Origin of the sequence: Sphingobacterium pedocola (genome assembly GCF_015209965.1) — a bacterium.
Classification (GTDB): Bacteria; Bacteroidota; Bacteroidia; order Sphingobacteriales; family Sphingobacteriaceae; genus Sphingobacterium; species Sphingobacterium pedocola.
Window position 1 is genome coordinate 1,853,681 of record NZ_MU158689.1, and the last position, 57,671, is coordinate 1,911,351.

The following is a 57,671-nucleotide window of genomic DNA, read 5'->3' on the forward strand; positions in this document are numbered from 1 at the left end:
CGAATTGATTGAATTAATACCTCTAAMRMWRMRKKRWYYYRRKKYRKMYKTKTWKAGWMSASMKGAAGTACACAGTGTACGCAAGAAACGCACTACCCTAACAGTCTAGAACAAATGTCGCCTTAGCCATTTGCCAATTGCACGAGGAAGCACGAACCATTCTGGCAAATGGGTACAGCGACGAGTTTTTGCTTCTTTTTGAGGGAAAAAGAAGGCCCCCGTCGCGGGCCAAGCGACAAAAGAAATTAGTATAAAATAAACCTTCATTTAAACCAACACCTACTCCCCTTTACAACGTCTGATATAACTCTAGGTATTTCTGAATAGCGTCTCTTTTTTTAAGTGTTAAATGAAAATCCAACTTTTCGGTGAGATAAGACGAATAATCAAAGTTATCATATATGGGTAATCCCTTAATAACATCCTCTGGATGCGAAACTCCATCTGCCAAGGCCTGATTAAATTCCGCGACAAAATCGGCAGGTAATTCTTTATTGGCTACCCATACGGCAAATGCGAAGGGCAAGCCCGTAAACTCTTTCCAATAGAATCCCAAGTCGTATACGTAAGGCATCGTATCCTTCTTTCCAAAGGTACGATCACCGATCAGCACAAAAGCATCCGCCTCCCCTTTTTTCAACACGTCCGCATCAACTTTCCAGTAGTATTTCAATAAAATTCGTGCTAAGCCATTTGAGGTACGCGATTGATTATCTAGGCGAACTGATTTGATCTCATTGATTGGCTTCTGAGAAAAAATAAATACTGAATCGACCGCACCATCCGCTCCGATACAATAATCGCTAATAATACGATAATATGGTAAATCCAAGAGTGCAGCTATAGGAATAATTCCCATATCCACTTCATTATCGATCACCCGTTGCGCACAACTACTGGGATGATCCAGACTTAAATCAATCCGGTTCATCACAGGAGAAGCCTTTATTCCTTGTAGAAACGGCAATGTATTGGTATAACTTACCGCAGAAATTTTTATCTTACTCATTTTCTAAATTCGCTAAATGTTTAGTACTGTAATAATCGACAATACTAAACTTCCCATTTTCATAATCTAGAATATATAAGGCTGTATTTGTATGGGGAAATTCGTCCATCTGACAGAGCGGAAAATCAGTAAGGTGGCAAAGTAAAATACGCATGGCACGACCATGCATACATACGAGAATGGTTTCTTCATCCGGTTGGGATAACATATAAGATATCGCTTCTTTCTGTCGCGTTACCAGCTGATTAGGGGATTCGCCATTTTCGACGCTTAAATCCAGCTCACTATTTCTCCAAGATGCGATTACCTTTTCAAATCTTGTCATGGTATCCTTGTCTTGTTCTTTTCCTTCATAAATACCCCAACTTATCTCATCGAGCCCTTCAATCTCTTCCAAGGGAATTCCCAGCTCAAGAAAAGAAGCTACCGTTTGCTTAGTTCTTTGCAGTGTAGATGTATAAATTTTATCAAATGGTATATCTTTATACGCATCGAAAAATGCTTGTGCTTGTCGAAGGCCATTTTCATTGAGCGGAGAATTGACTCCCCTTCCCTGCACTATTCCACGTAAATTAAGATCTGTTTGTCCGTGTCTTATGAAGTAAAATGTTTTCTTCAACGTATATTATGAATTTATTACCGGTAATGAATAATATTTTTTCTTTGTATCCTCTTCAAATACATAATCACTGTAATCCGTAACTACATGATATAACGTATCGCGTTCGATAGGATACCTTCCCACATTTTTAATCAATTGCACCAGTTCTTTTGTACTCATCGCCGGTGTCTGCTCTTCCGCCCCCGCCATACTATATATTTTGGTGGTATCATCCAATGTTCCATCGATATCATCAACGCCATACGCCAACGACAGTTGGGCAGTCTCTCGCGAAATCATTGCCCAATAGGCTTTGATATGTGAAAAATTATCCAGGTAAATTCTGGCAATTGCATAGTTACGCAAATCCTCAATAACAGAAACCTCTGGAACATGTTCCATTTGGTTGTCCTTGTTCCTAAACTTTAGCGGAATAAAAGTCTGAAAACCACCTGTCTTATCTTGTTGTTGACGCAGACGTTCCATGTGATCCACACGATGCCAAAATTCTTCAATATGGCCATATAACATGGTCGCATTGGTATGCATACCTAACTTATGCGCCTGCTCGTGTATATCCAACCATTGATCGGCTGTACATTTATCATGGGCAATTTTTTCCCGTATCTCCGGATGAAATATCTCGGCACCACCACCGGGCATAGAATCTAACCCACATTCATGAAGATATTTCATACCCTCATAATGTGATAATTTTGCTTTTTTGAAAATATAATAATATTCTACTGGCGTCAATCCTTTGATATGTAAGTCGGGTCGATGTTCTTTGCAGCGTTTAAAAAATTCTGCATAGAATGCCAGATTTTGCTTTGGAACAACGCCTCCGGTAATGTGAACTTCTGTAACGGGTTCGTTATCATACTTTTTCACCACCTCCATCATCCCATCTACATCCATCTCCCATCCCTCTTCTCGTTGTTTTACCATCCGTGAATACGAACAGAATTTACAATCGTAAACACATACGTTCGTCGGCTCTATATGAAAGTTTCTATTGAAATACGTGTAGTCACCATGTTTTTTTTCGCGGATATAGTTCGCTAACACACCTAAATAACTTACTTCTCCTTTTTCATATAGCAGCACCCCCTCTTCAAACGTAATACGTTGATCAGCGAGCACCTTTTCGGCAATATGTCTTAAATCTGAATCTAAATTTTTGTTACTGATCAAAAAATTTAGTTTTTGTGTAGCATCCATTAGTCTTTCCTTACTATACAAACTTAGCTAAAATTCCCACCAAAAGCCATGCTAAAGTGCTATTTTAGTATACCTTCAGCTAGTCAGCAAATTGTTGCATATCTATTAATCTCTTATACAGGCCATTGTGTTGGATCAATTCTTGGTGTGATCCCGTCTCTATAATTTGACCGGATTCCAACACGACAATCTTATCCGCATTTTGAATCGTACTCAAACGGTGCGCAATTACAACAGTGGTACGATTTTCCATTAATTTGTACAATGCATCCTGCACTAAACGTTCCGATTCGGTATCTAGGGCAGATGTCGCTTCATCCAGCAGCATAATCGGCGGATTTTTCAGTACGGCACGTGCAATACAAATACGTTGACGCTGACCTCCAGATAATTTCGCACCCCTGTCCCCTATATTCGTATGATATCCGCTTTCGGTCTTTGTAATAAAATCATGTGCATTAGCAATACGAGCTGCCTCCTCCACCTGCTCTTGTGTTGCATCGGTATTAGCAAAGGCAATATTATTAAAAATAGTGTCATTAAAAAGGATAGACTCTTGGTTTACCACACCGATCAATGCACGGAGCGAATCTTGGGTAAGATCTCTTAAATTTATCCTATCGAACGTAACCGTTCCTGTAGTCACATCCATAAAACGAGGGATCAAATCCACCAGTGTTGATTTACCGCCTCCCGAAGGCCCAACTAAAGCGACTGTTTGGCCCTTACGTACCGTGAAATTAATACCTCTTAATATCGGTTTTTCACCATAAGAGAAATTTACATTGTTGAATGCGATCTCTTCACGAAACGCGCTGACCTCAATAGCACCTTCTTTATCAAGCAATTCATTTTTTTGATCGATCAGTTCCAATACGCGTTCACCTGCGGCGATACCGTTATGAATATTACTAAATGAGTCAGTCAACGCCTTAGCCGGTCTCATTACCTGTGAAAAAAGAGCGATATAAGCAATAAATTCTGATGCAGTCAATTCACCTTCACCCGTCAACACCAAATGTCCGCCATACAGCAGTATGATGGCGACCATTACAACGCCTAACAATTCAGACACTGGAGAACCTAGTTGCTGACGACGTACCATTCTCCGCATAATGGTTGCATATCGACTATTTTCTCCATTAAATCTGTCCTTAACAAAAGTCGTGGCATTAAATGCTTTTATGATCCTTATGCCCGACAGCGCCTCATCAAGATAGGATATCATATTTGCATACGACTCCTGGCCTGCAATCGCCTGAGATTTTAAAGATTTTACAATTCGCGATATAAAAAAAGCCGATACCGGAATAACGGCGATTGCAAAAAAAGTCAAATTAGTAGAAAGGGAAAACAAAACATATATATATGCTATGAGTTGAAAAGGTTCTTTAAAAACGACTTGCAATGTACTTGTGACCGAGTATTGTACCACCTGAACATCCGAAGATATCTTCGACATGACATCACCTTTTCGCTGGTTCGAAAAATACCCTAAAGGTAGGTCCATTACATTATTAAATACAGTCTTTCGAAGATTTAATAAGGTATGTATGCGAAGATTTTCCATGATCCGCTGCGAAAAATAACGGAACAGGTTCGTGATAAACACGGATATAATGATGCCTATGCAAACGTATTTTAAGGCGCCGTATGCACCAAATTGATTATACAATGTATCTGCATAATAGGTAAACCATTCCGGAAGATCGAAGAAACTATCCGGTTTTACAATCGGTTGTACCGCGCCCGACATACTTTGATCCGTACCGTTAAATAAGACCTGCAGTAGCGGTGCGAGTAATGCTAAATTTAATGTACCGAAAACTACCGTGATAATAGTACAGATGATATATGGAATAGCATACTTTTCTATTGGTTTCGCAAACGATAAAAGTCGAAAATAAGTTTTCATCTAAAGATATAAGTCACAAAAATAGCAAATTTGTATGTATATACAGCAAAGCCCCATGCTATTGAATAAATATGGCAAAGAATTGATAAATTATTTATTCTAAAAATAGGGTGCATTTCATGGCTAAATTCTTAATTTAGGGCCGTTAATATAAATAAAATGCAAATTGAAGTTGCCAAAAGGCTGCAGCACACGGAAGAATATTATTTCTCCAAGAAATTGAGAGAAATTGACGAAATGAACAAGGCCGGAGCCAAAGTCATCAATTTAGGAATCGGAAGTCCCGATCTTCCACCTCATCCTGATGTAATCCAAACATTGCAGGAGGAAGCTGCTTTACCTACCGCACACGGATATCAGAATTACAAAGGCGTTCCCGCCTTGCGTGATGCGATGTCAAATTGGTATGCCCGATATTATGGCGTACAGTTAAATTCCAGCACAGAAATACTTCCTCTCATTGGTTCGAAAGAAGGAATCGTACATATTTGCATGACGTATCTTCAGGAAGGCGATGAAGCGTTTATCCCCAATCCGGGCTACCCTACTTATGCATCGGCGATACGTCTAAGTGGCGCAACTGCTAGACCGTATACGCTTTCTGAAGAGAACGGCTGGCTGCCCAATTTTGCAGAACTCGAAAAGCAAGATCTTTCGAAGGTAAAAATAATGTGGGTAAATTACCCACATATGCCTACGGGAGCTTCTGCTAGTCATACCTTTTTTAGTGATCTAGTGGCATTTGCGCAGCGAAACAATATCTTGATATGTCATGACAACCCATATAGCTTTATCCTGAATGAAACCCCGCAAAGTCTATTGGCTGTAGCAGGCGCTAAGGATGTAGCCATCGAGTTGAATTCACTCAGTAAATCATCCAATATGGCCGGATGGCGTATTGGGATGCTCGTTGCAGCAGAAGAACGCATCAATGAAATCCTTCGTTTTAAGACCAATATGGATTCGGGCATGTTTTTACCCATGCAGCTGGCCGCAGCAAAAGCCTTATCCTTAGAAAAATCCTGGTACGACGAGCTTAATGAAACCTATTGTAATAGACGAGAAAAGGTGTACGAAATTATGGATATGTTGGGTTGCATCTACAGCAGGGAGCAGGTAGGACTTTTTGTATGGGCAAAAATCCCGAAGACATTTGATTCCGGTTATCAGCTCAGCGACAGTATACTCGAACGTGGAAAAGTATTTATTACACCGGGCGGAATTTTTGGTAGCGCAGGAAATCAATATATTCGTATAAGTCTTTGCGCAAAAGAAGAGGTGTTGGAAGAAGCGATATCACGCATTAAGGCGAGCAAGGAATAAAGAGTAAAAAACAAAGAATAAGGGGTAAAGAATAAGGATTATTAGGCGTATATATGCACCTAATACTCAATACCTAATACTTCAAGACTCAATACTGAATAATGAACATAGCTATTGTCGGAGTAGGACTTATCGGGGGATCGGTAGGTATCCGACTTAAACAAACGAAATTCTGTAATAAGATTATTGGTGTGGATAAGAACGAATCCAACCAAAAAAAGGCCTTGGAATTGGGTTTAGTAGATGAAATCGCCACATTAGATGAAGCTTTAGGAAATGCTAAAGTTATCATCTTAACCGTTCCGGTAGATGCTATTATGCAACTCACACCTTACATTTTGGATCGAATTACAGATCAGGTCATCATCGATATGGGATCCACCAAGATCAATATCCTAAATAAAATAGTCGATCATCCTAAACGTGGACGCTATGTCGCTGCTCACCCTATGGCGGGTACGGAATATTCCGGACCTGAAGCAGCCGTATCAAATTTGTTCAAGGATAAGAACATGGTGTATGTAGAGGCCTTCAAATCTGATGAAGATGCCTTCGATCTGGCAGATGCCATTACGGATCAATTGGAGATGAAATCCACATTTATGACTGCTGAAGAGCATGATATGCATACCGCCTATGTATCGCATATTTCGCATTTAACTTCTTTTGCACTGGCGCTGACTGTATTAGAGAAAGAAAAATCCCAAGGCCGCATTTTTGAATTAGCAGGTTCTGGTTTTGAATCGACCGTACGTTTGGCGAAGTCATCTCCCGATATGTGGACGCCTATTTTTAAACAAAATAGAGAAAATGTATTGGAAGTTCTGGCCGAACATATAAAGCAATTAAAGAAACTTCATGATAAAATCGAGCAGGAAGATTATGAAGGCTTACATAAATTGATTAAAAAATCAAATAAGATTAAACGTATTATCAAGTAACATGATACCTCGGATTTCCTTATCAAACGAATTGATTGAATTAATACCTCTTGAAAAGAGGGATTTCGATTTATTGTATCTAGTAGCTTCAGATAAAGAAATTTGGGCACAACACCCCGATTTCAACCGGTATACGCCAGTCGGATTTACCCAATACTTCAAAAAACTTTTAAATACGGATTTGCCCTACCTTATCATTGACAAAAAAACAGAGCATGTAATAGGTGCTACGTCGTTTTACGAATATAATGATAAGGAACGCTCAGTCGCTATTGGATACACTTTTTTGGCTAAAGCGTATTGGGGAGGCACGTACAATCACTCTGTTAAACAGCTGATGATACACACCGCATTCGAGCTTGTAGATAAGATTATTTTTCATGTCCGCGAGAAAAATTTCCGATCCCAAGCAGCGTTAGCAAAAATCGGCGCAATTAAGGAGAAAGAATACACTGCTTCTTTCGATGCCGACGCTTTGCAATTTGAGTATGCGATTTATAAAAATGCTTAGTTGGCATAGGCGTGTTTATTAATAAATTTAAGGAAGGTTTATTTTATTCATCTTTTTGTCCCTCGCCATACCTTTCCGTCGCGGCCACGACAAGGCTCCTTCTTTCTTCTTGAAAAGAAAGAAGCAAAGATTCAAGACTTGGTCAATGTTACACTAAAAGCTTTTGAATTTCCTAAACAGCTCTGAGACGTTGCACTTCGTAGATCTGTTCTTCACGCAAATCCAAAAGCTTTCTTAACGCTACATCGACCTAGGTCGTCCTTTTAAATGCAGCTGAAATAGAAAGATACTGTTATACATAATAAAGCACTATCCTTACATGCCCGACAAATGTCGCCTTAGCCATTTGCCAATAGCACGAGGACGCACGAACCATTCTGGCAAATGGGTACAGCGACGATTTTTTCCTTCTTTTTATAAAAAAAGAAGTCGCCTCGCGCCGGCGAAATGGGCGCATAAAAATTGATTAAGAAAAACCTTCTTTTACGCTAACACATTAATCAACCATTACTCCTCTCCATTAACACCAAAAGCATTAAACTGAGCACAAAACGTTCGTCATCTACTTCCCTTTCTGTTATTTTGTATACGCTGAATTTTCTCCCAAAGAAAGAAGGTTCCTTTTTTATCTCGAACATCTCCTCTCCAGCATCGTCTCGCAAGATATAAGAGGGATTAAACAAATAGCCGGACAACATGCCAATAAGAGGGATTTCTCCAAAGAGCCCATCCCAAAATTTAGTCCACGGATTCTTTTCCTTAATACTATGATCTATAGAATCATTGGGATCCATCAGATTAAAGGTCGATCGCCAAAGCGATTTTAGGGTCTTCCTCCTCACCTTACCAACTACCCTACCGTTTCCATCCGTTATCGTAAAAGTTTGCTGAAAATCAATTAATTTATTAGACGTTAATTCGTACAACAATTCAGATTTTGATTGATCTCGATATACATTGATACGGTCTCTCCAAGAAAACATTTTCTCCCTGACATAATAAATTGTGTCGCCTAACGCATCAGTCGCCACAAAATCATTGGTAAGTGTAGTAATACGAAATTGAAAATGAAGCGGATAGTTCAATTGATCCATAATTACAAATTAATATTTTATTTTCAATTTATCAAACACTTTAGACCAGAGCCAAATCGGCCCCACGGTTAATAATTTAATAAAATCGTTTCCGCTAACAGGTTTGGATTCTCTTTTTGCCAATATCCAAAGAACGAATAAGCTGATGACGCTGATCATCGTACAAACCAGTACCACGCTCGGTCCGCCATCGCGTTCCACATATTCCAGTTGCACAATAAAAAAGCTCATAGCGGCTATTGAAAATAAAATGGCATAAGATAAAGTTGGCGATAGTTTTAAATAGATGTATATAGCTATAGCAATAAAAAATGAACCCCAATTGAGAAAGGTGTGCATATTTAATTTAACCAGGAAATCAAACTGCGGGAAAGGGATCATCCATATCAATCCCATAATTCCAAAAAAAGCGAAAGCTAGACATACCGCATACAAACTTTTGCTTCCCGCTCCGAAATTACTATCTAATTCATGAAAATATTTATCAACGGGGCGAGAAAACTCGGGTTGTTTTGTGCCGTTAGCATTCTTTTTGTTCATCTGTATAAACTTATTTTAAATGGCTAATGAGAACTCGATATAACTAGTAGTTGCACTATGTAGGCCAACATTCGTTACGTCTCGGATTCATATTGCAAAGTTAATCAATTAATGGTAAAAAAGCCCCAACAAGAGTTGAGGCTTAAATAAAGTTGTATTTAATTTCTAGGTTACTTCGCGTATGACACCGATCTCGTTTCGCGGATTACCGTTACTTTGATTTGACCCGGATAGGTCATTTCAGTTTGTATACGGTTCGAAATATCAGCGGCTAATACTTCTGCTGCCGCATCGCTGATCCGTTCGGACTCTACCACGACGCGTAACTCGCGGCCTGCCTGGATAGCGAATGTTTTCTCTACACCGGGATACGATAATGCTAATGCTTCTAGTTCTTTTAAACGCTTGATATAACTTTCAACAACTTCGCGACGTGCTCCCGGCCGGGCACCAGAAATCGCATCACAAGCCTGCACGACAGGAGAAATCATAGATGTCATTTCTATTTCATCGTGATGGGCTCCGATTGCATTACATACATCTGGGTGTTCTTTGTATTTCTCGGCCAATTGCATACCCAATATAGCATGTGGTAGTTCGGGATTATCATCAGGCACCTTGCCAATATCGTGTAATAGACCTGCTCGCTTGGCCATTTTTACATTTAAGCCGAGCTCCGCCGCCATCGTTGCAGCAAAGTTAGCCACCTCACGCGAGTGTTGTAATAGGTTCTGACCATAAGAAGAACGGTAGCGCATACGTCCTACCATGCGGATTAGTTCGGGATGCAAGCCATGGATACCAAGGTCTATAACGGTACGTTCCCCAATTTCAACGATTTCATCTTCGATCTGTGTACGCGTTTTGGCAACCACCTCTTCAATACGAGCTGGATGAATACGACCATCTGTTACCAATCTATGTAAGGATAGACGGGCAATCTCGCGACGCACCGGATCAAATCCCGATAGGATGATAGCCTCGGGTGTATCGTCTACAATAATTTCAACACCGGTAGCAGCTTCGAGCGCACGTATATTACGACCTTCACGACCGATAATACGTCCTTTGATTTCATCATTTTCAATATTAAAAATGGAAACGGTATTTTCAATCGCAGACTCCGTAGCCGTACGTTGAATGGTCTGTATGACCACTTTTTTAGCTTCTTTAGAGGCTGTTAATTTGGCTTCGTCGACGATATCTTTAATCTGCATAATCGCCTGAGAACGCGCTTCTTCACGTAATGAAGATACCAATTGTTCTTTCGCTTCGTTAGCAGTTAATCCCGCAATTGTTTCCAATTGCTGAATATGTTGATTTTTTAGTTGATCAACCTCTTCGCTTTTCTTTTCATTCAATTCAATGAGTTGGTCTAATTTTTTATTTTTAACATCCAACTCCTGTTTTTCCCGATTTAAAGTCTCTAATTTTTGATTTATAGACTGTTCTTTTTGGCGGGTACTGTTTTCCTTTTGAGCTACCGTGTTATTACGTTGGTTAACCTCTTTTTCGTGCTCTGCCTTAAGTTGAAGAAACTTCTCTTTAGCTTCTAGCTGACGTTGTTTCTTGATATGTTCGGCATGTTTTTCAGCCTCTTTTATAATGCTCTCCGCTTTCTCGTTGGCAGCTTGCTCTTGCTTCTTGAACAGTAGTTGTAATAAATACCGTCCAATAACAACGCCAATAAGAAGTGAAATTATTATTGAAATTGTCGTTGATAACTCCATTTTATTTATTGTATATATTTAGTTTTTAATAATTTTCTATCCAAAACATTCTGAACCATTTTTTGTCATCCCCGAGATTCCTCGAGGCAGGCTCCGACTCCGAATTTTGTCATCCCGACTTCGGAGGGATCTAAACAACATATCTTTAGACCCATTCGACTCCACTTTGTTCCGCTCAGGGTGACGTTCCCCTTCCTGTCATCAGCCATCCAATGTGTTTGCCTAAAATCTGAACTCTCGGCATGACAAAGCACCAATCTCTCAGCTACTTAACAAAAAAAAAACCGCAATTAAATTTAAACAGGCTTCATGTATTATTAAACTTCGATTACACATGATTTGAGCGTATGATTATGACCTAGATGGCTTTCGCAAAATGGCCTATATCTTTGTATTGCTCGTGATATTGAAGCGTTAAGTTTAAAATAGTGACAACCCGAATTTAATTGCGGCAAATTCGTCGTTAAACAGCTCTATAAAGAACGATCTTATTTTTTAAAGAAATCTGTCAATAAATTATCCAGTTCATGAACCGTTTGCTCCAAGCCTATGTCTTGATTTTGTGCACTACGCTCGGCTTTAATCATACCTGTAGCATATTGCAATACACACATAGATAGCAAATCCTGCTTATCACGAACTGCATAATTGTCCTGCAATTCCTTTATTTTTTCATTTATCAATTTCGCAGCGTGACGAATCACCTCTTCCTCTTCTGTTTCCACACGTAGGGGATACACACGATCTGCAATATTTATTTTTATGGAAATATCTCCCATTTTCTTGAGCTTAATAACGTAATAAACTTATACCCCTATCCTTCTTACCTACCCTACTATTTTAGTAAGTTTATACATTTGTCTATTTCTCGCACAAAATCGTTAATTTTTTGCTTTGTGTCAAGTGTTTTTTCATTTATAGCGACTTTATCTATATCAGACTCTTCCAAGGATTTTGCTACCGTCATTACTTTTAGCTTATCTTCAAGCTGTTGAACTTTATCCGAACTCGTATCAAACGCAACTTGTACAGATTGCAGTTCTAATTTTAGTAGGTCATTCTCTTCTTGTAAGGCTTCGCACAATTGAATTAAATTTTTCGTTTTCTCAACGATAACATTCACTTGTGATGATAATGACGTCATAAATTATTTCGCAATTAATATGTTATATCTCTCAACTACCGCACTACTGCACCAGTCTCTTTCTCAAAGTTAAGAATTAATTTTTTAATTATACTATCAATTTGTTTGTCGTTAAGCGTTTTTTCTTCATCCTGAATGGTAAAACTCAGTGCATAAGACTTTTTGCCTTCCGGCAGTTTTTCACCTTTGTAAACATCAAATATGTTTACGTCCTTCAAAAGCTTGCGCTCTGACTTAATCGCAATATTTTTAAGCTGTTCAAAAGTAACCTCATCGTTTATCAATAATGACAAATCCCGACGTACGGATGGAAATTTAGAAACTTCCTTATACGTAATCGTATTCTTGCGGATGGTTTTCAACACGAGATCCCAATCAAAATCCGCAAAAAAGACCGCTCCATCCACGTCTACTTTAGCTAATGTCCCTGCCGCGACAGCGCCCAGCGACACCAACACCTTTTGCCCCTTTACGTAATCCAGTCCATACGCAAAATGCGGATTGCTGGTTTCTACCAATTGAAGATTATTTATTTTTAAGCGCTGCAAAAGGATATCTACCGCAGCTTTTAAATTGTAAAAATTATTCGCTTTCGATTCATTGTTCCACTGTTCAGGCACCTTTTTACCAGCGATCCCCAACACCATATGTTGCTTTTCCTGGTATCCCTCTTCCAGAAGATGATACGTCTTTCCGTACTCAAAGAATTTTATATCGGGAGATTTATGCTTTTGGTTATATTCTAGAGCTACTAACACGGAAAAAATCATATTTTGACGCATCGTATCCAAATCCGTACTCAACGGATTAAGCAACTTCACAGCAGTGTTTTCATCGTCTGAATAGGCTCCTTTTGTCAAAGAATTCGATAAAATCTCGCGATATCCATTGGCAATCAAAAGATCAGCGATCTGATTCAGCACCACTTCTTTATCCGGCTTTTCGGAGGTATTCAATGAAGCCTTAATCTGTGGTTTCAATTCAATGTTATTGTACCCGTAAATACGCAACACTTCTTCTATCACATCCACTTCCCGGGTTACATCCACTTTATATGCCGGCACATGAACGGTGATCGTATCCGCGCCTTCGTTCGAAATTTCTATGCCTAAGGCCAGTATAATAGCCTTAATTTCCGATGCTGGGATATCCTTGCCGATCAGGCGTTGCACATTATTATAACTTACATCAAATGTAAACGCGTCTACCTTAGACGGGTAGATGTCGGTAATGGTGGAATCAATTTGCCCACCGGCAACTTTCTGTATTAATAAAGCCGCTCGCTGAAGTGCATATACCGTTATATTTGGGTCTGTTCCGCGTTCATAGCGAAATGAAGAGTCCGTTTTTAAGCTATGACGCTTGGCGGTCTTACGAATAGATACCGAATTGAAATAGGCAGATTCCAAGAAAATGTTAGTCGTATTTTCGGTTACACCAGAATATGCGCCGCCGAAAACTCCTGCTAAACACATGGGCTTTTCGGCATCTGCAATGACTAAATCTTCTGCAGACAACTTGCGTTCTATTCCATCTAAGGTCGTAAACAATTCATCTTCATTTGCTAACCGGACAATAACTTTATTATCCGCTATCTTATCTTTATCAAATGCGTGCAAAGGCTGCCCCAGATCGTGCAATACATAATTGGTAACATCCACAATGTTATTGATCGAACGGATACCTATCACACTTAATTTCTCCTTTAACCATTCGGGAGACTCACCTACTTTTACGCCTGCGATATTAATACCAGAATAACGAGGACATGCTGCGCTATTTACTACGTTTACATCGGTAGCATCCGGATTTTGCTTTTCGTTGAAAGCAGTTACATCGGGCAGTGTATATGTACCGCGGAAATATGCCGCCAGATCACGCGCCACGCCTAAATGTGAAGCCGCATCTGCACGATTGGGTGTCAAACCGATTTCAAATCTATAATCGTCTTGAATCTGATAATAATCTCTTACCAATGAGCCCATCTCTGCATTCGCATCCAGTTCCACAATACCTGCATGAGAAGTTCCCATACCTATTTCATCTTCTCCGCAAAGCATACCTTCTGATACTTCACCCCTGATTTTTGATTTCGTTATTTTAAATGGTTCTCCAGTTGTAGGATGACAGGTTGTACCCACTTGCGCAACGATCACCTTAAGACCGACCCTTACATTAGGCGCTCCACATACGATATGCAGCAATTCTGATCCGCCTACATTCACGGTAGTCACTTTCAATTTATCCGCATTCGGATGTTGCTCGCATGTGATCACCTCTCCCACGACTAATCCATCCAAACCTCCCGGAATAGACTGTACCGTTTCAACTGCTTCCACCTCTAGTCCGATATCCGTCAAAATCAACGACAGTTCCTGCGGTGTCTTATCTATATTTACGTAATTCTTAAGCCAATTGTAAGAAATATTCATTATCTATAATTTTAAAGGTACAAAGATAGGATTTTGTAAAAGAAATCCACTGCTATAGCAAAAAAGGGTTAATGATGCCACAAATAAAGCGAATATTTAATAAAAAGTTGTAAAAATTAATTGATTTCAGTCGTTGGTATTTTTATGCTATTATCGAAAGTATTGTGTCTAAGTAAGACCGAATTAAGATTACTCGCTACTTTGTATTTGCGAGTTTAATATCCATGGATATATTATCTAAAATATTCCGTAAATTTGTACTTTAATTTGAAGAACGTTCAAACACACGAAAATAATGATTCAATTCTTTGAGAACCCATCGAATACCATATACGGTGTTCAAAGTGTAAACTCTTTATCACAAGAAGACATTAAGAAACTCAATTGGCTTTTTGGAAATGCTAAAAAACTCGACGACCATACGCTAAATAACCACTACGTAGGACCCCGTGCAGCGATGATCACCCCTTGGAGTACCAATGCTGTAGAAATAACGCAAAATATGGGCATTAAGGATATCGTCCGAATCGAAGAATTTCAACAGGTGGGAGAAAATTTTAATGAATTCGATCCCATGATTTCGCAGAAGTACGCTGCCTTAACGCAAGATATGTACACCACCCATATCAATCCAGAACCTATTTTGGAAATCGATGATATTGATGCGTATAACAAACAGGAGGGCTTGGCCCTGAACCTCGAAGAGGTTCAATATTTAGACAATTTATCCACTAAGCTTGGACGAAAGCTGACTGATTCGGAGGTTTTCGCATTTTCACAAGCAAACTCAGAACATTGCCGTCACAAAATATTCAACGGAACGTTTATTATCGACGGGGAGGAACAACCTACTTCTTTGTTTAAATTGATTAAGAAAACTTCCGAAACGAACCCCAATGACATTATTTCAGCGTATAAAGATAATGTTGCTTTTGTTAAAGGACCCCGCGTCGTTCAATTTGCTCCTAAATCGGCAGATAGGCCGGACTTTTACGAAGAAAAGGAATTTGAATCTGTGCTGTCTGTAAAGGCAGAAACACATAACTTCCCGACAACCGTTGAACCGTTTTCAGGTGCAGCTACGGGTTCGGGAGGAGAAATCCGTGACCGCCTCGCAGGCGGCCAAGGTTCCTTACCCTTGGCGGGTACAGCAATATACATGACTTCGTATTCCCGCTTGGAAGAAAATCGTCCTTGGGAAAAAGCAATGGAAGAACGCGACTGGTTGTACCAAACACCGATGGACATCCTCATCAAAGCATCCAATGGTGCTTCGGATTTTGGTAATAAATTTGGTCAGCCGTTGATCACAGGCTCCGTTTTGACATTCGAACATGAAGAGGATGCACGCAAACTGGGCTACGACAAGGTGATTATGCAGGCCGGTGGTGTAGGTTATGGCAAACTGGATCAGGCAAAAAAACATACCCCTCAAACAGGTGATAAAATCGTTATTCTGGGTGGAGAAAATTACCGTATCGGTATGGGTGGTGCTGCTGTATCTTCAGCCGACACAGGTGCTTTTGGTTCCGGTATTGAATTAAATGCGATCCAACGCTCTAACCCTGAAATGCAAAAACGTGCGGCCAACGCCGTACGCGGAATGGTCGAATCAGATAGCAATCCCATTGTATCCATCCACGATCACGGTGCCGGAGGTCACTTAAACTGTCTTTCCGAATTAGTGGAAGATACGGGCGGTCTGATCGATCTGGATGCCTTACCTGTTGGCGACCCTACCCTTTCTGCTAAAGAGATTATTGGTAACGAATCGCAAGAGCGTATGGGATTGGTTATTGCCGACAAAGATATGGAGACCTTAAAACGCGTCGCCGATCGTGAACGTGCTCCTATGTATACGGTAGGTGATGTAACGGGTGATCACCGCTTTACATTTCAGTCGAAAACTACGGGTGAAAAGCCCATGGATTATGCATTGGAAGACTTCTTCGGATCCTCTCCAAAAACCTACATGAAGGACAACACGGTAGTCCGTAACTACGCCGATTTGGAATACAGCACGGATAGTATCCCTACCTATCTACAGCAGGTTTTACAGTTGGAAGCTGTTGCATCCAAAGATTGGTTGACCAATAAAGTGGATCGCTGTGTAGGTGGCCGTGTTGCAAAACAACAATGTGTCGGCCCATTGCAATTGCCATTAAACAATGTCGGTGTAATGGCATTGGACTTCAAAGGCAAAGAAGGTATAGCGACAACAGTAGGACACTCACCGGTGGCAGCCATCGTAGATTCCGCTGCGGCAAGTAGAACGGCTATTGCAGAAGCTTTATCCAACTTGGTCTTCGCTCCGATCAAAAACGGTTTAGCGGGCGTATCGCTCTCTGCTAACTGGATGTGGGCATGTAACAACGAGGGGGAAGATGCGCGCCTATACAAAGCCGTTAAAGCCTGCTCTGATTTTGCCATTGAATTGGGGATCAATATCCCAACGGGGAAAGATTCACTTTCGATGAAGCAAAAATACCCTAACGGTGAACATGTGATCGCTCCGGGAACATTAATCGTCTCCGCTGCTGGTAACTGTATAGATATCAACAAAGTGGTAGAACCTGTCTTAAATAAAAATGCGGGTTCGATTTATTACATCAATTTATCCAAAGATAGTTTCAAATTAGGTGGTTCGTCCTTTGCCCAGATCTTAAATAAGATCGGGAAAGAAGTACCGACTATTCAGGATGGCGCATACTTCAAAACAGCGTTTAATACCATCCAGGAATTAATCAACCAAAACCTGATCGAAGCAGGTCATGATGTAGGTTCCGGTGGTCTGATTACCACATTGCTTGAAATGACCTTTGCAGATGTGAACGTGGCAGCCAGTTACGACTTATCGGGATTGAACGAAACCGATACGGTAAAAGCCTTATTCAACGAGAATATCGCTGTTGTACTACAAGCGAAAGAAGATACTGCTTTCGAAAAAGTTTTAACGGCGGCTAACATCGACTTTACAAAAATCGGTCGGGCGATTGAAGGGGCCGAAGTTACTTTGAAAAACAATGGAAATAGCTTTACCTTCAACGTCGTTGAAACACGTGATATCTGGTATAAAACATCTTTTCTCTTGGATCAAAAGCAATCTAAGAATGGTATGGCAGCGGAACGTTACAACAATTACAAAAACCAACCCCTTAAATATACTTTTCCTACTCATTTCACCGGTATAAAACCTGTTGTTGACGAGACCAATCCTCGCCCTAAAGCAGCTATTATACGGGAGAAAGGCTCGAATTCGGAACGCGAAATGGCAAACGCCATGTTCTTAGCAGGATTTGATGTGAAGGATGTACATATGACCGATTTAATTTCCGGTCGTGAGACATTGGAAGACATCCAATTCATCGGTACTGTAGGCGGTTTCTCCAATTCTGACGTATTGGGTTCGGCCAAAGGTTGGGCGGGTGCTTTCCTATATAATAACAAAGCAAAAACAGCATTGGATAATTTCTTCAGACGCCCGGATACACTCTCCGTAGGAATATGTAATGGTTGTCAGTTATTCATGGAGTTGGAATTGATTAATCCCGAGCACGATGTACATGGAAAAATGCTTCACAATACCTCTCAAAAGCACGAATCAAGCTTTTCATCCGTCACTATTCAAGAAAACAACTCGGTCATGCTATCGACATTAGCAGGTACTACACTCGGCGTTTGGATTTCGCACGGTGAAGGAAAGTTCGACCTACCAAAAGAAGAATCGCAATACCATATCGTAGCGAAATACGCTTACGATCAATATCCACACAATCCGAATGGATCGGATTACAACACAGCGATGTTATGCGATGCGACAGGCCGTCACTTAGTAACAATGCCGCACATTGAACGCTCAACTTTTCAATGGAACTGGGCAAACTATCCACAAGGCAGACAAGATGAAGTCACTCCTTGGTTAGAGGCATTCGTCAACGCTAGAAAATGGATTGAAAATCAAGGCAAGTAAGACGCAATATGAAGGCATCTAAAAAGCACATCGTCGTCGAACCGAGACCGTCATCGCGAACCTGAGGTACGAAGGTGACGCGATCTTAAAAGATTGCAATGACGCTATATTCATAAAACAAAAAAATCCCGGGATTATCGTCCCGGGATTTTTTGTTTTATGATTTTAATAACAACTAATGTTTCACCGCCATTTCATCAACGTAATCCTCGTTTTCTTCGTAATCTGCCACTATCAGTTCTTCATAGTTCGTTTTTTCTTTCTTTCCAAAGCGTCTTCCCAGACTGTCAAATATCGAATATACGACAGGAACGACTACTAAGGTCAGTAACAAAGAAGACAATAGACCTCCGATGATAACGATAGCTAGACCTCTGTTTGTATCAGCAATACCCCCTGTAGCCATCGCAATAGGAATCATACCAAATACCATGGCAATGGTTGTCATTAAGATCGGACGAAGACGGGCGTGGTTGGCAGCCACTAGGGCATCGTGCGTATTATCACCGGCATCTTTACGATGGTTAGCAAAATCCACCAATAAAATCGCATTCTTTGCGACTAAACCAATCAACATGATGATACCCAATATGGTAAAAATATTCAGTGTCTGATTGGTTAACGCCAACAACAATAAGGCTCCGATAAAAGACAACGGTATAGAGAACAATACGACAAAAGGTGTCACAAAGTTATCATATAAGGCAACCATAACGAGATAAACCAAAATAATGGAAGCTAATAATGCAATCCCTAGCGTACCAAAACCTTCGGATTGATTCTCCATATTCCCCCCCCAAACATAGGAAACTCCTGGCTTACGTTCCAGTTTTGAAAACTCCACCTCCCAATCGGCAGCTACGGTACCGGCAGGACGACCAATCACCTGCCCCTGAACGGATACAGCAGGAGATTTATCACGACGTTCCAATAATGTAGGACCCGATCCATAGTTGATGTCGGCGAATTGCTCAAGCGATATAGCGCTACCCTGGTTATTTACAAACTTCAGTACACGTACATCATCTATACTAGCGCGGCCCTTATCATCAAATTGAATATTGATATCGTATTCATTATCTCCCGCACGGAATTTATTATCCGTATTTCCAGAAAAAGCCGTTTGCATGGTTGCACCTACAGTTGCTACATTAAGTCCAAGCGAAGTCATTTTTTCCCGGTCTACTTTTACGTTAATCTCAGGATTACCATCTTCAGAGGAAAGTTTCACCTGTGACGAACCCGGTACTTCACGTAACAGATCAGCGGCTTGATTAGCAAATTCTAAAGCATCTTCGACTGAAGATCCGATAATTGTCAATGTCAAAGGTGCTTGTTCAGCTCCCATCAAACCCATATTTACCGTCTTAATCTTCGCTCCAATAAGCTCCTTTTCTAATTCATTTTTTAAGTTAGCCGAGTAAACCTTCGAATTTTCAATGCCTACATACTCGTCTTTCATAATAACATGAATTTCGGATTTATATCTGGAACCTGCAGCAGCAGTCATACCGCCATCACTGGATTGACCAACCGAGGTGATTAGACGTTTAACTTCCGGCTTCGCTGAAATAAAGTTTTCAGCACGTTGTGTAAACAAATTTGTTGTTTCCAAAGATGCGTCTTTTTCCAGCTCCAATTGTACTAAGAATTCGCCTTTATCATTCGCAGGAAAGAAATCCGTTCCGATATACCCTAAACCGACCAGCATAATCGAGCCGAAAAACAAACCTATAGCTAACAGAAGGGTCAATATTTTATTCAATCGCGTGCGAAGTGACCATTCCAAAATATTGGATACCCAATTTGTAAATTTCGTCAACCCTCTTTCAAATCCTACAATTATTCCACCGAAGAAGGACTTCGGATTAATGTGCTCCAGCCTTCCAAATCGAGAGTATAACCAAGGCACAACAGTGAATGAGACCAACAACGATAACAAAGTAGATATGATAACAGTAACACAGAATTGGGCAAGGATATTGGCGACCAAACCCGTTGACATCGCAATTGGTAAAAATACCACGACGATAACTAAAGTAATAGCGGTAACTGTAAATCCAATTTCTTTAGCTCCATCGAATGCTGCACGTACCCTATTCTTACCCATTTCCATATGCCTGTGCACATTCTCGATAACCACAATCGCATCATCCACCAAAATACCAACTACCAATGATAAACCAAGTAATGACATCAGGTTTAAGGTATATCCCATAAAAAACATACCAATAAAAGTTGCAATTAACGACAAAGGTATAGCCACCATCGTAAAGGCCGCATTTCTTAAACTATGAAGAAAGAAAAGCATGATAAAGCCTACCAATACGATAGCCAACACCAAATCCTTCATAACGTGCGAAGCTGCACTCAAGGTATACTCACTGGAGTCATTCGCAATCAAGACCTTGATATTATTGTTCTTGTAATCGTTCTCTACGCCCGCTATTGTACCTTTAATCGCTTCGGAAACGGCTACAGCATTTGCATCAGACTGTTTAAACACCTGTAATAAAATTGTGTTTTGACGGTCTAAACGGGCAATTTTTTCAACCTCCGCAATTCCATCTTGAATGTCAGCGACATCGCGTAAAAAGACAGTTGCACCAGTTGGTGTCGTTAATGGCAAATTTCGCAGTTCGTCTATCGAACCCACTTTACCAGCAAGACGAATGGTAGTCCGTTTCTCACTTGAGGCTACGCTACCTGTAGGGAAATCTAAATTGGAAGATGCAATTACCTGCTGCACCTGTGCGATCGAAAGTCCGTACCCCTGCAATCTTTCCGGATCAACCCGAACTTGGATTTCGCGTTCCTCTCCTCCTACCATATCTACTTTCGCAACACCATTGACACGGGCAAATACAGGTTGAATCTTATTGTCCAACAGGTCATAAAGTTCCTTTTCACTCAAATTTGACGTCACCGCCAAACTCATAATAGCCACATCATCTAAGGAAAACTTATTTAATGTTGGCGGATCGACATCATCTGGTAAATCATTTAAGATGGAATTGATTTTACGTTGAGCGTCAGTTAATAGGAAATTGACATCTGCTCCGTCATTCAAGGTTACCATGACAACAGATACGTTCTCTAATGAGGTCGCCTCTATTTTTTTTACCATTTCTAAAGATGAAACCGCATCCTCAATCTTTTTTGTAACTGTATTTTCCACCTCCGTTGGAGATGCTCCCGGGTAAACCGTCTGTATGGTAATGACATTGATATCAAATTTTGGAATCAATTCATAACCCAATTGCGAATAGGAAAATATACCACCAAGTGTCAATATGATAAACATCACAATGATCAGACTCGGCCGCTTTATCGATATTTCTGAAATTTTCATCTGTATATTAGTTTTCTTTAAAGCGATGAAGTTATCGTCATCTAAATCAGCTTTAAACTTTTTTATTTAATAATCGTAATCGGGCTTTGATCGAATAAATTGATCTGTCCAGAAATAACAACTTGATCACCATCATCAACACCACTGATTACCTCTATATAATCACCAAAGCTACGACCTGAAACTACCTGTGTCAGTACCGCTTTATCTCCCTTTACAACATAAACTTTGTTATCACTCACGGAACCGACAAACGCAGTTCTTGGAATAACAAGCGCATTCGCACTTTGCTCGACGCCAAAACGTGCAGTACCATACATTCCCGCACGCAAATCATTATCGGCATTATTGGTAATCTCTATTTCAACCGGAAAATTCAAGCCACCGTCCGATTTAGGGGCTATAAAAGTGATTTTACCTGTAAATGTTTTATCAGCATATACACTTGCTGTCACATCCACCGTCTGTCCGACTTTTAAAGTGGCTACGTTTTTTTCGTCTACGTTTACCCGTAATTTCAAGGTGCTTACATTCACGATATCAAATGCAGCAGCACCTACGTTTAGATAAGTACCCGGTTCAATCATCCGCGCATTGACTATACCAGAAACTGACGTCTTGATCGTAACATCTCCGGCAGTCAATTTTGCTGACTGCAGATTATTTTTGGCATTTTCAAACTGTAATTTAGTCTGATCCAATTGTTGCTTAGTAACGCCGCCGGTAGCGTAAGCACTTTCGAAGCGCTGAACATCTGCCTGTGCATTGTTGAAAACCGCCTGCGCGTTCGCTACCGATACATTTAATTTATCTCCTTCTACAACAGCTAAAGTTTGTCCGGCGCTTACGCGCGAGCCTTCGTCTACTAAAACGCGTACGACACGACCTGCTGCCTCTGCCGATACAGTTACCTCTTGTTTAGGCATAAATGTACCATTGGCCAAATAAGCCAAGTCCATGGTTTGGCTTTTAGCTGTATCAACACGCACCGCCACCGTAGCATTTGTAACTGCAGCTGCAGCTGTTTCTTCTTCATTTTTTGTCTTGTTTTTATTCAAGATGTAAAAAATTCCTGCTAACACAGCAGCAATAATAATTACAGAAATAATTGCACGTTTCATATGTATAAGTTATTCGTTTTTATTTGTTTTCAGCGGCGCTCATTAGCGTTACGCGGTTTATCTTTTAATGTTGTAACTATCGATTACTCGTTTACTAATGATTTCAAATTTCCTTTAGCCTTTATTAATTGAATTTCGGCTACTTTAAAATTCAGCAAGGATGTATTCAAGTTATTTTGAGCGTCTGCAAACGCCTTTTCAGCATCAAGTAACTCTGTTAAATTTGCTAAGCCATTTTTATAATTATTTTCCGTATCTGATAATACTTCTTTAGCCAAGCTGACATTTGAACGATTCGAGTTCACAACCAGCAAACTATTTTTAATCTGCGATTTCGCATTTTCATTCGCCAAAGATAAGCCAAGCTTTGTATCTTCTAAATCTACCCTAGCTTGTCTAATTTGAATATCAGCTTGATTAATTTTGGATCGTGTAAAGCCGCCTGAAAAAATAGGAATTGATAAGTTTAAACCTATACTGGAAGTCTTCGGCCACATAAAATCACCTCCAATGGGAAACCCTTGACCAAATCCATTAAACCCAAAATCGGCACCTAAAGATAATTTAGGATACAAGTCCGCCACTTTCGAAGTTTTATTAAGCTCATATAGCTCAATTTGCTTTTCACTTAATAAAACTTCCGTTCTCATGCTCACATCACTACTTTCTAAAACAATAGAAGCATCAATATCAAATGTCTCCTTTGGCAGCTCAACATCCATTTCTATTGGCATACCAATAGCAAATTTCAGGGCATTTTCCTTCAATTGTAATTCATTTAAAACTTGTTGCTTTTGAGATTCTAAGTTATTAATTGCGACCATTAAACGATCTAAATCTATTTTCTTTTGCAAACCTGCTTGCACAAGTCCGTCGACAACGTTCTTCGTTTTGATCGTATTATCCAGATTTGCCTGAATGGTTTCTAACTGCAATTGAGTTTGGAAAATATCATAATACGAATTCGAAACCTTCTCAATAAGCTGTTCTTCAGTTAATTGGACATTTATCTGATAAAACTCTTTTGTAGTTTTAGCAGCCTTCAAACCTGTAAAAAGGGACTGATTAAATAATTGTTGATTTAAAGAAACCATCCCGGCAGAGTTCCAAGGTTGTCCCATTTTTGCAGTTATTACCTCTCCACCTAAATCAATTGCCATTTCAGGAATTATCGCATTATACTTTAAAGATCCCGAAGCGGTAATCTGCGGTAATGCACCTGATCTTACCTCATCAATTTGATATTGCGCATTTTCTAATTCAAGCTTGGATTTTTTCGCTTCCGCCTTATTTTCGAGCGCAAATTTCACGGCTTTTTGAAGTGTCAAAACTTCCTGTCCGTACAAATAATTACCAGCAAAAATGCTGCACAGTAGCACTGCGATTGTTTTTATTGTTTTCATTATTCTGTTCTACTAACTATTTTTCCTTCAAAGATAAATTCCGTCGCACGCTTTTGGCTCGCCAGAATTTTATCGACCTTATTGACATTCGGCAAGCCCGTAACGATGTCGGCAATATTATGCATAATACCCAATCCACGTACGACTTCTACAAAACAAAGACTAGCACAATCAATATCTGCAATTTTTACTTCCCCAGACTTTATCGCCTTCGTCAACAATTGCTTGACATTCGCAATATCACGCTTATGAAATTCGATTAGAACATCCGTCAGTTCCAACCCCTTTATCCATTCCAAATTTTCACTAAGATGCAATACATAATACTTTCTTATATAGTTTGCCCTTAACTCTAGCAAAGCAAACAATGTATTCATTAAATTATTGTCATACCCATCTATAACAGCTACTTCATATTGATTCGCTTCCTGCGCTATAGCAAACAAAACGTCTTTGATTAAAGCGTTTTTATCTGGATAGTAATAATATAAATTTGCTTTTGTAATCCGCAAATCCTCCGCAATTTCGTTCATCGTGGTCTTATTAAAACCATAATGTGAAAAGCGCTTGATCGCGACCTCTATAATCTCCTCTTTACGATTATCCATTTACCTATCTCTCCTTTTTTATTTCTGACTTTTGCTAGAAATTGTTCAAAAATATAAAATGAATAATACATTTGGCGAAAGGTTGCATAAAAAAAACATTGTAATGACAATATACCTGTTCAAGTTCAGTGTATATAACGTAGGATAGCATGCAAATGCTTCATGGATATGAAGCTTATTTTAAGATAGTTTATTCAAAAAGCTTTTGAAATTTTCGTCTATCTAACTTATAAAGTCGGGCAGCCCGATATGAAACTCCCGTTTGAAATTCATCCAGCTCTTTTAGATAACCTAGGTTATTTATTTTCTTACGAAAATTTCGCTTATCTAGTGTTTCCCCTAAAAGTGCTTCATAAACTTGTTGGAATTGAGTTAACGTGAATTTTTCGGGAAGCAGCTCAAAAGGAGCTAACGAATAGGACAATCGCTTCTTCAACTTTTCTACACTTAGTTGGATAATCTCACGATGGTCAAAGGCCAAATCTGGGAGGTGATTAATGGGATACCATTTGGCTTGCTTCATATAAGATGTAACAGGCTTCACCTTGTTTTTAACATTGTCGTAACGCACCAAAGCAACATATGCAACAGTAAGAATCCGCCCTTCCGGATGTCTTTTTACGCCTGCAAATGCGGCCAATTGCTCTAGATAAATATCTTTAAGACCCGTATTTTCATAGGAAATACGTTTTACAGCGTCTTCCATCTCCTCGTCTTTCTCAACATAAAACCCAGGTAATGCCCACCACCCTTTATACGGATATTCATTTCTTTCTGTCAACAATATTTTTAATTGAGCTTCATGAAAGGTGTAGATTACGCAGTCAACTGTAAAATGTGATAACAAACCTTTAAAATTTAAGTATTAATAAAATCGATAAGCAACTAGAACTGTAGGCAATATTGCTCAAAAAATGTATAATAAACAAAAAAAATAGCAGAAAAATTTAATAGTGTAAAAAATACACACTATATTCGTATAAGCTAAACTAAATTATAGTGAGAGAAATTAATAGAATAGGTGTTTTTACATCTGGAGGGGACGCACCTGGAATGAATGCAGCCATCCGATCAGTTGTAAGAACTGCTTTATATGAAAACAAAAAGGTCACAGGCATTTATCACGGATACCAAGGAATGATAGATGGCGAGTTTACAGATATGACAAGTCGCTCGGTAAGTTCTATAATCAATAAAGGCGGAACCGTATTAAAATCAGCACGTTGTTTGGATTTCAAAACCAAAGAAGGAAGAGCAAAAGCGTACGAAAATATAAAAAAAGCAGGTATAGATGCGTTAGTTGCAATCGGTGGAGACGGAACTTTTACCGGTGCACAGATATTATCACAGGAGTATGATATTCCGGTGATGTGTATCCCTGGAACAATAGACAATGACCTTTATGGCTCTGACTATACCCTAGGATATGATACGGCAAATAATACGGTAATTGAGGCGATAGATAAAATTAGAGATACCGCTGCGTCGCACAACAGGGTATTTTTTGTAGAAGTGATGGGCCGTGATTCGGGATGTATTGCCTTACAGGCCGGAGTAGGCGGAGGCGCTGAAGCTATACTTTTACCCGAAAAGGAAACAGCCATTGCTGAATTGATCTACCTATTAGAACACGCGGAAGAACGTAACAAAAGCTCTATGATCGTTATTATCGCCGAGGGAGATAAGAATGGTGGTGTATACAACGTAGCGAAGCATGTTCAAGAAAAATTTGATCATTTTGACATAAAAGTTAGTATCTTAGGGCATCTCCAACGTGGTGGGGCACCAAGTAGTTTTGACCGTGTGTTGGCTACACGTATGGGCTATACTGCTGTTAGAGAGTTATTAAAAGGCAATTCAGGCGCTACGGTCGGTATTAGAGGGATAGATATGATTACCACTCCACTGGAGGAAGCCTTAAATAATCGGGAATTCAAATTGAATGAAGAATTATTAGAAATTGCGAAAGTAATGTCTATTTAAGGTAAACAATATGATTTTAGTTATTTTCACGGGATCACGATACGCAGATTGGAGACTTATAGATAAAGGAAGAGTACTTCACGGATTTCGAACAGCCGGAATCAACTCGTACATCCAAGACGAAAATTTTGTCAATCAGCTTCTTAATAAGAATACGCAATTACTATACAACGCTGAAAAAATTCGAAAAATATTCTTTTTTGGTGCTGGTGCCTCTTCTAAAGACCGTCAAGATAAAACAGCAAAAATATTTGAGACCTTTTTTACCCACGCCAAGGTAAAAGTAAACCATGATTTAGCAGCATCCGCCCTATCCACCTTTGGCGATGAAAAAGGCATTATAGGAATAATCGGAAGTGGGTCAAACGCGGCCTTCTATAACGGAAAAAAAATTGTAGAGAATAATTATGGGTTAGGCTACATTTTGGCCGACGAAGGATCGACAAACTGGTTAGCGCGTCAGGTATTGAAGGACTTTCTTACCGTCTCCCTTCCCACAGGAATACGGGAGAAGCTGTTGGTAAAACATACCATAGATCGAAAAATTATATTAGAAAAGATTTATAACAGTCCAAACCCAAATATATTTTTAACATCTTTTGCAGATTTTATATTGGAAAACAAAAGGGATCCTTACATCGCTTCAATTGTAAAAAAGGGTTTGGAAATTTTTGTTAAAACATATCTCATCCCCCTTTCTGATCAATACCCCGACCAAACCATCCATTTTACGGGATCGGTCGCGAACAATTATTCAGATTGGTTACGTGAAATAGGTGCAGAATACCATTTAAACATAGGAACTATATTAAAAGATCCTATACAAAACTTAGTTAAATATTACATTAATAAAAACTGATAAAAATGAAAATTGGAATTAACGGATTTGGCCGTATTGGCCGTCTAGCATTTAGAGCTGCTGTAAAACGTGCTGATATTGAAGTGGTAGGTATTAATGACTTGGTAGAGCCAGATTATATGGCTTACATGTTAAAATACGACTCGACACACGGCCAATTTGATGGTACTGTAGAAGTAAAAGATGGCAATCTAGTTGTCAACGGAAAAACAATCCGTGTAACAGCAGAAAAAGACCCAGCGAATTTGAAATGGAATGAAGTTGATGCTGAAGTAATCATCGAATCTACAGGTTTCTTCTTGACGCAGGAGTTGGCTCAAAAACACATTGATGCAGGTGCTAAAAAAGTTGTTATGTCTGCGCCGGCAAAAGATGACACACCTACTTTCGTAATGGGTGTAAATCACAAATTATTGAGAGCAGACCAACATATTGTTTCAAATGCTTCTTGTACTACAAACTGTTTAGCTCCTATCGCTAAAGTATTAAATGATAAATTCGGTATCGTAGAAGGTTTAATGACGACTGTACACGCTGTAACAGCAACCCAAAAAACAGTAGACGGTCCATCTGTAAAGGATTGGAGAGGTGGTCGTGGGGCTTACCAAAATATTATCCCTTCTTCTACAGGTGCTGCTAAAGCAGTCGGTTTGGTCCTTCCTGAATTGAAAGGAAAATTAACGGGTATGTCTTTACGTGTCCCTACTGCTGACGTTTCAGTTGTTGACTTAACAGTACGTTTAGATAAAGGTGCTTCTTACGAAGAGATTAAAACGGCGATGAAAGAAGCTTCAGAAGGTGAATTAAAAGGTATCTTAGGTTATACAGAAGATGAGGTAGTGTCTTCAGATTTCTTAGGTGATGCACGCACATCTATTTTCGATGCTAAAGCGGGTATTTCATTGAATGATAACTTCGTGAAAGTAGTATCTTGGTATGATAACGAATGGGGTTATTCAAACAAAATCATTGATCTAGCACAAGAAATCGGAAAATTATAATTTGATTTCCCGATCTAAAAAAATGGAGCTACGGTGTTAGCTCCATTTTTTTAGTAATTTATTTTTCTGGTTATTAGTACGGATCCCCTCCTAACGACAGATCTTTCATTTATTTTATGCCCTTTAAAAATGTAAAAATAAGTACCGTCAGAAAGATTGGATGCATCCCAATCGTTTTGATAATTTGGAGCGCTATAAACTGATTTTCCAAATCGATCTATAATCTCCACCTCTATCCGATCAAACAAATAAGCACCAATAACGACAAACGTATCATTTTTGTTATCCCCATTCGGGGTAATGGTATTCGGTAAAAAGAAACCTGTAGTTTCAACAGTTATTTTAGCCGGGTTAGACCAATTCTCATTTTTATCCTGGATTCGATAGATCCATTCGTCAAATCCGGTAAAATTCTCATTCGGTACATAGACAATATCTCCATTACCCACTAATTTAATCGTTCCGTATGTAGGATAAGATAAAATATTAACGGTTTCATTGTTCAAAACGCTTTCCTCAACATAGTCATTGGTATAAGGCCTAATGGTTGTTCGATAATTATATCCAATTTTTATCTCATCATCGACGGCGACTGGGACAGTTTGCTGGATGAAGACTTTTACCTCGGCCACATTACTCCAGAGACCGCTTTTATCTTTGACCGAATAAGAAAACGTATCTTCTCCATAGACAAGATTGCTATGCGGTTCGTACCAAATGACCTCTCCTTCCACAAAAACTTGGCCTAAGCGGGGGGATTCCGCTATACGTATCGAATGGATATCCATTGAGCTAGACCCTGCTTCGTCGTTCTCCAGCACCTTGACCGATGCATTATTTCCCTGAAAAAATGTTACCGAATCCACAATCGCTTTCGGAGGTTTAGCCACCGTGGTTATTGTCGGCATGTCGTCTGTTAAGGTATTCCCTGAAATATCGGAAATTGCAACTCGATATTTTTCATCTATTCCATATACGGTCGCCGTATTTTCTACATATCCTCGATCGATATCCTGCTGATCAACAATATACATTCCTTGATGCATCGTGTTTCCATTCTCTAATAGAGAAGGTAAAATTAACAGATCAGCCTCTTGCAGATTCTTGTCGCTCAACCGCAGATCCATGACAGCCAGATAGCCTGAATGAACAACTTCAAATTGATAGACCATCTCATCGCCCAAGGTAAATTGATTGTTCTCACCGGTTCCGTGGTTGACAACAGATTTCCTTAACTGTAAAACGGGTTTGGCATCGATATCTATAACCGTTTGTTCATCATCTTCGAAAGACGTACCCGAAACATCCGTTACGTCAAATTGTCTCGGGTTCTTACCCTTCACCACGGCAGAATTAGTGATCTGTCGCCTTCTTACGTCATCGGCCGTAATGGTGTATCGAACCGTAAATGAGACTTTCTCTTCTCTATCTAACGATGTCTTGGAGGGCACCAGATTGGTATTCCCCAGCAGCGGATCCTGTATAAAGAGATCCGTTACCGACACCATACCCGAATTACGAATGGTAAAGGTATATGCCAGTTCCTCACCTGCTTCCTGAAAACCCGAATGATCTGAGTCGATGTGCTGTACTGTTTTCAAAAGCTGCAATTGCCCTCTATCATGATATGGTTCCAGCAAAAACACGCTGGTATTTAATAGCATGTTATTACAACTATCCATACATTCTTCCATTACCGTTCCCGGTGATGTAGCATCCGTATTATTCGAAGTCGCATCCGGATCGGTAAAATCTCGAGGTCGAACGATTCCCGCCAGAGCATCTACAAACCCGAAGGTCTCATCGCGCGCATCGTCGGTTTTGGCTATTGCATGTATTGTGAAAACCAAACTGCATCCATTCGGAAGATTTACAGTTCCGTCCACGTTATTTGTCAGCGTGTTTAATGCATTAACTGTACCACAAGAATTCGAATGCGTGACGGTAGTAATCGTGAAACCCACTGGTAAACTGAACGAAAAAGCACTGTTATTCGCGTCTGAGGGACCGTCATTCTTCACCACAACGGTATACGTAACTATTTCGTCCAACTCGATCTCCGTTTTATCGGGTTCGATGGAAACAATTTCAAGATCTGCAATTTCAACCGTCGCATCTTTTACTGCGCTTTCCTGCACCTGAACCGTATACGACCAAGTATCCATGCCTTTGTTATTTCCAAAGCTGGCTGCTCCATAGTCATTATTCACATTGTTCACACTTTGGTTCGTTATCGTTGAATGTCGATACGATCCCCACTTGTGTCCATTTTCATAACTGCTTATCCCCTCTAGATTCACAAGCGGACTGGACTGTTCAGAAGGTATTCCCCGAGAAATTTCACTATCATCCCAATATACAATGGCAGGCGAGTTCTCCGTATCATCCGGATTCATGCGCTTTACCGAAATGCCTTTAGGGTTGATTTCCATATCAAAGTATGGAAAGTGTATCTCTCCTTCGACCAGACCAATCAATATCTCAATGGGATACTCTTTACCTGGAGGCAATAGATTCCCTCTTCCATCCTTTCCGTCCCAGATATATTGATTGTTACCCACAGTTGCTTGTATCAATATATCACGTTGTTCAAACCTATACAACGGATCTTTTGATTTGATGGTGACTTTGTACCTGCCGGCGTAATTTGTTTCAAAACTGATTTTACTACCTTTCAGATTAACATAATTTGGAGTTCCTTCACTGCCTGTTAAACTTATATTTTTGATTTCGGCCACTTCTATGGGATTCAACAACCAAGTAGATCCACCTGGAACCACCCCTGTACTCATTCGCGGTAAATCTATATTAGGCACGGTATACATCATCTTATGCGTGATATAGGTGTTGTCCAGATCGGCAAGTAATGGGTTATGGATGTAGGCGTTATAACCTTCATTGGAACTTTTGTAACTTGGATTTCCATCCTGGTCCAAAAATCCTGTATTATTTACAAAATAGGAAAACTGGATACCATGACTCCCATTGCCATCCACCTTGTATACGTAACCGTCTTTGGTCAATACATAGTTTACACCATAAAAAGCGCCTTCTTCATTATCTAAAGATTCGTAATTCAGATACAAATTAAGCACGTTGGCATAAACCCTACCTGCAACCCATTCTGTATCTGTGGTATTTCTTACCGAAATATCCCAAGCCGCTATTAAGTACCCCGTGTCTGGCTGATCCCAATTTCCGTTGGCGGGGTTTTGTGGCGGGTTAGCTACATTTTGCGAGGCAAATTCGCCTATAGGCGGTATAAATTCTACCATCCATATCCCTTCTTCGTCTGCTGAAATCTCAAAAGGAGTATATCCTGTCCCTGGGCCGGCCAACTCCGCAGCTCTTTGGCTATAAAAACCGGTAGCTCGAATACGCCCAATGTCTGTACCATCTGTAATCGTCTCATTACCAGAAGGAGAAGTAATCCGCATCCGACCATCGCCTACGTTTTGTGCACTGGAAGCTACCGCTAAAGTCTCCCCTACACGCACGTAAGCAAAATGTGTCCCCAGATTGGAAAACGAGGTATAGCCAGAAGGTAAACAGTTTAAAAAAGCCCTATTTCCGCGTACCCCAAACGGATATAGGTCTTTCGAACCGTCTGCTCGGATCGTAGAACAGTTAAATATAAGTAAAACAAAAAGTACTAATTTAGCTACAACATGCATAATAAGTGTTAATAATCAGGGCAATAAACAAACTTATATAAAGTTAATTATACATGCAAGTTTCCACTCTTAAACATCTATATTAAGTTTATAGACGCCTCATTTGTTTCTTTGAAAACAATCTTTTGGGGGAATATAATATTTACATCATAATATCAACTAACTCGCTGCGTAATGTTATTAAATAGGGGTTATATTTATTTTATTTCTAAATTTGCAATCTAATTACTATTTACAATGTCGCATCAAGTACCAGAGGATGGCACTCAGCTTCCTCTAATGGAAGAGTTTTACACGATACAGGGGGAAGGATACCATACCGGAAAAGCTGCTTATTTTATACGTTTGGGGGGCTGTGACGTAGGCTGTCATTGGTGTGATGTCAAGGAAAGCTGGAATGCGGAGCTGCATCCCCTCACTCCGGCCGATCAAATAGTCGAAAATGCTAAACGGTTCCCCGCAAAAACGGTAGTCATAACAGGTGGAGAACCTTTAATCTACAATCTGGATTATCTGACCAGAAAACTTAAAGAAGCTGGAATAAAAACATTTATAGAAACTTCTGGAGCTTATCCTTTAAGCGGATTTTGGGACTGGATCTGCCTTTCTCCCAAAAAATTTAAAGGGCCACGCCCAGATGTGCTAAATGCAGCCGGGGAATTAAAAATTATTGTTTTTAACAAAAGTGATTTCGAATGGGCAGAAGAGCATGCCAAATTTGTAGGTGACCAATGCAAGTTATATCTCCAGCCAGAGTGGTCTAAAGCTTCAGAAATGACTCCCCTGATCATTGATTACGTAAAGAATAATCCCAAATGGGAAATTTCATTACAAACTCATAAGTATCTGAATATCCCTTAGCTGGATATTTCGAATCAATTTTAAAAATTGACGGGTAATAAAAACGAAGGTTTTTCTTAAACAGTTTTTTTGCCCCTCACATTACCTATCCGTCGTTGCCACGACAGGGCTTCTTCTTTCTCCTTGACGAGAAAGAAGCAAAGAGTCAAGACTATACCGTATTTGTCGTTTCGGCTGCGTGATGATGTAGAGCACAGCTCTTAGGCCTCCATTGCACAGCCCACCTCAAAGGCAGAGATCTGCTTGGTTAAGTGCTAAATGTAAGTTTCTGCAACACACCATCCACGGCCTGCACGTCCAAATCCGCTAAGGTCATCCTTTTCAGTTCATCAGAAGCTTAATAGTAATCATACATCAAAGCACTATCCTTACAATTTCGACAAATGTCGCCTTAGCCATTTGCCAATTGCAGGAGGAAGCACGAACCACTGTGGCAAATGGGTACAGCGACGATTTTAAGAATAAGTATTTGTTTTTAAAGGAATTCTTGAGCTCACTACGTTCGGTTTGCTTCTTTTTAGGAAAAAGAAGTCGCCCTGCGCCGGCGAAAGAGGCGCATAAAATTTGATTAAGAAAAACCTTCCTTTAATATCAACATCAAATTAAAAAACCAAAAGCGTTTCGCATTCAATGACGTCCACTCGCAAGCTTGGCTTGTAAATACAACGGATTTTAGCTAAGTTTATACCATAAGGCAGTCGATACATGAACCCGACATAATTAAAAAATCATTAAGCACGCAGGGCAATGATTTTTTTAGTCATCAAAGGCTCCATCTGACAGCTAAAAAACAGGAAATAAACAGATGAAACTTTTATTTGTGGTTATAAGTTTTTGTTTTCTTTTTGGTATCAAAGCCAATCTGTTATATGCTCAAGTTCCCTCCTCGAATAAAAAAGCACAGCAGGCATATGAAACCGCTAATAAAAATCTTCGCCTACAACAAACAGATTTAGCTATCTCCCACTTAAAGAAAGCGGTAGAACTAGACTCTAATTTTGCACCTGCTTACCAGCAACTTGGCGATATACACCGCCAAATAGAAGATTACGCACAAGCCATAGGATATTATAAAAATGTATTAAAACTCGCCCCTAACCTTACTTCCCTAACTAAATACGGATTGGGAGAATCGTTGCTTAATGAAGGGAAATATCAGGAAGCGCTCACTTATTTCGCAGATTATGCAAAAAACAATCTGCCTGAAAAAAGTAAGATGCAAATAGACAAGTATATAGCTGACTGTTTATTTGCAATCAATCATACTGATCAACATAAATTTAGTTTACAGAAACTTCCCGCAGCAATAAATACATCCGATGACGAGTATTTCCCCAAATTGACGGCTGATAACAAGACAATTGTGTTCACACGAAAAGTAAATAACCAAGAAAATTTCTTCGAAAGCGAACTCCGCGCAAACAATTGGTCGGAAGCTAAAAAATTGACTGGAAAGATTAATTCAGACGCGTTTAATGAGGGCGCACACTGCATTTCACCGGATGGAAAGTACTTGTTTTTCACAGGTTGCAATAGACCTAATGGAATGGGGAGCTGCGACATCTACGTCTCCAAGAAAGAGAATGGAGAATGGGGCACTCCTCATAATCTAGGCGCTCCAATTAACACAAAAGGCTGGGAATCACAGCCTGCAATCTCTGCAGATGGTAAAACATTATATTTTGTAAGCAATCGCGCCGGAGGAATTGGAGGCTATGACATTTGGAAAAGCACATTAAACGAGTCGGGGAAATGGGGAAATGCAGAGAATCTAGGAAACGAGATCAACACCCCGTTTGACGAGAGCGCACCCTACATTCACGCGGATAATAAAACATTATATTTTGCGTCAAATGGATGGCCAGGCTTCGGAAGATTAGATGTATTTTTAAGTCAGACGGATTCACTGGGGAATTGGTCACATCCCGAAAACCTAGGCAGACCGATAAACAACCACTACAATCAAACTGCAATCCACGTCAGTATGAATGGTAAGTTAGGCTATTTAGCTGCTCAGGACTCCAGCAGACAGTTGGATATATATACCTTTCAATTGTCCCAATTGATCATGCCGGATCCTGTAGCGTATATCCAAGGACAAGTCCTCGACGCCGAAAACAATCAGCCATTGTCTGCAAAGATCAGCGTGACGAATACCGACAGCCAGCAGGTGGTATATGAGGATGTAGCCGACTATGTGGATGGAAAATTTATTGCCACACTCCCCATAGGGTTTAACTATGCGGTCCATGTTCAGCATCAAGGATATCTATTTGATTCCAAGCAATACGCATTGGATGATCCTAAGTTCACGAATGAAAAGTTCGAAGTAAACATCCTGCTGCAACCCATAAAAATCGGTGGTACGATCACGCTGAACAACATCTATTTTGACGTCAATAAATATGAATTATTACCTACTTCAAAAAGCGATCTAACGCTATTATTGGCATTCTTAAAACTAAATCCGGGTATCATGATGGAAGTCAGCGGACATACCGATAATACAGGCAAGAAAGAACTCAATCAAAAACTGTCCGAAAACCGGGCGGTAGCGGTGGGGAATTACCTTTTTGCAAATGGTATAGCAAAAAGCAGCATTAGAACCGTGGGTTTAGGAGATCAGAAACCTATTGCTACCAATGAAACCAGTGAAGGGAAACAGTTGAATAGACGAACAGAAATTAAGATCTTGAACTAGTATTAGAGTTTGATCATTTCACCAGATTTCACCGATTGATCACAGGCAAAAGCGATTTTCAAACTATTTAATGCATCTTCCATGGATTTGGAAAGATCTAAATCTTCCTTAATGGCTTGTAGAAAGAAACGCTGCTCACGATTGCACAATTCCTGGTGATCTGGCTCATCCAATAAGTCTATCCATTCATCGGTTTTTAAAAACTCATTTTTCTCATTTATAGCAGCATGGTGTATGCGTATCGATTCCGTTTGCGTATGAGCGGCTATTGAATCCGAATTACCTTGCTTACTCGCATTATTGGCAACAATAGATACAGAGCCTCTGGGGCCAAACACATCTTTGATAAAAAAAGCCGTTTCGCTGACCATTGGTCCCCAACCGGCTTCATACCAACCTACACTTCCATCATCAAAACGAATCTGCAGCTGTCCGTAACTGTAATTATCTGCTGGAATATCATCCGTTAGTCGGGCGCCAATCGCCGAAACCTGTATGGGTCTGGCATCTGTCATCTGACACATCACATCGATGTAGTGCACACCGCAATCTACTATCGGACTCAGACTTTCCATCAAATTACGATGCACATCCCACATATAACCATGACTTTGCTGATTCAGGTTCATACGGAATACCAAAGGCGTACCTAATTTTTTCCCTTCGGTAATGAATCGGATCCAAGAAGGATGATGCCGAAGAATATAACCGACCACCAATTTTTTATTCGCTCTATTGGCAGCATCGATAACACGTTGGGCACCTAATACGGTATGAGCCAAAGGCTTCTCAATAAACACATGTGCTCCTGCCTCTAGCGACTGAATAGCATATCGTTCGTGCGTATCGGGGTAGGTAGATATACAGACCGCATCAGGTTTGGTAGCATGTAAAGCATCCTCGAAATTATCAAACAAGGGATAATTTGCATCTAATTTTTCATTTAGTGCGATCTTAGTGTTGCCGCGTGATACCAAACCGACTATCTCGAAATCTTCGAAATCATGATAGGCTTTCGCATGCGATGCCCCCATATTACCGCAGCCAACTACTAAAATTTGTATTTTATTCATACGTATATAATTATTCATTAATGTGTATTTTCAATGGCATTATTCATTCATGATCATTTTCAAAGGAATTCATGAGGTCGCTACGCTAAGTTCATGAACGCTTCGCGGTTTGTATTTTATTGGTCATATGGAATATTCATATATGTTTATATCTTCGGAAACATGAATATTTCATATCTGCTATTTCTAAACCTAAAAATGCAACTTTATGAGGGATTTAACAAACAAACTTGTATAAAGTTGCACGAACTAGCAGGGTTAATGAATTTTATTATATAAATTCACAAGGTTTTTAAATTAAATTATGCAAAACGTTATTTCTGCTGCCGAACCTTTGATTACAAATACCACTGTGATCGTAGGTATATTAATGTCCATACTAGGATTCGTGTTTTATACATCGAGTTTATCGAACAAATATATCAAAGGCTTCTATAATATTATTCCCCCTTTATTGTTATGTTATTTTCTTCCGGGGATTTTAAATTCCTTTCACGTTTTCGATGGTGAGAATTCTCCACTCACCGGTATTGGAAGTCGGTATTTTTTACCAGCATGTTTGATCTTATTTATTATCAATTTGGATTTAAAGGAGATGTGGGCATTGCGTAAGCGTGCAGGTTTAATGTTCATCACAGGTACAGTTGGTATCCTACTCGGTGGTCCGCTGGCGGTATGGCTCACGGCACTTGTCGCTCCCGATGTAGTAGGAGGCGCCGGTCCGGATGAGGTATGGCGCGGATTAGGTGCCTTAGCGGGATCGTGGATCGGAGGAAGTGCTAACCAGGTGGCACTTCGCGAAATCTTGCAGCCCTCACCAAAGCTATTTTCTTCGATCATCGCGGTAGACGTTTTTGTCGCTTACATCTGGATGGCATTTTTATTATATGGTGCGAGTAAATCCAAACAGTTTGATAAATTTTTCAAGGCCGATTCAAAAGATGTCGATGTATTGATGGTCAAAATGGATGAAAAATCAAAAGCAAATAACCGTATGCCGGAGACAAAAGATTTTATCCTGATGTTGGCTTTAGCATTTGGGGGAACAGGATTAGCCACTTTCTTGGCAGAACCTATCGCTAATTACGTAGCGCAATATTATCCCGATTTGGAAAAATTTTCATTGACGAATAGTTTTTTCTGGATAGTTCTTATTGCAACTATAATCGGTATATCCCTTTCCTTTACTCCGGCTAAAAAACTTGAACATGCAGGAGCATCTAAAATAGGTACGGTGTTATTGTATATGCTTATCGTGACGATAGGCATGCAAATGGATATTCTTGCTATTTTAGACAACCCCGGACTATTTGTGGTTGGGATCATCTGGATATTGTTTCATGCGTTATTACTCCTGATCGTCGGCAAAGTCTTTAAAATACCCTTCTTTTATTACGCTGTAGGAAGTATGTCGAACATTGGCGGAGTTGCATCGGCTACGGTAACGTCAGCAGCGTTTCACCCTTCGCTTATTTCCGTCGGGGTTATTCTATCTGTTTTTAGTTATGCGATAGGCACCTATGCTGGTTGGGTTACCGCGCTACTCATGCAGTTGGTATCTCCTATTTAGAAAATGTAAAGGCCGCAGCCCCGTTGTGCATAACTACACAAAATCTACTTTAATGTCATTCTGGAAATGGAAAATCGTTATAAAATCAACATATTTTGATTAATTAATTTAATCTTTGGTTTATACTTATAACTCCAGAAAGTTCAAAAAAATGTTTTTAAAACTCGCCGAAGTCGTTTTTCAAAACGCTTCGAACACTTTTTAAACTATCCGAAGCGAGTTTAGAATCTCTCCGAAGCGTTTTTTTATTTTACCACGGTCGTTTTAGGCTTTTTTTTGCCCAAAAAAAAGCCTGCACCCAATAAGGAGCAGGCTTCGACCTACAATTCAAAATGTTGAATTACTCGATTTTCTTAAAAGTTAAACTTGTCAGGATCGTTTTTATTTGCTTCCCTGGATTGAAAATCAGACGTGTACGAAAGATGTTGGATGCATTGACCTCTTCACTTGTATCGTTACCTGTACTATTCGAGCTCAGGCGAAAGGAGCCCAGATTACCCAAGCGGACAATATATCCCCGAGAAATGTTGCGCGGAATCTCCCGCACCAGACTCTGCAGCACAGCATATACATCGGCTTCATTGATGGACGAAGCATGCGAAATATCAGAAGCTAGATCTTCCAAGGCGATTCCTCCCGTATGTACTGGACGTGCGTAGAACTTTTTGGGAGCGGTAAGATCTCCCGGTTTACCGATTTCGACTACATTGTACTTAATTGCCATAATTACAAAAAATTAAATTTAAACACTAAACATTTACTTTACTCTCGTTGCAACGATACAAACATAGCACATGGGGCTGACGCCGAGGGGGTAAAATTCCGCCAAAATATAGATATCCCGAAAAACTTTTTGGCGGAATTTTACCCCTTTAAATATCCAAATCGTCTAAGGTAAGACAACAAATATGATGTGGAAGCTGTATAAGCAAAGAAATCGCCGAGCATTTATGAACTGTAGTATAGCGATCACCGAATCGAATCACCTGGTCTTGTTGCCAATTGCCAGGAAATATTGTTCATGAAAGTTTTATTGGTTAGATTTGAACAACAAGCGATTTAAGAATGAAAAACAACACATATTATGAGGGTCAGGTGATCTGGGCTCAGATCGATGCAAATCGCCATTTACGACATTCTGCTTATGCCGATTTTTGTGCGCAGGCCAGAAGCAATATGCTTAATAAAATGGGGTTATCTTTAAATGAATTTGCAAAACGCAAAATAGGTCCCATTTTATTTCGAGAAGAATTAATCTATTTGCGTGAAGTAACGTTAGACGAACGTATTTCGGTAAAAATTGAGATGACAAAGTTTAACAAAAAAAATGCACGTTTCTCCTTCCGTCATGAAGTGTACAAGGAAGATGGCGTGAAAGCGGCAGTGGTGAATGTGGATGGTGCTTGGTTAGATCTGGAACAACGGAAATTGGTGAACATACCTGAAGAATGGCATCATATGCTCGAAAAGCTACCGTTAGCGGAGGATTATGTTGAGGTAATTTAAAAAAATCCTGTCAAATCAAAAGATTGACAGGATTAAAAAACTAACTAAACGAGGTTAAAGATTATTCTATCTTTATATTAAACACAAATGTGGCCTGTACCGTTTTACCCGGCTCATACTCATATACGAGCGCTTGTTTAAGTACATAAGATCCTGCAGATGCAGCTCCAGGAAACTGGCCAATATTAAATATTAAACCATTTTGATCAAATTCAGAGAAAAAGAAAGAATTAGTCCCCCAAGTGGTCACGTTACCTTTGTTATCCAGCCACTGACCATAACCATTCGCTGTTCTCGTGGCATTTAATGTTCCATTTTCTTCTACAGCATAAAATTTGATTTTACCACTCTCCAAGAGTGCATTCAATTCTGTTACCCTAACCGCGAAAAGTTCAGCAAATTTGGCCTGATCGATAACTACCGGTGTTACTGCGTAGTTATCATTTCCTAAAGGAAGAGAAAGATTGCTGACAAAACTCACATTCTGTGGTTGACTGCCAGCATCAACATACCCTAGGATACCCGTATTCGTGAAAGACAACTCATAAGGCCATTGTTCATCATTTGCTTCATCTTCATCCCACGCATGCGGGGTGTATACCGTAGGTGCTCCAGAAACAACAAACCATAAATTCTTGCAATTAGCAGGCACAGTGAAAGAAGCATCCCCTTCCGCAGTTCTATTCATCGTTCCGTAAACCCGTGTGCCATTTTCCAATAAAGCAACATAACCATAACGCCAGCCTGCGCGACTAGCATCTACAGGATTAAAGCCTGTCGCATTGGGGAGGCCTTTGAAATGCGTCGTAAGGATCGTACCTGATGGAGCTAAATTCAAAGGAACTACATTATATCCCGTAGTTCCTGGACAACGATTATAAGAAACACGAAATGCTCCGCTTTCCTGCTTTCTAAAAGAGTTTGTCTGCTTACCGATATAATTCGCGCCATTGCTCCGTAAGGCGTCTATATCCCATGTTACAAATTTGGTTGCAGCCTCAAATATCTCATCGTTGAACTGATTAACATCCACTCCGGTTACCCGCATATAAGCCTGCACAGGATCTTCGGGTGCCGTAGCAGCTCGCCAAACCCGACCAACAATATCGATACCATGTTTAGATGCCCAGTAATCGTGTATAAAGTAACTTGCGTAACGATACCATTCATGATGTATATGACGATGGTAATTTTCTGTGTAAACGGTAAAATTATAGGAACTAAAAGCTTCCATAGGATAAGTCTGATGCGCTTGCCATTGCGCTGTCTGTTCCCAGAATGCATTACCACCGTTTCCACCAAAGCCATAGCGTAGGCCATGATTAGCACCTAGGTCACAACGGACTTGATATTGAAAACTATGGCCTATTTCATGCGCGATAGTCGATCCCACGGGCTTGCATGTTGCAGGGTTGATCCACAAGGCTCCTATAACATCATCGTAACCACCACCGAAAGCCATCCATTCTGTCGTGTAATGTAAGAAAATCATCATCTTATATTTATCCAGGTTAGATTTACCGACACCACGCTCGGCAAATTTCAATGTCTTGATATTGACATCATAAAACTGTTCGGCTTTTGCTAATAAGTCATCGATATCAACCCGGTACGTCTCCTGTACAGACGCAGAATTGGGATCATTGCGACCGTATCCAGCACCCCAGAATACGATAAAATGTGCCGATTCTTTACTCCTGTCATAAGACCATGTACTCGCATTGTTATAAAAATTCATATCTTCAAATTCTTTGGGGATATAAATTTCTAACGAGTCGTCTTCAAAACTGACTTCCTCACCCGGCAACGGAGCGATCTGTTGGGCGGCAAGTTCATCCAGCAATTTCTTGTTGCATCCTGTATTCAGAAGAATAACCGGAAAAAACAGCAACATGATTCCTTTTAATAGTAATGTTTTCATCGCTTTATCTTTTATAAACAAAATTTGCAGAACAGTATCATCATTTCTTTTTGGTGAATGTTTTCATATGGGTGGTAATCGTAAATGTTCCAGAAGTGTAGAACCGAAAAGATATCAACCCAAATAAATCACTGATTGTCTCATTGAGCCTACCTGCCGGAACCTTAAAATCATTACGCATATTGGAATCTTCCCAACGTGAACCTCCCACATTTAACACAGAGAAGTAGGGAAAAGAAATGCCATAATCTGGCATTTGATGAACAATAGCCTCATTCGTGAGCGTCAATGGATAGTAAGGATTCCAATCTGTAAAATATGGATGCGTATTGCTTCTTCGAACAATATCTCCAGCAGCTGGGTCTAGCACCTCCCCATTCTTATCAACAAATTTGTAGATACACCAGGATCCTTCTGTACCAGATTCGTGTTCCACCTCCACATACACTTGTGAATCTTCTGTTAAATAAATCGACCCGTCCGCATTATTCAATCGCTTATAAGCAATATTATGTGTCGTCTCTAACGGAATCAACTCAATCTCGCAGGCATCAGTTACCTGTGTGGTTCCTTTGCTGTTGGTCGCCTCGACATCGATATTAAATTTTCCAGTTGGCAAATAGGCGGTCGCCGCAGAAAATTCCAGTCTTCCACCGATTGTATTCACTCGAAATGGCGTAACCAGACTATCTCGAATTTTTTGGCCCAACTTATCCAATGTATTATCCTCGCTGGTAATCTGGTCCAAAAAAGTGTAAATCATGCGAGGCTCCGTAAAGCTTTCGGTGATGTCGTTCCCTGCCTCATCTTTGACTTTTAATAGTTTTACGGAAAGCGGATTTGTAGAACCGTTCCCGACAATGGGAGATGTATAAGTTGTCTGGCCCTGTTCGACACGTAGAGGATTGACCAGGTAAAATATATGGTCACTCAAGTAACCGATTTCGGGCTTACGGCATGCATACACAAATAGCAAACCGAGGAGTAGAAGGCCTAATGAAGGTTTTAAAAATTTTCTTTTCATGATTTCACAGGTTAGTTAGTAAAGCTTGCAAAGACATGTGTATTCTGCAATACATGTAAAATAGTACCATTCCCATTTTGGGTAGTTATCCCTGTTGTCTGGCATTGTACACGCGTGGGCGTCGTCAGCCCCAAATCCCTGATGTAGTACAAAAAGTATACGGGAGTCGTTGACCACCGGTAGTATTGAGGGTCTGTCTGTAATACTTTTTGTATTTTTATGTTCGTTGAACCCAGCGATGTATAGGTCGTCTCAGACGTATTAACGTCGTTTAAAGCCAGCTTATTCGTAAATAAATACTGCTTTACAGAATCGGCGGGTAACTCATCAAACAGCTTTTCAAGCGTATACACCGCATCTTCGTCGTCTTCACGTAGTCGCCGCTGTTGTTCATCCATGTACAAATTTATAGAGCGATCAGTAGGTACAAAAAACGTCCCCGCATTATTTACCGCTTCCTTTAAATTATAATGATCAATAATGGTCAATAGTGTATCAAAATAATGATACTTATGTGCCGCCAAGTAATCGTAGGCATTGTATGGTGTCGAAGCGTTGTGCAGCCCCCCATCAGTCAAGTAAGCATCTTTCTTGCAAGAGATATGCAATAAGAAGAATAACGCCAGTATCGCGAATGTGGTATTTCGAATATTTTTTTTCATCTGTATATCATTTTGACTTTTAATGTCATCACTATTTTTCAGTTAACTATCGCATTTCAGATGCCCAATAAGGTGTTTGTGAAAAGAGCGGATTGTTTATAATCAACACCGGATCAATTGGCCAATAATATTTGCCACGCTGAAATTCACTTGCTGTAATTTTGGTTGATCCGCCTGATCCAAATCTATACACGCCTTTTACCTTTGCCAAACGCACCAAATCATAGAACCGATGTCCTTCGAGAAATAGTTCGCGTCCGCGCTCATTGATGGCTTCTTCAAACAATGCTGCGTCTGCCACCTGAGTCGATCCCAATCCGGCAAGTCCACGAACGCGATTAATCAAATCCCTGGATGCACCGAATTTATCCTGAGCGGCGTATGCTTCCGAAAGCAGCAAAGCAATATCCGACAAGCGAAAAACAATAATATTACTCATAAAAAGAGGCAGTACCACCGTTCCGCTCGTGGTATAGCTGATATTTTTATATTTCAGGGAGATCGGATCAGCCGTATCAAAAAAATCAAATCCATGCACCACACGTAGATCAGCCGGATCATTAAAAAGTGTCTGCCTCAATGTCAACGTATCCAGTGGCCACGCAGCATTTCCGGTATTCGTCGTTAAATAGGGTGCCTTCAAGGTATAGGAGCCGATCATATCCCTCGCGGTCTCGGTTTGGCTATTTTGCGCTATCTCGAAAATACCCTCCGTGGAATTGCCCTTAAAAATATCCGTGTAATTGTTCCGAGGCGTATAACTATAATAGTCATTATTTATTAACTCCTTGGCTGCCAACTCGCAGTTTTCATAATCGCCATCCCAAGCATATATGTGGGCTAACAGCGCCAATACAGCTCCCTTATTCGCTCTGACTCCTTTATCTACAGCGGAAACATTGTCCCAGGACAGGTAGCTTTTGGCGAGTAGTGCATCATCCAAGGCTTTTTTGAGCACCTCTTCTGCCGTAGCTCGCCTATAATTGGTCATGTCTACAGTGGCGCTTACCTGATCATTAACAATGGGCACACCTCCCCAAACGCGTGCCATGTAGAAGTAAGAAAAAGCTCTTACAAAATAGGCCTCGCCAATAAAGTGTCGAATAGATGTTTCGTATTCGGTGTCAAAACTTTCTTTCGGAATTCTAGGCAGATTCATCAAGCAGGAATTTGCCTGTACAATAGCACTGTAAAAGTGGTCAAATCGGCGATTGCGCATCATGGAGCGCCACGTACTCGCCGTCGGAACCGCCAAAGCCCAGTCTAACTCTTGGATCTGATTAAAATCTTCTCCGCCGAGATCGCGCTCAGGGGTGAAATAATCTGTCGGAAGATCACCGTGCGCATAATGAAAGAGGCCATTATTCAACGCTTTGCGAAGCAAGGCATACATACTCGCTACTGCTGCATTGCCGTCCTTTTCGGTTTTCCAAAAATTTTCGCTGGCTTTAGAGCTAATAGGATCCTCGTCTAAAAACTTGTTACAGCCTGTTAATCCAAACACAGTGGATAACAATAGAAGGGCTATATATATTTTTTTCATAGAATTTCAATTTTATTACTGTTTTACTACTCAGTTACCTTACTTACCATTAAAAAGTGAGATTCACGCCCATCGTAAACTTACGAACCAAAGGATAGCGATTTCCATTACTGTATCCATTCGGCTCAACAGCCTCCGGATCAGGTAATGTGGATTGATTTGACAGATACACATTATCGATCATTCCGAATAGCCGCGCACCATTCAGTTTCCAGCGTTTAACCAAATCTGCTGGTAAGGCATAGCCCAACATAATATTTTTAACACGAAAGAAACTACCATCTTCTACGAAATGTGACTGCGCAATATGCCATCTATCAATAGTGGTATTGGTAATATTTCCAAATTCTGCATCCGTATCGCCGACACCGGTCCAATAATTAAGATCTTCGAGGGTAGAAGGTCCTGCGATAACTCCCCAATTGCTATAGATATTAGCGGCCGTACCATTTAACTTATCCGAAGTGTACCCATTCCAAACCTTCCGCCCCGTAATGAAGCTACATAAAACGGACATCGAAAAACCTTTATACGTAAAAGTATTGACCCAGCCGCCTGTCACTCTCGCGTTGGGACTTCCGTATTCCACCTTATCGTTATCGTCAATGTTGTAATCGCTGTTTTGATCTTTGAGAATAGGATCTCCTGCACGCATAGGTGCGCCCAGCATGGTCATTTTAAGGCCTGTTAATGGATCAGTAGGAACAGCGGCATCTGTAGCATAAACGCCATCCACTTCCCAAACTTTGTATGCAAATAAGGGTTGGCCAACCGTCAATGTCTGCTGCATCCAAGGCGGTCCGACAATTAAATCTTGCCCTCCATTGGGCAACTTGGTTACATAATTATCGTTGATAGCTAATGTAAATGTACTGTTCCAATTAAAATCTTTCTCTCTCGGAAACACATCCGCATTTAATGTAAATTCTACTCCGGTATTTCTCAAATCAAGCACGTTGCCGCTATAATTGGCATATCCAGAGGTTGTTGGCGGCAAGAGACTTGTATAGTACACATTTTCAGCATTGCGTACATACCAATCTGTCGTTAGATTGAGTCGACTCTCCCAAAAGCTCAGATCTAAACCAATATTTAGTTGCGGATACCTCTCCCAGGTCAAGTTTCGATCACCCGCGTACGATGCATAATCGGGGTAAAGCACTGTCGTACCATTGTAGGTCGTGGCAGTAGCCGAATTTCCGGCTCCAAAAGACGAATTGTAGTATGTCGCATTACTGGAGAGCAGGTTGTATTGCGCATAATAGCTTGCGGGGTCATTTCCGGTCACACCGTAACTCGCACGCCATTTGAATTGATTGATGGTTTCCTTCAATGGTGAAAAGAAATTTTCGTCCGCCATATTATAGGCTACGGAAAAGGAGTAAAAATCGGTCCATCGCTTAGAGACGTTGTAACGTGAAGACGCATCTCGACGATAGCTGGACGAAAAGATATACTTTCCTTTGTAATCATAATTAAAACGGCCGAAAGCGGCCACACGTTCCCGTTGATCGACATACGTTGACGCAAATAGGTTACCTCCAGGCGATAAATTGTAAATCGTGCTCCCTGTCACGTCTCTGCCAGAAGCCTCGGTCCGTTTGTTAGTTTGTTGTTGCGCCTGTTGGCCAGCAATCAAGTTGAAAGTGTGATTATTCACTTCCTTGGTCCAAGTTAGGTAGTTTTCTATTTCCCATACTTTGGTCAAATAACTCCAGTTGTAGGCGTTGTCTGCACCAGTACCATTGATAAACCGGCTATGTAGCCAATCTCTCCTATTGTTATTGTACGTATACGAAAATGAACTGGTAAACTTCAAATCTTTCAGAATGTCGATGTGCAGTTGTGTATTGGACATAATGGTAGCGGTGACATCTTCATCCATCGTATCGTACTCTCCACGGTAGGCGATTTTCTGTTCGTCGGTCAATTTCCAAAAAGAAGATGGAAAACTCCATGTGTCAAATGGAAAGTTAGATCCGTCTCCGAAACCATGTTTGACGTTAACAAAGGTAGGATTCAATACCGTCTGCAATCGAACACGTTCAAAAGGCCGTAAGGTTAAGTTCAATTTAGGCGCAAATCGTTGTAGACCGTAGCCTATCATCGAGCCATCTTCTTTATAATAGCCGAAAGATAACCGGTACTGCGTGGTTCCGGATGACCCCTCCATACTCGCATCGACATTCGTCGTCGGTGCTGTCTTAATAAAGACACCTTGCCAATCGGTATTGTTGTTGAAAGCAGCATTTAAACTATCTGTCAAAAACATAGAAAGATTAGCCAGCTGATCCCAAGCGCCCATTTTGTGCAGCAGATCCATTTTCAACTGCCGTTCACTTGCTCCTATTACGACTTTACGCAATGTAGGCTCTGTGGCAATGCCTTGATAAAAATTTAGATTAAATCTCGGAGGTGCGCCCGCTTTGGCCGACTTCGTCTTTACCATAATAACGCCGTTTGCACCACGAGATCCGTAGATTGCAGAAGCTGCCGCATCTTTTAAGACATCGATCGATTCGATATCATTAGGATTAATGGAAACAAGTGGATTATTTCCATACGCATTTGGCATATCGTTAACATCGTAAATCATGCCATCTATAACATATAAGGGATAACTTACACCTCCAAGAGAGACGCTGTTACTCCCACGGATATTGACGACACCATTACTCCCAGGCTCACCTGAAGAGCTTAATGCGGTCAAACCTGCAACGCGACCTTGCAACATCTGATCAAAGGTTGGATAGGGTATATTTTCGATCTCCTTACCTTTAATTGTCGTCACGGCTGCCGTTACCTTCTTTCGATTCACTTCTTGATAACCGACGACGACAACTTCGTCTACGTTAGAAGCGTTTTCCTCCAGGACAACGCTAACCTCATCGCCGCTCGAAATTGCGACCTCTTTAGTTATATATCCTACGTAAGTAAAAACAAGACTTTTCCCAAGCCCCGAGATACTAATCGTAAAATATCCGTCTTCTTTCGTAGATGCAACACCGCTTCCTCCTTTTTCCCTTACGGTCACTCCCGACAAAGAACTTCCTTCTGAACTGCTGACCTTGCCGGTAATGACAACAGACTGTGCAATCAAATCATGTTGACAGAATACTAAAGAGACCAAAAAAACGACCAAGATTTTAAGTAGATACATTTTTTTCATACGTTAATTATTTGTGTTAAAATTTAGGTTAATTGTGTCTAGTAATATTGCCCCTCTGTTTTGAACTTAATAAGCAGAACAAAAATCATATCTGAGGTACAACAATGAATAAACGAATATCCAAAATGCAGTATAGTATACTATGTTTTCATTATCTTCATAATTTAAAAATTTAAAAAATCTATCTATATGATTCAACCTCAGCCGAACCTAGAACTGCAGTCATGCTCCTCAGAAACAGATACGTTATCAATTAGTTATATAGCAAATGTAACATCAAAATGACATAATTTATCACCCGATATTCGCCTATCAAAACCATTTTTTAACCTACTTGTAGCCTTTACAAAAAACTTAAAAAATTATGCTTCCTGCCAGTCCATATTCACAACAGAAAAGCCTACTGAATAATCTCCAGTAGGCCCACAGGTAGTAAGTAGTATGAAAAAAAAACTATTTATATCAAGAATATACGATCAAAAACTACCTTTTGACCACTAACACATCCGGATGAACAATAGTCCCGTCCAGTCTAAACTGATATCCCCATTGTTCGTCATTCGCATCATCTCCATCCAACAAGTGAATACTATGCTGTATTGGCGCGCCACTAACCACCAACCACAGGTGTTCTGTTTGCTCGGGAACGGGAAAAACAAGATCACCTCGCACATCCTTTCCCGTCGTGCCATATACACGCTCACCATTCTTCTTCATAGCTACAAACCCGTACCTCCACCCTGCATTTTCAACAGCGGTAAGACGGTATCCCTCCTGACCGGCCATGCCGGTAAAATGAAGCTTTACGGATGTACCCTTTGGTGGAACGACAAGCTTAATTCCGTTATAACCATAGTTTTGTGGAGCCACTGCAGAATCGATCCGATAGGAATCGTCAGACTCGGCAATCAATTGAGTTGTATGTTGGTTAGCATAAGGAGCAGCATATATTTGGACACGAGGCAAATCCCAGGTCATAAACCGGCGATACCCGTCAAATAACTCGTCATTGAAGGTGTCCTGGTTCATGTCATGCAAGCGTTGATACGTAAGCACCGCATCTTCACCTACCCGGGCCTCACGCCATAGCCTGCCATGAAAATCAGTCCCATGTAACATGGACCAATATTCAAACACATAAGGCGAATGGTACATATTTGTTTCATGGAGAAAAGCATAATGTGTTTTATCCATGAAGCTTTTCAGATGGTAATTTTCGAAGTTCATCCAGTCCGGATAAACCTGCCACAACAGGTATTGGGCACCCATTTCAAAAATAGCATGCCCCCTGCTCCCCGCTACGCTCGATGAATATGCCCAGGCACCATCACTTTTGGCCAAATATTGAAAACAGTGTGCCATCTCATGGGCAACTGCTCCATAGGGAGGATATTGCAAGCGTAATGAAGACGCCCATAAGACACCTACACTATCCGCTGCCCCACCCCCAAAAGCCGTTCCCTCGTCTCCTCCGATCACAAAGAACAATAGTTTATACATATCGGTCAACGACTTTCCACGTTGCACCATTTTTACTGTATCCCGGTAATGCATATAAAATCGTTCACATTGCGCAAGGATAGCTATGGGATCGAATCGCTTTGTACTATTTATATGATTTTTGGGGTCGTCACCATATTCTTTAGCCCAAAATATAGCAATATTTTCAGATTCAACTTTGCGCGAATAACTGTATTCACTGTCTTCATTCCGGTAATCGTTCGCCTCGGGCACCCGCCATATCTTTGAAGGCAGATATAATTCCTTAACATACTGCTGCTGCGCTCGTACACCAAACCGTACGAAAAACAAGACCAACACCCCTATCAGCTTTATCGGGCAAATTTGCTTATTTACATATTTACCCATTTTTACTCCTGCTAAATTCATATCGTGTATCTGCTATCTAACATAAACCCGCACCTCGCCAAACTCCCCAAACCCTTCCTGATTGTTTGTCGCGATCTGGTACAAGCCAACTTTAAGTCTACGCCCGTCCAAATCTTCTCGTACAAAAGGGCTACTCGGTAGATCTGTCCACGTCTTACCATCTTTGGAAGACCGCAGATAGAAATATTTTCCTGACCGCTGTATCTGAATGAACGAATCAAATGCCAACCCTGTACCGTTATTTCCTTCCTGATGGATACGGGTACCAACGCTTCGCGCTAAATTACCTAGGTTCCACCCCGTCAAAATCGTATTGTTTATATAGGCTGACGGGCTATCCATATCTTGAATCATAATACCGGCTTCGCTCGATGAGCGGGTCTGGCTCGACAATCCGGCTACATCAATGATCTTGACCTCTATCGTAAAATCACCTTTCAGTTCCTTGTAAACAAATGGCGGCACAAGGTCAGTATCGCCCCATTTTGTATGTTTTGATCCTATACGCCAGATTTGTTGATCTAGATTAATGATGGTCTGGGTACTATCCAAATATGAACTGAACTGACAACCATCCCAAAACGGGATTTTTCCCTCCGGTAATCTAAATGTTTCTTCAATGTCTATATCTGGTAAAAGTCTTGGTTTGACGACATCCGCAGCGGCTTCCAGTACCTTACTGACATTGCCAAATTCGTCTTTAGCATGAACCTGTATAAATGAACCAATATTCATTTTATCAAAAAGATAATACGATTGCTTCACCCAGCCGGAGCTGATTCCCCCGCAAGAGAACAGATACAACAATCCCTTCTTGTCTTCATCAACCTGCACAAAAAGATCCTTACCATTAATATAATGCGGTTTGACAAGCAGTGATGGTGTATAATCCGCTAGTTCGCTTTTTGATTTTTCCTGCCAAATGCGATAGCGTGCTGCCGCCTGCTCTGCTGAAAAATCACCTTCATAGGCATTGAAAAAATGAAAAGCTGCTTTAAAGTAGACCGAGTGATCTTTTACCGCAAATAGCTTCTTCAATTCCTTCAACTTACCCAATTTACCATTTATATAACATATAGTTTTACCCTGATGGTGAACAAGCACATGGTGGTTCCATGTCTTTCCATCAAAAAGATCGAAGTCCAACGTATAATCCTCTTTAAGCAGCACATCTTTTAATGAAGGGTCTTGAAGCCTTTTTATTTCCAAAGCCGTTCGCTGACCGGCAACTTTCACAACCGCAGCATCGGCAACGACCGCCACCGCATTGACGGATCCGTGATTTTTCAAATGCGTAATCGGCCCCAAATCCAGATCATCCGTCTGCATGGCGAAATACCCGTCCACATCGGACTCCGTCACGTACCGCTCTTTTATCAACTCTACTGGGATATTTTCATTGTAAACCTTCAAGTCTGCCAAATAACCGCTAAAGTGATTATCCAATAGATCTGAAGCACCGACAACAAATGCATCACCCCCACGAACATACAACATCCGGTTTTGCTCGCTTTGCATAACACCGTCCACGTAAATGCGCTCCATATAGCCGTCGAAAGCAATCACCACATAATGCCATTGATCTGCTACAGGAAAGGTTTTATAGCCCAAATCCGGCCAGGAACCGTGGACAACGGCTCCTCTTTGGGGATCACTGCCTACACCAAAGACGGCCCTCGTCATATCCTGAGTGCCCTTGGACCAAGCTAATACCTGCTCAAGGCGTTCCACCGTAGGATTATTGACCCACATGGCTACCGTATACGAACTATTACCTTCAAGGGACTGCGGTACACCAAAGGTAGAGCGAAGGGCGACGGAACCATCAAAGAAAAAAGCTTGCTTACCTTGGTACTGCTTAACCAGTACCTGTTGTTCGCTCTTCAGCTCTCCGCCAAGTAGCGCTTTATTCTGAATAATCGATAATCGCTGTCCTTCTTGATAATCCGAGGCCTCCACGTGGAGTAGATTACCTAAGATCTGTTCTGTTGACGGCATAGACTGCGGTGCTGACCAAATTGTTTCTTTCTTCAACCGGTCGCTGTAGACCTTGATATTCCAGACACCGCGAGGTAACCCGGACAATTGGATATTCCATATTTGTAAGCGCACATAGCGTGCCTTTACTTTACCATGCTCCAGTACCGGGCTAGCCCAACGATTGTTTGCCGACCGATCGACAAAGGTTGTCCATCGCTGGCCATCTTCCGATGTTTCGACCGTATACTGATAGGCATAGGTCGGGTATTCAAACTGAATTTCCACCGTCTGTACATCCTGCACAACGCCCAGATCAATATGCAACCAAGCCGGTTGCTGGTTTTCTTTTGCTCTCCATAGCGTTCCATTATTATCGTCAACAGCAAAAGAAGGTCGGAAATCTTCGTTATAATAAGAAGAAACTTCTACAGGTTTGCCAAAGGCTTTATCTTCTGGATAAGAAGTAGTTTTCAACAGATCTTTTACACCCTGGTGCGTCGGAACAACATTTTTAATATCACCATCTGCTGTAAAAAACAATTCATCGATGGCGAGCTGCCGATGGAATCCTCCTCCCGAATGGGGATTATTATGCCTATGATAGACAATAAAATAACGTCCATCAACTTCTAAAATACTATGGTGCCCGGGTCCGTGAATCGTACCATCGGCATTGGTGACCAAAATAGGATTGTGATCCGGATATTCGAATGGTCCCATAGGGCCTACCTTGCTTTTGGCATACTGTACCCGATAAGAATGATCTTCACAATGACCCGATGAGTACATGAAATAGTAAATTCCGTTACGTTTGAATACATAAGGAGCCTCAAAAAAATCTTTTGCTACAGTATTGGGTATTAATTCGATTTTCTCAAAGCTCTTCATATCTTTATTCAGCATCCCTACCGCACATCCGTGATCCGGATAAATACCCCAAGTCCCCCAGTACATATACATCTTGCCATCGTCATCGGTAAATGTCTGTGCATCTAGCGTAATCACTCCCGGAATCATATAGTTGGGAATAATAGACCGGCCGTTGGGCGCCAGCGGTTCCCATGGCCCTACCGGGCTATCGGAGACCGCTCCGAAAATTTCTACGGGCTGACTGTAATATAAATAATATCTGCCGTCATAGCCTATGGTCATATCAGGAGCCCAATACCAATGTGTATTCGGCCAGTTCATGGGTTGGATAGTCCAATTTACAAAATCTTCGGATGTCCATACCTGCGATGGTCCTGCCCCCCAACCATTGCCATCGGTAGTCGCATAAATATAAAAGGTATCGCCAATCTTCTTTATAGTCGGATCAGCAAAGTAGCCGGGCAGAATAGGATTTAAGAGACCAGGTTGCTGGTATCCCTTTAGTTGCTGTGCATGGGTCAAATTGACCCAGTTACACAGTAATAAGATCAGGGCTTTAAAAATATGCTTCATAAAGAATCTGCTTTCTATTTCAGGGTAACGTCTAGATAAACCGAATGACGTCCGTAGGTGTCGTAAAAAGGCTTAAAGACAACGTTATCAATAGTAAACTGTAATTTAGAGGAATCTCCCTTGATCGACTTGCTGATATCTTTGGCATCTAAGGTAACTTTTCGCCAATCTTTCCTTGCCGCCGGCTCTTGGGCGGCCAACAATATTGGCCCATAAAACAAACTGGCAACATTTTGCTGATCCATGACGGGATCCAGATGAAATTGGAAAGGCATCTGCAATTCGATGACATCGCCATTCTTCCAGTTACGGCTCAATTTTAGATAACTTCCCGGCTCTGCTTGTATTTTCTGATTCTTACCGTTAATCTTCACAAAGAAACCTTTAGTTGCCCATTTAGGTACGCGCATATGTACATCAAATCTTCCGCTCCCTTTGATTGTTAAGCGTGTCTGATCTTCTTTCGGAAAACTTGTAACCTGCTCGACGATCACATTACGTTCGGTCCAATTCAGGGTAGACGGCACATACAGGTTGACATAGAGCGCTTCGTCATCTTTGCTTTTAAAGTAAATCGAATTCTGTAGCTTTGTGCTACTCTCTATAGCTGTTCCATTACAACACGTAAATCCGGTCATATTCGGATTACCAAATTGCTTGATCGACCCTGGACCGAGGGGTACGTGGTAAGTATTGGCAGGTGTGTTTTCGGCTACCGAAGCGAGGATATGGTTGTACAATCCACGCTCATAATAATCCATATATTCTGCCCGCTGATCGAAAAGAAACAAATTACTGGTCAGCTTAAGCATATTGTATGTGGCGCAGGTTTCGTTTTGTCCACCAGCTGAAAAACCATTCTCATACAATGTAGCAGGTTCGGCCGTGAAGACCTCGGCATTGGCCGGATTACGTGCCCCCGCAACACCGCCAATACTGTACATATAATCATTGACAGCTTTGTACCAAAAATTGTCGGCCACTTTATAATATTCAGGCAGATTGGAAACATTGTACATTTCGATACTACCCACGATCTGCGGGATATGTTGATTAGCATGCAAGCCCCGAAAGGTATCCACGTTCTTGGCCAATCCATGCGAACGTTGGGCGTCGCCAAAGAACATATCGATATTATCAAAAAGCTGAGCTGTTTTCAGATAATGCTCTTTCTTGGTAATGCGATAAAGATGGGCCATGGTTTCGTTCATACCTCCGAACTCTCCGGCAATGTAGGTATTCCATATTGCGATCAAGGTTTCCTTTGGCAACTGACTCAACCGGGCATGAACCCAGTCACTCATCCCTAAAGCTACTGCAAGTGCTTTTTCGTTACCACTTACTTCATAGATATCGATCAAGCCGGCCAAAATTTTATGCAATGTATAGTAGGGTGCCCACACCTGGCTTTTCTGACCTCCGTACTTCGCTCCTCTTTCCAACATGATAAACTGATCCGGTGGATAGGCACTGATAAAGCCTTGTCCCCAGTTCCAATAGTCTGTACGAATACTATCTGCACTGAGATTCGAATCATAATCCGTTTTCCCCGGACCTACCGGTACAGCCGTCGGATCGGATACCGATTCTCCACCTGCAGAGATAGGTTTTCCGGACAATTGGGCCAATTCATATAGCGTATTGACCATATAATGCATCTTCTCCGCAAAATTAGCTTGTAGGGCTTTGTCATATCCCGTACTGGCATAGGCCTGCGCTATGGCCGTTAGGTAATGGCCGGTAGCGTGTCCGCGCAACTTTGTATCTTGACTATCCCACACGCCTAATGGTTTAGCGCCTGCTGGCTGAGGCTGACCGAAAGCATCGCGAAACATATACAAAAATGAATTGGGATCGGTTGCTGCCAATGTGGATATAAACTTATCCCGGTTTTTCATGAATTTGGTTTCTTGATCGTGAGAATCGGCATCCAATGAAACCTGGCTTAAATGAAATTCCTGTAAGTTAGCGTTTGGTGTACTAGATTTAGCGGCACCTTTTACCGTGACGACAGCCTTGGGTTTTAAGTCCGTGCCTGACACACGTCCGGTTATGGTATAGCGACCTGCCGACAAGACGGTGCTGTTATCGGAAGGAGCTGGCCACAATACGCGTACTTTTGGTCCTTCCACCCCTTCTTTATAGGCTCCGTTTACGAAACTTGGCAACCTGGGCAACTCCCCTATTTCTGTCTCCACTTCCACATCAGACACCCCCACTAGGTATGCATTGTAAAGCTGCGCTTGTGTCAATGGAAAACTTGGTAAATCTTCTTCTGCCGGCCTCACATTAACTCTACCCCGGGTTCCTGCTCCTTGAGCATTGCTTAAAATACCGGAAATTTGATTCTGCGTCAATGGAATACGGTATATACGAAAATCACGCACCAAAGCATCCAGATTAGGATCTCCGGGCATTAAGGACTTTCCGATATAAAGTTTATTTTGTTCTGTTGAGGAATGTCCGAATACCGCAGGTAATTCTTGCGGAATATCTTCCGCTTCCCCGACAAGTTTGCCATCAATATATATCCTGATCGCCTTGGCTGGAATATCGACCACAACTGTAAGGTAAACCCATTTATTGAGTTCGATAGCAGATGATGTCGCTCCTTTTACATCACTTTTCTCGGCGGTAATCAAGGCCTGAACCCCTTTCTGGCTGGCTGTTCCGACAGGGGCTGCAAAAAAACGGGTGTTTATATTTTTGCCAAAATCGAACAAACGCTGACCTTTTTTATCCGAACGCAAGTAGATCCATCCGGATATACTGAGTGATTCCATATCTGTCAATGCATCTCCCGGTATCGTGACAAAATCATTATTGGCTCCGGAAAGTGACAACACCTTTCCAAACCGACTGTCATCTACAAATTTAGCTTCCGCAGCATGTGTCGCATGAAGGTTATTCCGAGACCAGTCTTTGAGATCACCATTCAACATATAACGGGCAATCATCCCCGTCTCGCCGATACCGTCCAATATCTGGTCGCCGCCTTGTGCCTGAGCAATGTAAGCACCTTCAGCAAAAAATACAACCGACAAGATAATACGTGTAAATACTTTGTACATTTTCATGTTTTTGTTATTCATTTAAAAAGTAAGGTTACCTATTCAAACAGAAAACAGGTTTTAGAATACTAATAAAGGTAGGAAGAAATATGTATGCCCCAATTAGTCTATTTTAACTAACCTTAACACGATATTAACAGCTGTCTGTTCAACTCGGATAAAGTTAAACCCAGCAAAATACAAAGTTAGGCTTATTGGATACCTATCTTATTTTAGTTATCTTAATAAAAAAGAAGACCTTCATAGCTTAAGGCCTTCTTAATTAGAAATATCTAAAACACGTGCACGAATCAATAATCGTCGTTTTGATCTAACTTAGGGTTTTTAGTTCTTTCGGCATTTGGTATCGGGAATAATGTTCTGGACTGCGCCTTAGCATGCGGCCGATGATTGAACCAACTTTTGGTTTGAAAAACACCAAACCGGATAATATCTTGCCGACGACGCGCCTCTGCCGCAAACTCCCACCCTAATTCATCCAAAAAGCGACCGTATTGTATGTCAGCGCCACCATTAGAAGTAGCCACAGATCCGTCTTTTTCCTGCCAGCCATAATTATACGTACTTCCTTTCTGAAGATCTCCTCCGGTGACTATTGCCTTCTCCGGATTATCCAAAAAAGCACGTCGACGAACTTGCGTCACCAGTACTGCCGCTTCATCTGCCCTAGCCGTCCGCAATAGAGCCTCCGCTTTCATCATTAATATATCAGCATATCTAAACATCGGATAATCATTGTCCAAATTGGTAGTCGCGCCCTTTTTTATCTCGTATTTTCCTAACCTATATCCGGCGTTAGATGCAGCAATCGTACCGTCACCACCG

Annotated in this window: 38 protein-coding genes (1 of these 38 cut by a window edge); 11 read left to right on the forward strand and 27 right to left on the reverse strand. The window is 40.8% G+C overall.

Annotated features, from left to right (window positions below; translation table 11 throughout):
* Positions 1-289: 289 nt before the first annotated feature.
* The 4 genes from C4F40_RS07825 to C4F40_RS07840 all read right to left on the reverse strand — a co-directional run bounded on the left by C4F40_RS07825 (position 290) and on the right by C4F40_RS07840 (position 4,746).
* Complete coding sequence (locus tag C4F40_RS07825; RefSeq protein ID WP_196938779.1) at positions 290-1,009, reverse strand: menaquinone biosynthetic enzyme MqnA/MqnD family protein; 720 nt, start codon at positions 1,007-1,009, stop codon at positions 290-292.
* A complete protein-coding gene (locus C4F40_RS07830) occupies positions 1,002-1,628 on the reverse strand; it encodes a histidine phosphatase family protein (protein WP_196938780.1) in 627 nt (208 codons plus the stop codon). Before C4F40_RS07830 ends, C4F40_RS07825 begins: the two co-directional genes overlap by 8 nt.
* 6 nt (positions 1,629-1,634) lie before the next feature.
* Positions 1,635-2,831, reverse strand: a complete 1,197-nt coding sequence (gene mqnE / locus C4F40_RS07835) for an aminofutalosine synthase MqnE (protein WP_196938781.1) — start codon at positions 2,829-2,831, stop codon at positions 1,635-1,637.
* A 79-nt stretch (positions 2,832-2,910) separates the two neighbouring features.
* Complete coding sequence (locus C4F40_RS07840; RefSeq protein ID WP_196938782.1) at positions 2,911-4,746, reverse strand: ABC transporter ATP-binding protein; 1,836 nt, start codon at positions 4,744-4,746, stop codon at positions 2,911-2,913.
* A gap of 159 nt (positions 4,747-4,905) precedes the next feature.
* Here C4F40_RS07840 and C4F40_RS07845 point away from each other — a divergent pair, with 159 nt between their 5' ends.
* From C4F40_RS07845 to C4F40_RS07855, 3 genes are all read left to right on the forward strand, one after another.
* Positions 4,906-6,069, forward strand: a complete 1,164-nt coding sequence (locus tag C4F40_RS07845; RefSeq protein ID WP_196938783.1) for a pyridoxal phosphate-dependent aminotransferase — start codon at positions 4,906-4,908, stop codon at positions 6,067-6,069.
* Positions 6,070-6,170: 101 nt separating this feature from the next.
* On the forward strand, positions 6,171-7,010 hold the full coding sequence (locus C4F40_RS07850; protein ID WP_196938784.1) for a prephenate dehydrogenase: 840 nt from the start codon (positions 6,171-6,173) through the stop codon (positions 7,008-7,010).
* A gap of 1 nt (position 7,011) precedes the next feature.
* Positions 7,012-7,521 carry a GNAT family N-acetyltransferase gene (locus tag C4F40_RS07855; RefSeq protein WP_196938785.1) on the forward strand — a complete coding sequence of 170 codons (510 nt, stop codon included), beginning with the start codon at positions 7,012-7,014 and terminating at the stop codon, positions 7,519-7,521.
* A 500-nt stretch (positions 7,522-8,021) separates the two neighbouring features.
* Here the strand turns inward: C4F40_RS07855 and C4F40_RS07860 are convergent, their stop codons facing one another.
* The 6 genes from C4F40_RS07860 to pheT form a co-directional block, all read right to left on the reverse strand.
* Positions 8,022-8,615, reverse strand: coding sequence for an LURP-one-related/scramblase family protein (locus tag C4F40_RS07860; protein ID WP_196938786.1), 594 nt, complete (start codon positions 8,613-8,615; stop codon positions 8,022-8,024).
* 9 nt (positions 8,616-8,624) lie between these two features.
* Positions 8,625-9,155: a hypothetical protein gene (locus C4F40_RS07865; protein ID WP_196938787.1), complete on the reverse strand. Its 531-nt coding sequence runs from the start codon at positions 9,153-9,155 to the stop codon at positions 8,625-8,627.
* A gap of 170 nt (positions 9,156-9,325) precedes the next feature.
* Entirely contained in the window at positions 9,326-10,885 is a 1,560-nt protein-coding gene (rny, locus tag C4F40_RS07870) for a ribonuclease Y (RefSeq protein ID WP_196938788.1), read from the reverse strand.
* Positions 10,886-11,373: 488 nt separating this feature from the next.
* Positions 11,374-11,664 carry a cell division protein ZapA gene (locus C4F40_RS07875; RefSeq protein ID WP_196938789.1) on the reverse strand — a complete coding sequence of 97 codons (291 nt, stop codon included), beginning with the start codon at positions 11,662-11,664 and terminating at the stop codon, positions 11,374-11,376.
* Positions 11,665-11,720: 56 nt separating this feature from the next.
* Entirely contained in the window at positions 11,721-12,029 is a 309-nt protein-coding gene (locus tag C4F40_RS07880; RefSeq protein WP_196938790.1) for a hypothetical protein, read from the reverse strand.
* Between the two features lie 35 nt (positions 12,030-12,064).
* Positions 12,065-14,461 (reverse strand): phenylalanine--tRNA ligase subunit beta, encoded by a 2,397-nt coding sequence (gene pheT / locus C4F40_RS07885; RefSeq protein WP_196938791.1) that lies wholly within the window; start codon positions 14,459-14,461, stop codon positions 12,065-12,067.
* A gap of 295 nt (positions 14,462-14,756) precedes the next feature.
* Between pheT and purL the strand changes: the two genes are divergently transcribed.
* Positions 14,757-18,431, forward strand: coding sequence for a phosphoribosylformylglycinamidine synthase (gene purL / locus C4F40_RS07890; protein ID WP_196938792.1), 3,675 nt, complete (start codon positions 14,757-14,759; stop codon positions 18,429-18,431).
* A gap of 175 nt (positions 18,432-18,606) precedes the next feature.
* Here the strand turns inward: purL and C4F40_RS07895 are convergent, their stop codons facing one another.
* The 5 genes from C4F40_RS07895 to C4F40_RS07915 form a co-directional block, all read right to left on the reverse strand.
* The gene (locus C4F40_RS07895) at positions 18,607-21,783 is read right to left on the reverse strand and encodes an efflux RND transporter permease subunit (protein WP_196938793.1); all 3,177 of its coding nucleotides are present in this window, start codon (positions 21,781-21,783) and stop codon (positions 18,607-18,609) included.
* Between the two features lie 62 nt (positions 21,784-21,845).
* Positions 21,846-22,904 (reverse strand): efflux RND transporter periplasmic adaptor subunit, encoded by a 1,059-nt coding sequence (locus C4F40_RS07900; RefSeq protein WP_196938794.1) that lies wholly within the window; start codon positions 22,902-22,904, stop codon positions 21,846-21,848.
* An 83-nt stretch (positions 22,905-22,987) separates the two neighbouring features.
* Positions 22,988-24,307 carry a TolC family protein gene (locus C4F40_RS07905; RefSeq protein WP_196938795.1) on the reverse strand — a complete coding sequence of 440 codons (1,320 nt, stop codon included), beginning with the start codon at positions 24,305-24,307 and terminating at the stop codon, positions 22,988-22,990.
* Positions 24,307-24,915, reverse strand: coding sequence for a TetR/AcrR family transcriptional regulator (locus C4F40_RS07910; RefSeq protein WP_196938796.1), 609 nt, complete (start codon positions 24,913-24,915; stop codon positions 24,307-24,309). The genes C4F40_RS07905 and C4F40_RS07910 overlap by 1 nt, the downstream gene beginning before the upstream one ends.
* 190 nt (positions 24,916-25,105) lie before the next feature.
* Positions 25,106-25,762, reverse strand: a complete 657-nt coding sequence (locus C4F40_RS07915; RefSeq protein WP_196938797.1) for an NUDIX hydrolase — start codon at positions 25,760-25,762, stop codon at positions 25,106-25,108.
* Between the two features lie 152 nt (positions 25,763-25,914).
* Here C4F40_RS07915 and pfkA point away from each other — a divergent pair, with 152 nt between their 5' ends.
* The 3 genes from pfkA to gap are packed head-to-tail and all read left to right on the forward strand — an operon-like array spanning position 25,915 to position 28,758.
* Entirely contained in the window at positions 25,915-26,898 is a 984-nt protein-coding gene (gene pfkA, locus C4F40_RS07920; RefSeq protein ID WP_196938798.1) for a 6-phosphofructokinase, read from the forward strand.
* A gap of 10 nt (positions 26,899-26,908) precedes the next feature.
* Complete coding sequence (locus C4F40_RS07925) at positions 26,909-27,757, forward strand: hypothetical protein (protein ID WP_196938799.1); 849 nt, start codon at positions 26,909-26,911, stop codon at positions 27,755-27,757.
* Positions 27,758-27,762: 5 nt separating this feature from the next.
* Positions 27,763-28,758, forward strand: coding sequence for a type I glyceraldehyde-3-phosphate dehydrogenase (gap, locus tag C4F40_RS07930; RefSeq protein WP_196938800.1), 996 nt, complete (start codon positions 27,763-27,765; stop codon positions 28,756-28,758).
* A gap of 50 nt (positions 28,759-28,808) precedes the next feature.
* On the opposite strand, the gene C4F40_RS07935 is transcribed toward gap, so the two are convergent.
* Complete coding sequence (locus tag C4F40_RS07935; protein ID WP_196938801.1) at positions 28,809-32,432, reverse strand: DUF7507 domain-containing protein; 3,624 nt, start codon at positions 32,430-32,432, stop codon at positions 28,809-28,811.
* Positions 32,433-32,669: 237 nt separating this feature from the next.
* Here C4F40_RS07935 and C4F40_RS07940 point away from each other — a divergent pair, with 237 nt between their 5' ends.
* Both C4F40_RS07940 and C4F40_RS07945 read left to right on the forward strand, forming a co-directional pair.
* Positions 32,670-33,293 (forward strand): 7-carboxy-7-deazaguanine synthase QueE, encoded by a 624-nt coding sequence (locus C4F40_RS07940; protein WP_196938802.1) that lies wholly within the window; start codon positions 32,670-32,672, stop codon positions 33,291-33,293.
* Between the two features lie 805 nt (positions 33,294-34,098).
* Positions 34,099-35,994: an OmpA family protein gene (locus C4F40_RS07945; protein ID WP_196938803.1), complete on the forward strand. Its 1,896-nt coding sequence runs from the start codon at positions 34,099-34,101 to the stop codon at positions 35,992-35,994.
* A gap of 2 nt (positions 35,995-35,996) precedes the next feature.
* On the opposite strand, the gene C4F40_RS07950 is transcribed toward C4F40_RS07945, so the two are convergent.
* Positions 35,997-37,067, reverse strand: a complete 1,071-nt coding sequence (locus tag C4F40_RS07950; RefSeq protein ID WP_196938804.1) for a Gfo/Idh/MocA family protein — start codon at positions 37,065-37,067, stop codon at positions 35,997-35,999.
* A gap of 304 nt (positions 37,068-37,371) precedes the next feature.
* Here C4F40_RS07950 and C4F40_RS07955 point away from each other — a divergent pair, with 304 nt between their 5' ends.
* Positions 37,372-38,637: a DUF819 family protein gene (locus C4F40_RS07955; protein WP_196938805.1), complete on the forward strand. Its 1,266-nt coding sequence runs from the start codon at positions 37,372-37,374 to the stop codon at positions 38,635-38,637.
* Positions 38,638-38,977: 340 nt separating this feature from the next.
* Here C4F40_RS07955 and C4F40_RS07960 read toward each other — a convergent pair whose 3' ends face one another.
* Complete coding sequence (locus C4F40_RS07960; protein ID WP_196938806.1) at positions 38,978-39,361, reverse strand: HU family DNA-binding protein; 384 nt, start codon at positions 39,359-39,361, stop codon at positions 38,978-38,980.
* Positions 39,362-39,702: 341 nt separating this feature from the next.
* Between C4F40_RS07960 and C4F40_RS07965 the strand changes: the two genes are divergently transcribed.
* Positions 39,703-40,143: an acyl-CoA thioesterase gene (locus C4F40_RS07965; protein ID WP_196938807.1), complete on the forward strand. Its 441-nt coding sequence runs from the start codon at positions 39,703-39,705 to the stop codon at positions 40,141-40,143.
* A gap of 61 nt (positions 40,144-40,204) precedes the next feature.
* On the opposite strand, the gene C4F40_RS07970 is transcribed toward C4F40_RS07965, so the two are convergent.
* From C4F40_RS07970 to C4F40_RS08010, 9 genes are all read right to left on the reverse strand, one after another.
* Positions 40,205-42,064 (reverse strand): DUF4859 domain-containing protein, encoded by a 1,860-nt coding sequence (locus tag C4F40_RS07970; protein WP_196938808.1) that lies wholly within the window; start codon positions 42,062-42,064, stop codon positions 40,205-40,207.
* Between the two features lie 40 nt (positions 42,065-42,104).
* Complete coding sequence (locus tag C4F40_RS07975; protein ID WP_196938809.1) at positions 42,105-43,088, reverse strand: hypothetical protein; 984 nt, start codon at positions 43,086-43,088, stop codon at positions 42,105-42,107.
* Positions 43,089-43,099: 11 nt separating this feature from the next.
* A complete protein-coding gene (locus C4F40_RS07980; protein ID WP_196938810.1) occupies positions 43,100-43,750 on the reverse strand; it encodes a hypothetical protein in 651 nt (216 codons plus the stop codon).
* Between the two features lie 46 nt (positions 43,751-43,796).
* Positions 43,797-45,293, reverse strand: a complete 1,497-nt coding sequence (locus tag C4F40_RS07985; protein WP_196938811.1) for a RagB/SusD family nutrient uptake outer membrane protein — start codon at positions 45,291-45,293, stop codon at positions 43,797-43,799.
* A gap of 49 nt (positions 45,294-45,342) precedes the next feature.
* Positions 45,343-48,462 carry a SusC/RagA family TonB-linked outer membrane protein gene (locus C4F40_RS07990; RefSeq protein ID WP_196938812.1) on the reverse strand — a complete coding sequence of 1,040 codons (3,120 nt, stop codon included), beginning with the start codon at positions 48,460-48,462 and terminating at the stop codon, positions 45,343-45,345.
* Positions 48,463-48,945: 483 nt separating this feature from the next.
* Entirely contained in the window at positions 48,946-50,352 is a 1,407-nt protein-coding gene (locus C4F40_RS07995) for a DUF6055 domain-containing protein (protein WP_196938813.1), read from the reverse strand.
* Positions 50,353-50,364: 12 nt separating this feature from the next.
* Positions 50,365-53,775 (reverse strand): family 43 glycosylhydrolase, encoded by a 3,411-nt coding sequence (locus C4F40_RS08000; RefSeq protein WP_196938814.1) that lies wholly within the window; start codon positions 53,773-53,775, stop codon positions 50,365-50,367.
* Positions 53,776-53,789: 14 nt separating this feature from the next.
* Entirely contained in the window at positions 53,790-56,846 is a 3,057-nt protein-coding gene (locus C4F40_RS08005; RefSeq protein WP_231389962.1) for a beta-L-arabinofuranosidase domain-containing protein, read from the reverse strand.
* 290 nt (positions 56,847-57,136) lie between these two features.
* Positions 57,137-57,671 carry the 3' portion of a RagB/SusD family nutrient uptake outer membrane protein gene (locus C4F40_RS08010; protein ID WP_196938816.1) on the reverse strand. Its footprint extends 1,082 nt past the window's final position, so 535 of the gene's 1,617 nt are visible here — the last part of the coding sequence; its start codon lies beyond the right edge, outside the window; its stop codon occupies positions 57,137-57,139.

Coding starts and splice junctions, on each gene's coding strand:
- C4F40_RS07825 (WP_196938779.1), bottom strand. CDS start 1,009: ATGAGTAAGATAAAAATTTCTGCGGTAAGTTATACCAATACATTGCCG.
- mqnE (WP_196938781.1), bottom strand. CDS start 2,831: ATGGATGCTACACAAAAACTAAATTTTTTGATCAGTAACAAAAATTTA.
- C4F40_RS07840 (WP_196938782.1), bottom strand. CDS start 4,746: ATGAAAACTTATTTTCGACTTTTATCGTTTGCGAAACCAATAGAAAAG.
- C4F40_RS07845 (WP_196938783.1), top strand. CDS start 4,906: ATGCAAATTGAAGTTGCCAAAAGGCTGCAGCACACGGAAGAATATTAT.
- C4F40_RS07850 (WP_196938784.1), top strand. CDS start 6,171: ATGAACATAGCTATTGTCGGAGTAGGACTTATCGGGGGATCGGTAGGT.
- C4F40_RS07855 (WP_196938785.1), top strand. CDS start 7,012: ATGATACCTCGGATTTCCTTATCAAACGAATTGATTGAATTAATACCT.
- C4F40_RS07860 (WP_196938786.1), bottom strand. CDS start 8,615: ATGGATCAATTGAACTATCCGCTTCATTTTCAATTTCGTATTACTACA.
- C4F40_RS07865 (WP_196938787.1), bottom strand. CDS start 9,155: ATGAACAAAAAGAATGCTAACGGCACAAAACAACCCGAGTTTTCTCGC.
- rny (WP_196938788.1), bottom strand. CDS start 10,885: ATGGAGTTATCAACGACAATTTCAATAATAATTTCACTTCTTATTGGC.
- C4F40_RS07875 (WP_196938789.1), bottom strand. CDS start 11,664: ATGGGAGATATTTCCATAAAAATAAATATTGCAGATCGTGTGTATCCC.
- C4F40_RS07880 (WP_196938790.1), bottom strand. CDS start 12,029: ATGACGTCATTATCATCACAAGTGAATGTTATCGTTGAGAAAACGAAA.
- pheT (WP_196938791.1), bottom strand. CDS start 14,461: ATGAATATTTCTTACAATTGGCTTAAGAATTACGTAAATATAGATAAG.
- purL (WP_196938792.1), top strand. CDS start 14,757: ATGATTCAATTCTTTGAGAACCCATCGAATACCATATACGGTGTTCAA.
- C4F40_RS07895 (WP_196938793.1), bottom strand. CDS start 21,783: ATGAAAATTTCAGAAATATCGATAAAGCGGCCGAGTCTGATCATTGTG.
- C4F40_RS07900 (WP_196938794.1), bottom strand. CDS start 22,904: ATGAAACGTGCAATTATTTCTGTAATTATTATTGCTGCTGTGTTAGCA.
- C4F40_RS07905 (WP_196938795.1), bottom strand. CDS start 24,307: ATGAAAACAATAAAAACAATCGCAGTGCTACTGTGCAGCATTTTTGCT.
- C4F40_RS07910 (WP_196938796.1), bottom strand. CDS start 24,915: ATGGATAATCGTAAAGAGGAGATTATAGAGGTCGCGATCAAGCGCTTT.
- C4F40_RS07925 (WP_196938799.1), top strand. CDS start 26,909: ATGATTTTAGTTATTTTCACGGGATCACGATACGCAGATTGGAGACTT.
- gap (WP_196938800.1), top strand. CDS start 27,763: ATGAAAATTGGAATTAACGGATTTGGCCGTATTGGCCGTCTAGCATTT.
- C4F40_RS07935 (WP_196938801.1), bottom strand. CDS start 32,432: ATGCATGTTGTAGCTAAATTAGTACTTTTTGTTTTACTTATATTTAAC.
- C4F40_RS07940 (WP_196938802.1), top strand. CDS start 32,670: ATGTCGCATCAAGTACCAGAGGATGGCACTCAGCTTCCTCTAATGGAA.
- C4F40_RS07945 (WP_196938803.1), top strand. CDS start 34,099: ATGAAACTTTTATTTGTGGTTATAAGTTTTTGTTTTCTTTTTGGTATC.
- C4F40_RS07950 (WP_196938804.1), bottom strand. CDS start 37,067: ATGAATAAAATACAAATTTTAGTAGTTGGCTGCGGTAATATGGGGGCA.
- C4F40_RS07955 (WP_196938805.1), top strand. CDS start 37,372: ATGCAAAACGTTATTTCTGCTGCCGAACCTTTGATTACAAATACCACT.
- C4F40_RS07960 (WP_196938806.1), bottom strand. CDS start 39,361: ATGGCAATTAAGTACAATGTAGTCGAAATCGGTAAACCGGGAGATCTT.
- C4F40_RS07965 (WP_196938807.1), top strand. CDS start 39,703: ATGAAAAACAACACATATTATGAGGGTCAGGTGATCTGGGCTCAGATC.
- C4F40_RS07970 (WP_196938808.1), bottom strand. CDS start 42,064: ATGAAAACATTACTATTAAAAGGAATCATGTTGCTGTTTTTTCCGGTT.
- C4F40_RS07975 (WP_196938809.1), bottom strand. CDS start 43,088: ATGAAAAGAAAATTTTTAAAACCTTCATTAGGCCTTCTACTCCTCGGT.
- C4F40_RS07980 (WP_196938810.1), bottom strand. CDS start 43,750: ATGAAAAAAAATATTCGAAATACCACATTCGCGATACTGGCGTTATTC.
- C4F40_RS07985 (WP_196938811.1), bottom strand. CDS start 45,293: ATGAAAAAAATATATATAGCCCTTCTATTGTTATCCACTGTGTTTGGA.
- C4F40_RS07990 (WP_196938812.1), bottom strand. CDS start 48,462: ATGAAAAAAATGTATCTACTTAAAATCTTGGTCGTTTTTTTGGTCTCT.
- C4F40_RS07995 (WP_196938813.1), bottom strand. CDS start 50,352: ATGAATTTAGCAGGAGTAAAAATGGGTAAATATGTAAATAAGCAAATT.
- C4F40_RS08000 (WP_196938814.1), bottom strand. CDS start 53,775: ATGAAGCATATTTTTAAAGCCCTGATCTTATTACTGTGTAACTGGGTC.
- C4F40_RS08005 (WP_231389962.1), bottom strand. CDS start 56,846: ATGTACAAAGTATTTACACGTATTATCTTGTCGGTTGTATTTTTTGCT.